Origin of the sequence: Haemophilus sp. CCUG 60358, from assembly GCF_001679485.1 — a bacterium.
Taxonomy (GTDB): Bacteria; Pseudomonadota; Gammaproteobacteria; order Enterobacterales; family Pasteurellaceae; genus Haemophilus_D.
The window spans coordinates 1-57671 of record NZ_LZOZ01000014.1 but is presented as its reverse complement, the minus strand read 5'-3'; the positions used below and the strand labels follow the sequence as shown (position 1 = coordinate 57671).

Below are 57671 nucleotides of genomic sequence, written 5' to 3'. Positions count from 1 at the left end.
TGCGGTAAAAGTGGAAAAAGCGTAGGATTTTCCTTTCGTTTCTAGTCACTCCTCTCTTTCAAGAGAAGGGAATTTAAAATAAGAGCGGTCAAATTTTGCAACATTTTCACAAAATCGGGCCGCTTATAAAAGGAAACGCAGATGAGACTTGATCCTAACCGTCGTCAGTTTTTAAAAAATGTGACAAGAACGGCTGCCGGAGTGTGTGGGGTTGGTATTATTCTTGGCTTACAGCAACAACAAGCTAAAGCTAAAGAAGGAATCGCCTTGCGTCCACCTGGTGCTTTACCGGAAAAGGATTTCTTGGCAGCTTGTACCCGTTGCGGACAATGCGTCCAAGCGTGTCCATATGATATGTTGCATTTAGCTTCGCTGATTTCACCAATGGAAGCGGGCACGCCTTATTTTATCGCTCGGGATAAACCTTGCGAAATGTGTCCGGATATTCCATGTATGAATGCTTGTCCAAGTGGTGCATTAAGTGAGGAACTTAAAGACATCAATGATGCGAGAATGGGGTTAGCCGTATTGCTAGACCATGAAACTTGTCTTAACTGGCAGGGGTTGCGTTGTGATGTGTGTTACCGCGTTTGTCCATTAGTGGATAAAGCGATTACACTTGAACGTATCCACAATGATCGTACAGGGATTCATGCAAAGCTTATTCCAACTGTTCACTCTGATGCTTGCACCGGATGTGGTAAATGCGAACAAGCTTGTGTATTAGAAGAGGCGGCAATTAAAGTCTTACCGATGGATATCGCCAAAGGACTACTCGGTCGCCACTATCGCTTAGGCTGGAAAGAAAAACAAAATGCCGGAAAGTCCTTAATTGAGGAGCAACATCCGGATGGCTTACGTCCAGCAATGGATGCTCGTATGCCGGAAGGCTCACATGAGCCGGTTTATCAGCCAATGCAAGTTCAACCGAACCAAAAAGTGGCAACACCAAACCGTGCAACAATGGATTATGTACCAAATCCAACAACAGTTCCGGAAGCAGAGCAATTCCCAAATCTGGACTTAAACATTAAGGGGGTTAAATAATGGCTGAAAAATATACCCCGAATAAGCCTAAAGATGCAGGCTTAGAAGCTCGCCAAAAACTCGGTTGGTGGCATGCTTATCGCTTTTTAATTCTACGTCGAATCAGTCAATTAAGTATTATTTTAATGTTCTTAAGCGGCCCGATTTGGCAAGTTTGGATTCTAAAAGGCAATTACAGCTCAAGCATGCTTTTGGATACTGTGCCATTGACAGATCCATTGATTACCGCTGAAAGTTTAGTGACAGGTTACCTACCAGAAATCACAACGATTATTGGTGCCTTAGTGATTGTCATATTCTACGCTATTGTTGCGAGTAAAGCCTTTTGTAGTTGGGTTTGCCCAATGAATATTGTGACTGATGCTGCAGCTTGGTTACGTAGAAAATTAGGTATTCGACAATCATTAAAAATTTCACGTCAACTTCGCTATGTGATTTTAGCCGTGATTTTAGTTGGTAGTGCAATAACGGGTACGCTCTTATGGGAGTGGATAAATCCTGTCGCAGCACTTGGACGTATCTTTGTCTTTGGAACAGGCGCAACCCTTTGGTTGGTTACAGTCATCTTTTTATTTGACTTACTTGTTGCTGAGCATGGCTGGTGTGGTCACCTTTGTCCAATTGGTGCGATATATGGTGTCATTGGTGCTAAAAGCCTGATAAAAATTAATGTAGTCGATCGCGATCGCTGTGACCGTTGTATGGACTGTTATAATGTTTGTCCAGAACCGCAAGTATTAAGACTTCCGTTGCACGGTGGACCAGAAGACAGCCAAATCATATTGGCAAAAGATTGTATTACTTGTGGACGTTGCATTGACGTTTGCGCAGAAAATGTATTTACATTTGGTTCTCGCTTTGAGAAACAAATAAAAATTAAAAATATTTAATTATTTAATGGAGTGGATTTCATGAAAAAATCATTTATTTTCATGCTGGCTTTATGTAGTGGATTGGCATTTGCCGATGCACCGCAAGTTGCAAACAGCATTGATAAAACAGCAGAAAGTATTGCACCAGCATTTACGAATCCTTATAAAGATGTTGGTAATATTCCTGTAACCTTCCCTCACCAACCACCACTTGTTCCACACAGCATTCGTGGTTTACAAGTGACTAAAAATGTGAACCAATGTTTAGGCTGTCACTCTCCGGATGTTGCTCCAACAACGGGTGCACCTCGCGTACCTGAAAGCCACTTTTTAACACGTGATGGACAAAAAACAGAAGGCACTTCGCCACGTCGTTATTTCTGTTTACAATGCCACGTTCAACAAACTGACGTGAACCCAATTATTCAAAATAAATTTGAAACTATTCGTCAAATGCAAGGTAAATAAGGAGCTAAACCATGATTAAATCAAGCATTCAAAAAGTTTGCCGTTGGTTACGCTCTCCGAGCAAAATGGCAATTGGTAGTGTTATTTTATTAACGTTCATTGGTACTATCATTGGAACTAACCTGTTTAACGCGGGAATGTCGGCAACCAATACAGAGCAATTCTGTTCAGATTGCCATACTAACGACGTTGTACCAGAGTACCAAGCTTCAATCCACTTTAATAACCGTTCAGGTGTGAAAGCGATTTGTTCAGACTGTCACGTTCCACATGAATTTATTCCAAAAATGGTTCGTAAAATGCAGGCATCGACTGAAGTTTATGCTCACTTTACAGGTAAAGTCGATACTAAAGAAAAATTCGAACAACACCGTTTAGAAATGGCTGAACGTGAATGGGCTCGTATGAAATCGAACAATTCACAAGAGTGCCGTAACTGCCATAACTTCAATGATATGGACTTTACTCAACAAAAAACTGTGGCACAACAAATGCATGCACTTGCACAGGAACAAAACAAAACCTGTATCGATTGTCACAAAGGTATTGCGCATAACCTTCCGCACATGGAAAAAGTACAACAAAGCTTTATTCCAGAGGATATGTTAAAAGCAAATGAAAAACCTGCTGATAACAAAGAAGCAAAATAATCTTATAGCTAAATAATAAATCGGCACTCATTGAGTGCCGATTTTGTTTTTATTTTTTAAGGAAATCTTTATCAGATAATACCCTTAATGGTTGCATATCGCTATTTCCCATAATGACCAAACTCGGGTCTGAGCGTAAACAGCTACCACCATAATGCCCACCTACAGTAAAAGTACAGACCTGAACATATTGGTCTTCCACTTTTGGTAAACACCAAAGTTGTTGGTAGATACTCTCCTGCTTACCAAAACGACCATCTTTACTATCAAGCACTGACTTACACTCACCAATCAATTTCACATTATCGCCTCGGCGACCTGCAATTGGTTTTTGTGCGTAACCATTTTTAATCAGTTCTGGCGTCAATTCAAATCCTGCTTCAAGTAGATAACGATGATTTGGGAATAATGACCACAACACTGGTAAAATCGCTTTATTACTTGGAATCGCTGTCCAAAGTGGTTCATAAACTAGAACTTCTGGACGAAGTAACACATCAATCAACCGCACTTTATCTTCCGGATAGCCTGTACGAATAGGCGGTGCCACTTCCATGCCTGTTGCATCTTCACGAAGTTGCTCCAACATAGTTTCCCAGGCCCATGTTTTCCATACCGTTTTTACTTGGTTATCTTCATCATCAATCAAACGACCTCGACTATCCCAATGTAATCCCTCAGTCCCATGAATAATTTTGGCTTTAAATCCAGCCTGAACCAGTGCATTGCGCATAAATAATGCGTGATAATCTTCCTCATCATCGTGATCTTGCATAATATGAACAAGCGGCGTAGCTTCACTGTGTTTCCAACAATCGGCTAACGCATTACGTAAGCCATCGGCAGGATTATCTCCTATATTCAATCCTCCCTGAATTGCCCATCGATTCATAAACTCACCAGCTTCAGCGTGACAAGAGGCTGAATCTGCATTGTATTCATACACTTTCAATCCACGGCTATCCATGCAGAAATCTAACCGTCCTGTAATGGTTTGGTAACGGCGATTTTGCCAAGACAATCGTAAACGAGGCCAAAGTAATTTAGGGATATTAAAATATTGTAATAGCTTATCGTCTTTTAAGACTTTATCTGTGGCATGCAAATACATTAAATGCAATTCATTGGTTGCACGAATCAATTCATGTTGTGCTGTTTCAGAAATCGTAAAATAACGATATTGATCCGAATGGCTGACTTTATGCCCTCCCATAGCTTTAACATAGGCAGCTTCAAATTCATTTTGCTCATTCAGCCATTTGTGCTCAAATTGACCTTTGTTTTCAATATGTTCAGCATGAATCTCAAGTTTCTCTTTTTCTGGAGTTGGCTGCGGCAGACTGTATTCGGTGTCTTCTGTTTGGATCATCCAACCTAAAATTTCTGTATCATCAAAGGTATCATGCAGAAAATAACCACTTTCGGAAACCGTCATCGGTAATTCACGAGTCCATTGCTGTCCACTTGGTAAGCGAGAGTGAATCACGTTTTGCTCGGCAATGCGAATTTTATCTTCTAATACCTCGGTAATGATCGCCACATGCCCCGTATGTTTAAATTCACCGCCCTCCTGCCAAATTAACAATGCACCTGCTTCAGGCTTACGTTTGCAACCATTTGCAAAGGCTTGTAAAGGTAATAAGGCATCATTCACCACTTGACGTAAAAATCGTAAAGAAAAGATCTCGTAAGCCATTCCTACATCAGTAAACACCATGCCATGGTTGAGATAGAGATAGCGACGTGCAAACTCCACACACTGCCATTTATATCCCATATACTCTCGCCCTAAATAACTGCGAAAGGCAGCATCATCGGGATACTCTTTCTCATCTGCTGTATGATAATCGGATGAATAAATCGCAATTCCCCCCGGGGCATAGCCTAATAAGCTCCCGAAAGGATCGTGTGTACTAATGTTTGCTGAACGTTCAGGCATAAAAACTCCCTGTTAAATAACAACTAGAAATAGTATAGATCTTTTGTCTGATTCCCCCCAAAGGCTTTTAAAAGAAATATCAAAATTTGAATCCCATACAATTTTGAAAAAGAAAAAGGGCTGACAGATATCAGCCCCCAAAACAAACCTAAAAATGACCGCACTTAAGGTTATTTCACATACCAATGTGCTAATAAAATCCCTATATTTACTGCAATATTTAATCCTGCTTTTAATGGGTTACTTAAAGAAAGACGCACATTTACATCTTGTTTCTCACGAATATCGTCCGTACTACCTTCACTCAATACCAACGCGACTTTCTCTGCAAATTTGAGTTGTTCCAACGCAACGCCTTGTTTATTGGTTGATACATGAATAATCTGATAGCCAGCCTTACGTAAAGCCTCTAAAGCGATTTCAGTACTTTCTGTTTCTAAAATACGAATATGCTCCATTCCGCCTTCAGCTACACGCATAGCAGCGGGCGCGTAAAGCTGTTCAACTTGATTTGTTATCACATTTTTAATGCCGTAGAAGGCACAAGTACGCACAACGCCACCTAAGTTTTGTGCATTATTGACTTGATCAAGCACGACTAAACAGTCTTCTTGATGCGGTACATCTAAATAACCTTGCAGAGAGAAAGTACGTTGTTTTTTCACTAACATACAAATGCCGCCATGATGCTCGGTACCACTCACTAAGCTCAGCTCATCGCTATCCACCACGTGATACACTTTTTTATTTGCGGCTAAATAACTGAAAATCTCGCCAATTCGATGCGCCATTTGCACCGTTGCCCATACGCGAACGATGCTCTCTGGGCGTTCTGCAAACAATTCTAAGCACGCATTTTCACCATACACTTTCATTTCTTCGGCGCGGTTCTTTTTAATTTTCTCTGGTGCTCGCGGCGATAATGCGCCTGTTTTCTTTTCTTTCGGTTTATAACTCACGCCTGTGCTTTTTACTGTTACTTTTACCGAGCCACTTTCACCATTGGCTTTATTTAATGAAAGTTCTGCAATTTTCGGTTCTCTCACTTCTTGCTGTTGGAAACCACGAGAAGGTTTACGATCATCCCGTTTTTTATCAAAGTGCGGTCGATTTCCCTCACGTTTTTCATTATTACGACGCTCATCAAAGCGACGTTCTTTGTCATTAAATGCACGTTTTGGGCTACGCTCTTGAAAAGATTTGGTGGAATTTGTTTGGAATGATGGTTTGCGTGAATTGCTCATAATTTGCTTCTCGAAGGAAAAATTGGATAATAATTCGCCAAAAAATGCGAAAATTTGTGAGCATTATAACGAAAAAAAACCTTTTTTCTATCAATCCTCAAAGGAAATATTGTAAACTAGATCATTAATTTTTAGTGTAGAGATAGATTATGTTAATCAATAAAGCTAAACGAGCAGAACAAAATTTAAAAAATTTACCTTTTCTTCCTTTACAGGCAGAGCAGGTTGAGTTTCTGTTTAGTCCGCTTGAATTCAAAGCACAAATTATAGAATTAATTCGCCAAGCTAAAAAACGCATTTACGTGACCGCACTTTACTGGCAAAAAGATGAAGCAGGACAAGAAATTCTCAATGAGATTTATCGCGTAAAACAAGAGCATCCTGAATTGGATGTGAAAATTTTAGTGGATTGGCATCGCGGACAACGCAATTTACTCGGTGCAGAAAAATCTGCTACTAATGCTGACTGGTATTGTGAACAACGCCAAACCTATCAACTTCCTGATGAACCGAATATGTTCTTCGGTGTGCCCATTAATACCCGCGAAGTCTTCGGTGTATTACATATTAAAGGCTTTGTGTTTGACGATACCGTACTTTATAGCGGCGCAAGTATCAATAACGTGTATTTACAACAACAAGATAAATACCGTTACGACCGCTATCAAAAAATTCACAATGCGGCACTTGCCGACTCTATGGTGAATTTTATCAATGATTATTTATTGGATTTCAGTGCCGTACATCCATTAGATGTGGCTAATCGCCCTCGCACCAAAGAAATTCGTAGTGCAATAAAAGCTTATCGTAAAAACTTATCTGCCCATGCTGAATATCAGTTGGAAAGTGCGGTTGGTTTTTCCGATGTTTTAACCATTTCACCACTTTTTGGTTTAGGTGCATCGGGCAATGAATTAAACCAAGTTATCGAAGATTTATTCTTACAAGTGCAGGAAAAATTGGTGATTTGCACGCCTTATTTCAACTTCCCTCGCACGCTAAGAAGTAAACTTGCCCGCTTATTAGAACAAGGAAAACGTGTCGAAATTATCGTGGGTGATAAAGTCGCGAACGATTTCTATATTCCACCAGAGCAGCCATTTAAAATGGCAGGTGCATTACCATATTTATATGAAAACAATCTTCGTCGTTTCTGCGAGAAATTTGATGCTTACATTAAAAACGGCCATTTAACGGTGCGTTTATGGAAAGATGGCGATAACACTTATCACCTCAAAGGTGTTTGGGTGGACAATCAGTATATTCTTTTAACAGGGAACAACCTGAATCCTCGTGCATGGCGTTTAGATGCGGAAAATGGATTATTAATCCACGATCCAAAACAAGAACTTCTGTCACAAGCGGAAAAAGAATTATCACATATCCGCCAACATACCAAAGTATTGCAAGATTATTCTGAATTAGAAGAATTGACGCAATATCCTGAACCGGTGCAAAAACTGTTGAAGAAATTTGCTCGGATTCAAGCAGACAAATTAGTCAAAATGATTTTATAAACATAAGCCGGCAAATGTCGGCTTATTGCTTTGATCTTACGCAAAAATATCAACTAACATTGCGCAAGTGAAATAAGTTGTTATAATCGCCCAACTTTTTAATCTTATCGGAGAAATCAATGGACCCAATTTCTTATTGGCAACGCCTAAAAGTTGCATTTCAATATGTGATGCCACAAATCTATATGACACAAGCAGCAGGTTGGTTAGCTAAACAAAAATGGGGCGCACTGACACATTTTGTGATTAAAGCGTTTGCAAAAAAATACAACATTGATATGAGCATTGCTGAAAAAGAAAAATTCAGTGATTACGCTAGTTTTAATGAATTCTTTATCCGTCCATTAAAAGAAAATGCACGACCAATTAACCAAAATCCAACCGCACTTTGTTGCCCTGCGGATGGTCGTGTAAGTGAATGTGGACACATTGAAGATGACCGCCTATTACAAGCAAAAGGTCACTTCTTCAGCTTAAATGATTTATTAGCGGAAAATAAAGATTTAACCGAGACCTTTAAAAATGGGGAATTCGTCACCACTTATTTATCACCACGTGATTATCACCGTGTGCATATGCCATGTGATGGTACTCTTCGCAAAATGATTTACGTACCGGGTGATTTATTCTCCGTCAATCCGTTTTTAGCGAAACATGTGCCGAACCTCTTTGCGCGTAATGAGCGTGTAATTTGTGTCTTTGATACTGAATTCGGTACCATGGTACAAATCTTAGTGGGCGCAACAATCACTGCGAGTATCGGTACTGTTTGGGCTGGCGTTATTAATCCGCCACGTCATAACGAAGTGAAAGTCTGGACTTATGAAGGTGAAAATGCGGTTAAATTAAGCAAGGGTCAAGAAATGGGTTGGTTCCAACTTGGTTCTACCGTGATTAACTTATTCCAAGCCGGCCAAGTGAAAATTGCCGATCATTTAAGTGTTGATGAACCTGTTCGCATAGGTGAAATCTTGGCATTGAAAAAATAGTTTTACAACAAAGGAAAAAACATGACAGCTCAAATTTTTGAACAAGTAAAATTAGAAAGTATTTCTGAAAAAGGCAGCTACGGTATCGGTTTACAAATCGGTCAACAATTAGCAGATAGCCAAATGGATATTTCTGTTGAAGCGGTAGCAAAAGGCATTTTCGATGCCTTAAACCGTAATCAACCAGCATTAGAAATTAATGATTTAATGCATTCCGTTCAAGCGCTTCAAGAACAAGCGGCTGAAGCACAACAAGCGCAATTTAAAGCGATTGAAGAAGAAGGTAAAAAATTCTTAGAAGAAAACGCGAAAAAAGCAGGCGTAAACGTCACTGACAGCGGTTTACAATACGAAATTTTAACCGAAGGTAACGGTAACAAACCATCTGCAACTGATAAAGTACGTGTTCACTACACAGGTACATTACCAGATGGTACCGTATTCGACAGTTCGGTTGCTCGTGGTGCACCAGCTGAATTCCCAGTAAATGGCGTAATTCGTGGTTGGGTTGAAGCATTACAAATGATGCCTGTTGGTTCTAAATGGAAACTCACTATTCCACACGAACTGGCTTACGGTGAACGTGGTGCGGGCGCATCTATCCCACCATTCTCAACCTTAGTGTTTGAAGTTGAATTACTCGATATCCTTTAAAAAGAAAAAGTGCGGTTAATTTTAACCGCACTTTTTTATTCTTCGTCGTCTTCGCTATAACGATCATCATCGTCATAATCATAGGTTAAGAGAGCATCCTCATCATAACCCTCTATATCAATCTGAACGCCATTTGAGCCTGCATCAAAACCATTAAACCATGCGGTTCTCAGCTCTTCAGGTACACGTCGGCCACAAAAGTTAATTCGTTTATTCAATTGAGATTGGCTTTGCGCTTGGAAATCTTTTCCTACACGATAACCATCTAAATACCAGTCATCTTTATCGTGACAAGCCGTCGTATTTAAACGCTTTACGTGTTTGGTCACTGAAATAGGGCTACGATGTTTTACATAATAGCCCTGCGTACAAGCACTTAATAGCCCAACAGCTAAAACGGTCGCTATTAATCTCATGTTGTCTCCTTTTACTACTTAATATCGGGCTATTGCCCTTTTATGGTTTTATAGACCGACAAAATAAAAGGAAGGTTCAGAAAATATAAGAGATCCGATTTCTATTTTAAGCTATAGCACAATCATGTCATCACGATGTAACGCAACTGCACCATATTCATAACCAAGAATTTGTTCAATTTCTTGGGATTTTTTTCCTTTGATTAATTCCAACGCATCGCTGTTATAACGCGGCATACCGAGTGCAATCACTTTACCAGAGATATTCTTAATTTTGACGACTTCACCACGTGAGAAACGCCCTTCCACAGCCGTAATCCCTGCAGGCAACAACGATTTATTCTGTACTAACATGGCATTTTCAGCACCCTCATCAATCGTCAGCATACCCGCTGATGGAGCTGCAAATAACCACTGTTTACGACTTTCGAGACGATCTGAATGATGTGCAATAAATTTAGTGCCAATTGGTTTATCGTAAGCCAAATCCACAATGACATCTGGTCGGCTGCCTGGCGCAATAATGGTCTCAATACCTGAACGCGTTGCCACATCTGCCGCAATAATTTTTGTACTCATCCCGCCAGTACCAAGATTTGTACCGCTACCGCCTGCAATTGAACGAATATGATCGGTAATTTGCTCAACCACTGGAATCAATTTCGCATCTGGATTTTTACGAGGATCACTTTCATATAGGCCTTGTTGATCTGTTAATAAGTAAAGTTGTTCCGCTTGCACTAAAATCGCGACTAGCGCCGATAAGTTATCGTTATCCCCTACTTTAATCTCAGCCGTTGCCACCGCATCATTCTCATTAATCACAGGAATAATATGATTGTCCAACAGCGCATGTAATGTATCCCGCGCATTTAAAAAACGTTCACGGTCTTCAATATCGGCACGAGTTAATAAAATTTGTCCAATGTGAATATCATAAATCGCAAATAATTTTTCCCAGGCTTGAATAAGCTGGCTCTGCCCTACTGCAGCTAAAAGCTGCTTTGACGCAATGGTTGGAGGAAGTTGAGGATGATTTAAATAATGTCGTCCAGCGGCAATCGCACCTGATGTCACAATCACTACACGAAAACCGGCTTGATGAAGTTGGGCGATCTGGCAAACAATATCGACCATATGAGGTGCATTCAATTTTGGGGAACCATGTGTTAATGTGCTAGTACCAAATTTTACGACGATTGTTTTGCGATTTGCCGACATAGTTTATCCTCAGTGAAAAAATAGAAAAGTGCGGTTAAATTAGCACTAAAATTAATAAAAATCACGAAAAATCCAACCTCATATACAGATTTTGTGAATAGCTATGATATAGTGCGAAAAAAGAAAAATAGGATAGAAAATATGATATTAAGTTTGATCGTTGCGACAACAAAAAATAACGTCATCGGAAAAGATAATCAAATGCCTTGGCACTTACCTGCTGATTTAGCCTGGTTTCGTAAAAATACCACAGGCAAACCGGTAATTATGGGTCGTAAAACCTTTGAAAGCATTGGTCGCCCACTACCCAAACGTACCAATATTGTCCTTTCACGCACGCCTTACGAACATGAAGGTGTCATCTGGAAAGAGAATTTTGAAAGTGCGGTCGATTTTGTCAAAGAATTTGATGAAATTATGTTGATTGGCGGCGGCGAGTTATTTAAACAATATTTACCTAAAGCAGATAAACTATATCTCACACAAATTCAAGCAGACATTGACGGCGATACTTTTTTCCCTGAAATTAATTGGGCTGAATGGCACATCGAGTTTGAAGAACATCGTCAAGCAGATGAAGACAATCCCTATGATTGTCGTTTTTTTATTTTGCAGCGTAAGAGAAATACACTAAAAGCTTAATCTAAACAGATAAAAATCGGGCTAAAACAATGATTGCTTTAGCCCGATTTATTTTGTTTTAAATAACCTTTAAAAGATTATTCTAAGCGTTTAGCCATTTCTAACCAATCTGCTTTAAATTCACGGCGCATATTGTTGATTGCATCAATAATATCATGGTGAACTAATTTTTCATTTTGAATACCCACACAGTAGCCACCTTTACCTTGTAGCAATATATCTACCGCATATACGCCCATACGTGAAGCTAAAATACGGTCGAAGGCACAAGGCGAACCACCACGTTGAATATGGCCTAATACAGTTGCACGGGTTTCATGGCCTACGCGAGCTTCAATTTCACGAGCAAGAGAATGCACGTCAGTGATTAACTCAGTAATCGCAATGATGGCGTGGCGTTTTCCACGAATAATACTGCGCTCAATTTGGCGAATTAATTCTTCGCGGTTAAATTCCATTTCAGATGCCACAATATATTCACAACCACCGGCAATACCTGCAGAAATAGTCAAGTCACTACAGTGACGACCCATGATTTCTACGATAGAAATACGTTGGTGAGAACTTGAGGTATCACGTAAACGGTCAATCGCATCAACGGCTGTTTGTAGCGCTGTTTCATAACCGATTGTGTAATCCGTACCCGCCACATCATTATCAATCGTGCCAGGAATACCCACACAAGGGAAACCATGTTCTTCCGTGAGCAATTTCGCCCCCATATAAGAACCGTCACCACCGATAACGACTAAGGCATCAATACCATGTGAACGTAAAATTTCCGCACATTTCTCACGTACGGCAGGATCCTTAAATTCAGGGAAACGAGCAGAACCTAAGAATGTACCACCACGGTTAATAATATCTGATACATTATAACGGTTTAACTGTTTGATTTTATTGTTGTATAAGCCTTGATAACCATCATAAATGCCGAATACATCAAGCCCTTCTGCAAGTGCTGCACGAACAACACCTCGAATAGCAGCATTCATACCAGGAGCATCACCACCACTGGTTAATACAGCAATTTTTTTAATCATATTTACCTACTTTGAATTCTTAAGAACAATTGGTGCTAAGATTACACCATCCATTATTTCTGCTCTAGCAAAATTTTGAAAATTTACTTGGGATTTGATCTAGTTATACATTTTAGTGATTGAAATAACTTTCACATTTCCAAGAAAGATCTGCTTTTTGTAATGTTTTACTTTCTTTTGCGACAAGATACTTTTGTAAATTTTTCACAATTTTTACTTTGCTTAAGCGCTGAAACTTTTTCATTTCCACTTTTTGGGAATATTGGTATTGCACAAACCCACAATGGGAAATATTTTTCCCTTTCGCAATATCCACCTGCCAAGACGGATTTTGTTCTGTCGGTGCATAAATGACATAGCCGTTTAATTCTGTTGCGGGCTTTTTTGGATTCGTTGAATTGGCACGAATTTTGAAATCTTGCACACCCAAATTACGATACACTTTTTCACGTAATGCTACACGTTGCTCAATCGAACGGGTTGCATCACGATCAAGCAATACTTCAATTTGAGACCGCCAATTTTCCAAGGTTTCCGGCTCAGCGATATAAACGTAACGCGCAATCGTATCTAAATCTTGGCTTGCGGTAAGCTTATAGGTTTTACCGTTATACTCAATTTTTTCAGGTGTTTGAAGCTGACTCACTTTTGTCGCACAACCTGAAAGTAAAAGTGCGGTCAATATAACCAGGAATTTATTCATTGATATCTCGCTTAAATACAAATTCTTTTTCAGTTGAGGATGCTGAATCAAACCAATAGCCACCAAGATCAAACTCTTTCAGTTGTTCAACACATTCCAAACGATTTTGAATGATAAAACGACACATTAAACCACGGGCTTTTTTCGCATAAAAGCTGACCACTTTGTATTTACCATTCTTATTATCTAAGAAAACTGGCTTAACAATTTGTGCCTCTAATTGGCTCTCTTTCACTGATTTATAATACTCGTCTGAAGCTAAATTGATCAACACACGATCGCCTTGCTCATCAAGTGCCTGTTGCACGGATTGAGTGATAATGTTACCCCAAAAAGCATAAAGATCTTTTCCTTTTGGATTCGCTAGCTTTGTGCCCATTTCCAAACGGTAAGGTTGCATTAAATCAAGGGGTTTAAGTAAGCCATATAAACCAGAAAGCATACGTAAATGGCGTTGCGCGAATTGCACATCTTCATCAGTTAAGCTATCCGCATCTAAACCGGTATAAACATCACCTTTGAATGCCCAAATGGCTGCGCGTGAATTTTTTTCGTTGTGAGATTTTGTCCATTCTGCAAAGCGAGCGGCATTTAAGCCCGCAAGTTTATCGCTAATAGACATTAAGGAAGAAAGATCTTGGGGAGATAATTGACGACAGATTTCAATCAGTTGCTCACTATAATCCGTCAAGTGCGGTTGAGAAACAGGAAGATTTCTGACCGCACTTTCAAAATCTAAGGTTTTTGCCGGGGAAATAATGGCTAACATAGGTTCTCCTTTCTAAAACTGAACCGTATCTTAGCACAGGATTGCCTCATCGCTCTACCCCGTTTATGCTATCCGCTTATAGAGTCCATTCTCATTGACGATTAAATCTTGTAACTCCAAATCTAATAACTGCACTAAAAGCAAATCCACCGGCAAATTCAATGCTGCAGATAAATCATCAAGACTTATCGGTGTATAAGTAATATATTGATAAAGTTCAGGATGACTCGGCTCCACTGTAGGCATTTTGGCAGTAAGTGGTTGAGCCACCGACTGATTGATTGGCGTATGTACTGGAGGCTGAAAAACAACGCTATGATTGAGGCTATCTAAAATATCTTTGACATTTTCCACCAACATCGCACCTTGCTTAATCAGTTTATGACAGCCCTGACTGTATTCACTTTGAATATTTCCTGGCAACGCAAAAATGTCGCGATTTTGTTCTAAGGCATAACGCGCCGTAATCAATGAACCGCTTTTCTCTGTCGCTTCAATGACCAAAGTCCCCAATGAAAGCCCGCTGATAATGCGATTACGACGAGGAAAGTTTTCAGCAATCGGTGCTTGCGTAGGGATAAATTCAGAAACTAATGCGCCGTTATTCTCGATAATTTGCTCGGCTAATCGGCGATGTTTAGCGGGGTAAATGTGCTCTAATCCGCTACCCAATACGGCAATGGTTTGCCCTTGAATATCCACCACCGCTTGATGACTAAATCCGTCGATACCCAATGCAAGCCCACTCGTGACCGTTAATCCCGCCAAAGAAAGCTCTGTCGCAAAATATTTTGCCCAATATTCCCCATAAGCCGAACAATAACGGCTCCCAACCATGGCAATTTGCTGCGCTGAAAGTGCGATCAAATTGCCTTTCACAAATAATAAAGGCGGAAAGCCACTACTTTGTTTAAGTAAAAAAGGATACTCATCTGAAAAACAATGTATTAAATGATGCCCTTCTTTTTCTGCCCAGCTCAAAGCGGGTTCAATAAATTTCATTTCAGGCTGAAACCAACGACCAATCTGCAAAGCATTCCAACCCATTTGTTGAAATGCCACTTCATCATAATTTAATAAGTCTTCTATACCTACGTGGGCCAGAATTTGTTGAATTCGCACACCGCCCAATTTGGGCACTTGCGACAACCGCAATAAAATCAACGCAAAATCGCTCATTTATTCTCTCCTTTAAAAAGAGAATTATGACGAGATTGGTGTCAAAAAATGAAAATTTTGTCTTAATTCTGCGATTCAGATCGCAAAAAGCGAAAAAATTTTAGAAAAAATCTGCATACCAGAAACAAGGAATAAAACAGAACAAAAATGGCTTCTTAAAAGCCATTTTTAGAGATTAATTTCGAACAATGGTTTATATTTAGAGAAATAAACTTTTAAGATTATGTTGAGATATTCATTTTAGATATAAATCACTGATAAATGATTTGACAGCAAAATTTTTATCCGTAATATGGACAGCGTTTTACAGAATTTTTTACAGGATTATCTTTTTATGTACCAAGCTGTGTCTTTATCTCTCAACCTCCTGCTCTCACATTCTTTGTGCGGCTAAGTTGTGGATAAAAAACACCTTTATGTAAAAAATCTATTATCAACCCGCACTTTTAAGATTGCGGGTTTTTTCGTTTTAAAATCACGGTAAAAATGACCGCACTTTGAGTGATAAAAGAAGGAAAATACTATGACAGATCGCGTTATTATTTTTGATACCACCTTGCGTGATGGCGAACAAGCGTTAAAAGCAAGCTTAACCGTTAAAGAGAAATTACAGATTGCTTTAGCCCTTGAACGTCTAGGCGTGGATGTGATGGAAGTCGGTTTCCCGGTTTCTTCTCAAGGTGATTTTGAATCCGTTCAAACCATTGCACGCCATATCAAAAATAGTCGTGTTGCGGCACTTTCCCGTGCGGTAATTAAAGATATTGATGCTGCAGCTGAAGCCTTAAAAGTGGCAGAAGCGTTTCGTATCCATACATTTATTGCAGTTTCAGCATTACACGTTGAAGCCAAATTAAAACGTACCTTTGACGATGTAGTTGAAATGGCTGTAGCAGCAGTAAAACATGCACGTAACTATACTGACGATGTAGAATTTTCTTGCGAAGATGCAGGCCGTACCGGTATCGACAATATTTGTCGTATTGTTGAAGCGGCAATTAATGCAGGTGCAACAACTGTAAATATTCCTGACACTGTTGGTTTCTGCTTACCTAATCAATTCGGCAATATTATTGCTGAAGTACGTAACCGCGTACCAAATATCGATAAAGCTGTGATTTCCGTACATTGCCACAATGACTTAGGTATGGCAACCGCTAACTCCTTAACTGCTGTACAAAATGGTGCACGCCAAATTGAATGTACCATTAATGGCATTGGCGAACGTGCGGGTAACACTTCACTTGAAGAAGTGGTGATGGCAATGAAAGTGCGTCAAGAATTCATGGGCGTGGATACACGTATCAACACACAAGAAATTCATCGTGTCAGCCAAATGGTGAGCCAACTTTGTAATATGCCAATCCAACCGAATAAAGCAATTGTAGGTTCGAATGCTTTCGCACATTCATCCGGTATTCACCAAGATGGTATGTTAAAAAACCAAAATACCTACGAAATCATGTCACCAGAAACTATTGGCTTGAAGAAAGAGAAATTGAACTTAACCGCACGTTCTGGTCGCGCCGCCGTGAAAGGCCACATGGCAGATATGGGCTACACCGAACAAGATTACGATTTGGATAAATTGTATGAAGCCTTCTTAAAATTAGCAGATAAAAAAGGCCAAGTGTTCGATTATGACTTGGAAGCGTTAGCATTTATCGACATGCAACAAGGTGATGAAGATCGTTTAGTATTAGATAAACTTTCGGCACACTCCACTAAAGAATATCCAGCAACCGCTTTTGTTCAAGTGGAATTGGATGGCAATAAATTAAGCACGTCGTCAATTGGTGGTAACGGCCCAGTCGATGCGGTTTACAATGCGATCTTGAACTTGACCGGCTTAGAGATCAAAATGTCTCACTATAATTTAACCGCGAAAGGCGAAGGTGCCGAAGCGTTAGGTCAGGTGGATATCGTGGTAGAACATGAAGGCCGTAAATTCCACGGTGTTGGTTTGGCTACTGACATTGTTGAATCATCAGCCCTTGCCTTAGTTCACGCGATCAACGCGATTTATCGTTCTCATAAAGTAGCTAATATCAAAGGCAACAAACATCATTAATCTATCGAGTTCCCCTCTTTAGCTAAGAGGGGTTAGGGGAGATTTGGCAGAAGTAACATCAACCTCTGCAGTAAATTTTATATCGTAAAAATCTCCCCCCAGCCCCTCTTTACAAAAGAGGGGAGAAAATTAACCGCACTTTGGTGTGAAAGAAATAGGAAAAATAATATGCAATCATACAACATCGCTGTTCTACCGGGAGACGGTATCGGTCCGGAAGTCATGGCTGAAGCCATTAAAGTATTAAACAAAGTCCAAGAAAAATTCGGTTTTAAACTTAACTTCAATGAATTTTATGTCGGTGGTGCCGCAATTGATAATTGTGCTTGCCCATTACCAGCAGAAACCTTAAAAGGTTGTGATGAGGCTGATGCGATTCTGTTTGGTTCTGTAGGTGGCCCGAAATGGACAAATTTACCACCAGATCAACAACCAGAACGCGGTGCATTATTACCATTGCGTAAACATTTCAAATTATTCTGCAATCTCCGCCCTGCTACCCTTTATAAAGGACTCGAAAAATTCTGTCCATTACGTGCAGATATTGCAGCGAAAGGATTTGATATGGTGGTAGTGCGTGAATTAACCGGCGGGATTTATTTCGGTCAGCCTAAAGGTCGTGAAGGTGAAGGCGCACAAACCAAAGCATTCGATACGGAAGTTTATTACAAATATGAAATCGAACGCATTGCACGTGCGGCTTTTGATGCGGCAATGAAACGTCGTAAACATGTGACTTCTGTGGATAAAGCGAACGTATTACAAGCTTCAATCTTATGGCGTGAAACTGTGACTGAAGTGGCGAAAGATTACCCTGAAGTCACCTTAGATCATATTTATATCGACAATGCGACCATGCAGTTAATCAAAGCGCCTGAATCTTTCGATGTACTCCTCTGCTCTAACATTTTCGGTGATATTATTTCTGATGAAGCGGCGATGATCACAGGCTCTATGGGAATGTTGCCATCTGCTAGCTTAAATGAAGAAGGTTTCGGCTTATATGAGCCTGCTGGCGGTTCTGCACCAGATATCGCAGGCAAAGGCATTGCCAACCCAATCGCACAAATTCTTTCTGCGGCGATGATGTTGCGTTATAGCTTCAATTTAAACGAAGCAGCGGATGCCATTGAAAATGCCGTACAAAAAGTCTTAGCAAGTGGTCACCGTACGGGAGATTTAGCCGATGATTCTGCACCTGTTTCAACTGCAGAAATGGGCACATTAATCGCTAACGCAATCTAATAAAAAACAATTAAAGTGCGGTTTAAAAACACCCTAAAATTTGACCGCACTTGCTACTCTAACGAATTGAGAAAAATTATGGCAAAAACTCTTTACGAAAAATTATTCGATGCCCACGTGGTATACGAAGCTGAAGGCGAAACGCCGATTTTATATATTAACCGTCATTTAATCCATGAAGTGACCAGTCCACAAGCCTTTGACGGTTTACGTGTTGCAGGCCGACAAGTGCGCCAAGTAAGCAAAACTTTCGGTACCATGGATCACAGTATTTCTACTCAAGTACGAGATGTGAACAAACTTGAAGGCCAAGCGAAAATTCAAGTATTGGAACTTGAAAAAAACACAAAAGCGACCGGTATTCAATTGTTCGATATGACCACAAAAGAACAAGGTATCGTGCATGTGATGGGGCCTGAACAAGGCTTAACCTTACCGGGCATGACTATTGTTTGTGGTGACTCCCATACCGCCACTCACGGTGCATTCGGCGCTTTGGCATTTGGTATTGGTACATCTGAAGTAGAACACGTATTAGCCACACAAACTTTAAAACAAGCTCGTGCAAAAAATATGAAAATTGAAGTGCGAGGCAAAGTAGCTCCGGGTATTACCGCAAAAGATATTATTCTTGCTATTATCGGTAAAACCACCATGGCAGGCGGTACTGGCCATGTGGTGGAGTTCTGTGGCGAAGCCATTCGTGATCTTTCTATGGAAGGCCGTATGACCGTTTGTAATATGGCAATTGAAATGGGTGCCAAAGCCGGCTTAATCGCACCGGATGAAACCACTTTCGAATACTTAAAAGGCCGTCCACATGCACCGAAAGGTAAAGATTGGGATGATGCAGTTGCTTATTGGAAAACCTTAAAATCCGATGATGATGCAAAATTTGACACGGTCATCACATTAGAAGCCAAAGACATTGCACCACAGGTGACTTGGGGAACAAACCCAGGCCAAGTAATCGGTATCGATCAGCCAGTGCCAAACCCAGCAGAAATGACCGATCCCGTGACTCGTGCTTCAGCAGAAAAAGCATTGAATTATATTGGCTTAGACGCTAACACTGATTTAAAAGATATCCCTGTAGATCAAGTATTTATCGGTTCTTGTACTAATGCTCGTATCGAAGATTTACGTGCGGCAGCGGCTGTCATGAAAGGTCGTAAAAAAGCCGATAACGTAAAACGTATTTTAGTCGTGCCAGGTTCCGGATTAGTGAAAGAACAAGCAGAAAAAGAAGGCTTGGATAAAATCTTTATCGAAGCGGGTGCTGAATGGCGTAATCCTGGCTGCTCAATGTGCTTAGGGATGAACGATGACCGTTTAGGTGAATGGGAACGCTGTGCTTCTACATCAAACCGTAACTTTGAAGGTCGCCAAGGCCGTAATGGTCGCACTCACTTGGTGAGCCCTGCCATGGCTGCCGCAGCGGGAATGTTCGGTAAATTCGTTGATATTCGTGACGTTACATTAAACTAAGGAGCAGAAAATGGCAGGATTTAAACAACTTTCAGGCTTAGTAGTGCCATTGGATGCGGCAAACGTGGACACGGATGCGATTATTCCAAAACAATTTTTACAAGCCATTACCCGCGTAGGTTTCGGCAAACACTTATTCCACGAATGGCGTTATTTGGATGTAGAAGGCACCAAGCCAAATCCAGATTTCGTATTGAATTATCCGCAATATCAAGGCGCGACCATTTTATTAGCACGTAAAAACCTTGGCTGTGGTTCATCTCGTGAACATGCGCCTTGGGCATTAGCCGATTACGGTTTCAAAGTGATGATCGCACCAAGTTTCGCGGATATTTTCTATAACAACAGCTTGAACAATCACATGTTACCGATTCGTTTAAGTGAAGAAGAAGTAGAAGAAATCTTCCAATGGGTGTGGGCAAATGAAGGCAAACAAATCCATGTAGATTTGGAAGCGATGACCGTCACTGTAGGTGACAAAGTCTATCACTTTGAACTGGATGAATTCCGCCGTCATTGTTTGTTAAACGGCTTGGATAACATCGGTTTGACGTTACAACACGAAGATGCCATCAGTGAATACGAAAAAAATATTCCGGCATTTTTACGTTAATCTGTTTTTTGACTCGGACAGCAAATATTGCTAACCATTCGGCGGACAATTTGTCCGCCTTTCTTTTCTTTAAATTAATTATCTCGTTAATATTTAACCTTTCCTAAAAATTCTTTTTTGACAGGTTTCAAATCTGGAAGGGTAAATATTTCACGATACTTAAGTGTTGGGAAAGTACGAGCATCATCATCAGCAAGTAACATATGCTCTATAATCATTTTATTTCCCTCTTGTTTATATCTATTTATATCCCCTACATGTTGATTGCTATCCTCTACTTTAGCTGGATATAAATCACTTCTATAAGTCAAAAGATGAACTAATTCAAATGCTGGCCCTGCATTCCCCGTGCCGCATGTAACATCCTTAACCATGAAAACAAAAGCATGATAACCGTTATTATCTATTTCAGGTACATACATTACTCGTTTGGCTTTTTCTTTATTAGATAATTTTTCATAATCAGTGTCCCAAAGACAATATTTTGCTTTCATATAACGAGCGGCAGTATTAAATGCTTGTATTTTTCTTTTTTCAATAATCTGTATTTCAGTATCATTATCCTTTATTTCAGGTTCAGCTTCTGAGCTAGGTAACATTTTTACATTTGTATCAGCATTTGATACATCTATAAAATCACTTGCTATAAAATCACTTGCCATAACATCACTTAAAGAAATAAAAATTAAAAAAAACGAAATTAAAAATTTTCTACACATAATGGACCTCAATAAATAAATGGTTATATTCTTTTTAAAAAAATCTGTTGTCAATACTGTAATAAAAATTTATTTATTTTCAAAGATAAAGCATTCGACGTATTGGATTTGACACTTATTCTTCTACCCCCTATCATCTCCCTACTATCTTTAGCTTTACGGAACTTTAATTATGCTGAATAAAAATGCTCAACTCAAACAAGCCCTTGACCAACGCATCCTCATTTTAGATGGTGCGATGGGAACCATGATCCAAAAATACAAACTCACCGAGGCTGATTTTAGAGGCGAGCGTTTTAAAGAAAGTGCGGTTGATTTACGTGGCAATAATGACTTGCTCACTTTAACCCAACCCCTGTTAATTTCTGCTATTCATGAGAAATATTTAGCCGCAGGCGCCGATATTATTGAAACCAATACTTTCAGTTCTACCACCATTGCGCAAGCGGATTATGATTTACAGTCTATTGCCTACGAACTGAATTTTGCAGGCGCAAAACTAGCGCGTTTGGCCGCTGATAAATACAGCACGCCAGAAAAACCTCGCTTTGTCGCCGGTGTATTAGGGCCAACTAACCGCACCGCCTCTATTTCTCCTGATGTAAACGACCCGGGTTTCCGTAATGTGACGTTTATGGAATTGGTCGATGCCTATGCTGAAGCGACCAAAGGCTTAATTGAAGGTGGTGCTGATTTAATCATGATCGAAACCATTTTCGACACGTTAAACGCAAAAGCTGCCATTTTCGCCATTGAAACCGTATTTGAAGAATTAGGTGTGGAATTGCCGATTATGATTTCCGGCACCATTACCGATGCTTCCGGCCGTACCCTTTCTGGGCAAACCACCGAAGCGTTCTACAACTCGCTTCGTCACGCTAAACCGCTCACTTTCGGTTTGAACTGTGCGCTAGGCCCGAAAGAACTTCGCCAGTATGTTGAACAACTATCTAAAATCAGCGAAACCTATGTTTCCGTCCACCCAAATGCAGGCTTACCAAATGCCTTTGGTGGCTATGATCTAGGTGTTGAAGAGATGGCGGCACACCTTAAAGAATGGGCTGAAAGTGGCTTTGTGAACATTGTCGGTGGTTGTTGTGGTACGACGCCAGAGCATATCAAAGCCTTTGCGGATGCTATGCAAGGTATTGCGCCACGTAAATTGCCGGAACTTAAAATTGCGATGCGTTTGTCCGGTTTAGAGCCGCTCAATATTGATGATGAAAGCCTATTCGTAAACGTGGGCGAACGTAATAACGTGACAGGTTCAGCAAAATTCAAACGCTTAATTAAAGAAGACAAATTTGCTGAAGCCATTGAAATTGCTATCGACCAAGTAGAAAACGGCGCGCAAGTCATTGATGTCAATATGGACGAAGCCTTATTAGACGGCAAAAAATGCATGACCCGCTTCCTCAATATTATGGCGACCGAGCCTGATGCCGCTAAAGTGCCAGTCATGATCGACTCATCTAAATGGGAAGTAATTGAGGTAGGTTTGCAGTCGGTACAAGGTAAACCGATTGTGAACTCTATTTCGTTGAAAGAAGGCGAAGAAATCTTTGTCGAACACGCTAAACTGGTGCGTAAATACGGCGCAGCCGTAGTGGTGATGGCATTCGATGAAGTGGGACAAGCCGATACAGAAGATCGCAAAGTAGAAATCTGTACCCGTGCCTATAACATTTTAGTCAATCAACTTGGCTTCCCACCAGAAGATATTATTTTCGACCCGAACATTTTCGCCATTGGTACGGGGATTGAAGAACACAACAACTACGGCGTGGATTTCATCAATGCCACAGGTCGCATTAAACGCGCCCTACCACACGCAAAAATCTCGGGCGGGGTGTCGAATGTCTCCTTCTCATTCCGGGGTAATAACGTGATGCGTGAAGCCATTCACGCCGTCTTCCTCTATCATGCCATCAAGCAAGGCATGGATATGGGGATTGTGAATGCGGGACAGCTCGCAATTTATGACGATCTCGATCCTGAATTGCGTGAAATCGTAGAAGATGCAGTATTAAACCGCAGCCCTGATGCCACCGAAAAACTACTCGATATTGCAGAAAAATATCGAAACCAAGGCAACGATGAAAGTGCGGCTGATTCTGTGGCTGAATGGCGCACTTGGCCGGTTGAAGAACGTTTAAAACACGCACTTGTGAAAGGGATTACGACTTACATTGTGGAAGATACGGAAGAAGCTCGCCAAACATTACCAAGCCCATTAGATGTGATTGAAGGCCCGTTAATGGCGGGTATGGACGTGGTGGGCGATTTGTTCGGTGACGGTAAAATGTTCCTGCCACAAGTGGTGAAATCTGCGCGCGTGATGAAACAATCTGTTGCGTATTTAGAGCCGTTTATTAACGCCACCAAACAAAAAGGTTCAAGCAACGGTAAAGTAGTGATTGCAACCGTAAAAGGCGACGTGCACGATATCGGTAAAAACATCGTAAGCGTAGTAATGCAATGTAATAACTTTGAAGTAATTGACTTAGGCGTCATGGTGCCGGCGGATAAAATCATTCAAACCGCCATTGATGAAAAAGCGGACATCATCGCATTAAGTGGTTTGATTACCCCTTCTTTAGATGAGATGGAATACTTCTTAGGTGAAATGACTCGCTTAGGCTTAAATCTGCCTGTGATGATTGGCGGGGCGACCACCTCTAAAGAACACACGGCAATTAAACTTTATCCAAAATATAAAGAACATGGCGTATTTTATACTTCTAACGCCTCCCGTGCGGTTACGGTGTGTGCGACCTTGATGAACCCTGAAAGCCGTGCGGCATTATGGGAACAGTTCAAGAAAGATTACGAGAAAATTCAGCAATCGTTCTCTAACCGTAAACCACTTCGTAAACAACTGAGCATTGAAGAAGCACGTGCAAACCGCTTTGATGGCTTTAATGGCGAATGGGCAGATTACGTGCCGCCAAAACCAAACCAAACCGGTATTGTGGAATTTAAAAACGTACCGATTGCCACATTACGTAAATTTATCGACTGGTCGCCATTCTTCCGCATTTGGGGCTTGATGGGCGGCTATCCTGATGCCTTTGATTATCCGGAAGGTGGCGAAGAAGCACGCAAAGTGTGGAATGATGCACAAGTGGTTTTAGATGAATTAGAGCAAAACCATAAACTCAACCCAAGCGGTATTTTAGGCATTTTCCCTGCAGAACGTGTGGGCGATGATGTAGTGCTTTTCGCTGATGAATACCGCTCTCAACCAATCGGCACTGCTTATGGCTTACGCCAACAAACGGAACGTGGTAAAAACAGCAAAAGCCCGTTTAACTTTGCCTTAAGCGACTTTATTGCCGATCGCGAAAGCGGCAAAAAAGACTGGTTCGGCATGTTCGCCGTCTGTGCGGGTATTGAAGAAATGGAGCTTGTAGAAGGCTATAAAGCGGCAGGCGACGACTACAACGCGATCTTGCTACAAGCGGTGGGCGACCGCTTAGCCGAAGCTATGGCGGAATACCTGCACTTTGAGCTACGCACCCGTATTTGGGGCTACACGCAAGAAGAATTCGATAATCAAGGTTTAATCAATGAAAACTATGTCGGTATCCGCCCTGCACCGGGTTATCCAAGCTGCCCAGAACACACGGAAAAAGCCTTGATTTGGGATTTATTAGAAGTGGAACAACGCATCGGCATGAAACTTACTGAAAGCTACGCCATGTGGCCGGCAGCTTCCGTCTGCGGCTGGTACTTCACCCACCCGGCAAGTAACTATTTCACACTTGGTCGTATTGATGAAGACCAAGCTCAAGATTATGCCAAACGTAAAGGTTGGGATGAGAGAGAGATGATGAAATGGTTGGGTGTGGCGATGAAGTAAATATTTAAGGAGGCATTTGATGACTAAACTAACTGAAGACTCACTAGAATTTGCAAGAAAACATATAGAGAAATTTTATGATTCAGATTTTTTCCCAAAAACATTTGAGTTTGAAGCCATTTGGCATTGTTGGGATGAAGTAAAGTCTGAGCTATCATCCAAAAATATTGATAAATTATCTATATCAAATCCAAGAACTTTAACCTCTAAAAAGCCTAAAGAAGGATTTAGGATAGTACACCAACTGGAACCAATAACTAGCATAATATACACTGCGCTAGTGTATTCTGTAGCAGAAAAAATTGAACAAGCTAGAGTAGATATTAATAAGAAAGTGGCATGTTCTTATAGAATAAAAATCAGTGATGGTAGTTTTTTTTCAAACAACAATGGATTTTTGAATTTCTCTACACAATCCAAAGAATTAGCAAATACCTATCAGTATGTTTTAGCAACAGATATTACTGACTTCTATAACCAAATTTATCTTCATAGATTAAATAATGCTATTCAATCAGCAAATCAAATACCTAACAACATTCCTGAGGAGATTGAACGTTTTTTATCTAAATTAAATAATAAAGCATCTAAGGGTATACCTGTAGGTCCTGCTGCAAGTATTGTTCTAGCTGAAGCTATAATGATAGATATAGATAATTTTTTAATTAACAAAGGAGTATTTCATACTAGATATGTTGATGATTTTAGAATTTTTTCTGATTCAAAGGAAAAGTTAACTTCCATATTAGAAGAATTAACCCTTTATTTATACCATAATCATAGATTAACCATATCTTCAGAAAAAACTAAAATCATTGAAACTGAGAAATATATAAATGAAATAATGAATAATCATTATGAACTTGAAAAAGTTCAATTATTTGAAAAACTAGAGATTTTTAATCCATATTCTGGGGAATTTGAAGAAATAGAAATACCAATTGAAGATGAGATTGCTTTAGCAAATGAACAATTTGAAACACTTGCAAAAAATGTTATTAATCGTCCTTTTTTAGACTTGGGTTTATCTAGAGCGTTAATAAGAAAAGCAAAAGCCTTCAAAATTAAAGAGTTATCTGAATTTATTTTTGAGAATTTTGAGTTTTTTAGCCCTATAATAAATGATGTTTGCTTATACTTATCAAGTATCACAGATACTGATTTCATAAATGCCAATAGAGAAAGATTAATAAATATATCAAAGTCAGAAATTATGAATAGAAGCCTTGTTAGATTATGGTTTGAATGGTACATAGCTAATAACTCAGAACTATTAAAAATACCTGAACTATCATCTTTTATTTTTGATAGTAAAAATCTTGTAAGTAAGGCTCAAGCAGCAATTATTTCTAAAAATCAAGCCTGGGTAAGAGAACATAGAAGCAGGTTGCAGGAGTTTGGTAATTGGGAAAGGAGAGCTATATTGTACTCTGCAAAAGTTTTGGCCAAAGATGAGAGAGACAATTGGCTAAAAATGGTAGAACAAGACCCTACTACTCTACTAGATAAATATATCGCCAAATGGGTTAGAGAATCATCATAACCAACACAGTTGATTCCTATTTGTATCTTTTATGGCATACGCTACTTATCGTATGCCTAATTACATAAATGCTCTTAAAATCAATTCTGTTTTATCTTAAAATACTGTCCATCTTGCACTATCCCAAATTTCCGCTATCATACTCCCTTTCTCATTCACTCTACTCTCGGAACTTTATCAATGAATAAATTTAAAATAGCATTACTCACGGCTGCATTCGTAGGGTTGTTTGCTTGTACCACAACACAACAACCAAAGAAAACCGTTAAAACACGATACCTTAAAAATAACATTAGCCAAGCGGAATTAAACAATCCGAAAGATTACAAGCGTTATTACTATTCTTGCCGTAATTCAGAAACGGGCTCGAATTCTTATTTAACCACTTACTTCCCGCTTTCAAGAGAAAGCCGCATGAAAGATAACTTTGGAATTTATTTCCAATTAGATGGTGGAAAAGCGGTGCCGTTTGATCATGTGGAAAATCGTACCTTAAATGCACGTGGAAATCGCTTTGAAGTAATTTATCGCTCTTATGAGCCGATTGATGGAAGCCATGTGGATCTGATTGCGCGCGAGCATAATTCGGTGTATTACAAAAACAATCAAGGCATGAGAACAGCTTGGTTAAATTGTCGAGAAGGCTAATTCTCACTGAAAGTGCGATCATTTTTAGACGCATTTTTCCAAACAAAAAAGCACGAGCTTAAACTCGTGCTTTTTCTTTTTTATTTCGATTATGCTTTTGCTTGTGCGCGTTTCACGAAAACGACTGAAAGGGTGAATGCCACCACAAATGAAATCAACATACCAATGCTGTACATCGCAAGGCTATCTGGTTTGATCGATGGAATACCTAAGAAACCTGCTGCACCTAATGCAATGGCTTTTACATTAAAGAATGCGATAAAGGCACTTGCAAGACCTGAACCAATCATCGCCGCAAAGAAAGCTTGACGATAGCGTAAGTTCACCCCGAACATCGCCGGTTCAGTAATCCCTAATAATGCAGAGATACCTGATGGTACCGCTAAACCGCGTACTTTTGGATCTTTTAATGCCACTGCCACACCTAAACAGGCCGCACCTTGTGCGATATTTGACATTGCCGCGATTGGAAAAATAAAGGTACCGCCTGTATTTGCCATTTCAGCCAATAATTGTGTTTCAACCGCAATGAAGGTTTGATGCATACCGGTGATAACGATAGGTGCATAGAATGCCCCGAAGATTGCGCCGCCCACGAAACCTAAGGTGTCATATAACCAAGTTAAACCTGATGCAATTAATGAACCCGCTTCACGACCGATTGGACCAATTACGGTAAACGCTAAGAAGCCTGCAATAAAGAGCGAGAATAATGGGGTAATCAGGTTATCTAAGTAAGATGGGACAAATTTACGGAAGGTTTTTTCTAAGGTTGCTAATACCCAAGCAGAAACTAATGTTGGGATAACCGTGCCTTGATAGCCGACTTTTTCAATTTCAAGACCGAATACATTCCAGTATTGGATTTTGCCTTGAGCAAGGGTTAATGCGTAGTTCCAACCGTCTGCTAATGCAGGGTGAACCAACAACATCCCAAGTGCTGCCCCTAAGAATGGGTTACCACCGAATTTACGGGTCGCAGAGAAACCAAGTAATACTGGTAAGAACACAAACGGTGCGTTCGCGATGGTATTAATGAAGTCCACCAAATCCGCAAGACCTGGGTGCATATCAATCACGCTTAATTCATCAACGAAGAAACCTTTCGCTGTAAGCATTGAGTGAATACCCATTAACAAACCGCCTGCTACGATTGCCGGAATGATTGGCACGAAAATATCCGCTAAGCCTTTCACCAAACGTTGCAATAAGTTTTGATTGCCTGACGCCGCTTCTGCCACTTCGGCTTTGCTCACATCGCCGATACCAAGTAATTTAGTAAGTTCAGCATGGACTTTATTCACCGTACCTGAACCGAAGATAATTTGATATTGACCCGCGACAGCAAACTGCCCTTTCACGCCTTCAATGTTATCAATACCTTCTTTGTCCACTTTGCTTTCATCGTTTAACACAATACGTAAACGCGTTGCGCAATGTGCTGCGGTGGCGATGTTGTCTTTGCCGCCAAGTTTATCAATCACTTGTTGGGCGATTTGAGGGAAGTTCATAGTGCTCTCCTAATGGGATTCTAGAAAAAGAAAATCGAGAGATTGTAACCAAAACAGGGGATAATAACTAGCGGTCTAAACAAATTTTAGGCGAAAAAAAACCGACTTGATTAAGTCGGTTTATAGTTGGTGCTCTGAGCGAGACTTGAACTCGCACGGCCTGCGGCCACTACCCCCTCAAGATAGCGTGTCTACCAATTCCACCACCAGAGCGTTTATTCTGTTTTTATTCCTTATTGCGGAATGTCATTATTTTTGTTTTCAACTGCTGGAGCAACTTGTTGTTGCTGTTGTTGAACTTGTTCAGCAGTTTGAGATAAATCGTCAAACGAACCTTTTTGTAAGTTGCCACGGTGAGAGTTAATGTTACCTAACACTAAAGCAATCACAAAAAAGCCTGTTGCTAAGATTGCACTGGTACGAGTTAAAAAGTTACCTGCACCTGCAGAACCAAACATGGTACCTGATGCACCACCGCCAAATGACGCACCTGCGTTCGCGCCTTTACCTTGTTGAATAAGGATAAAGCCGATTAAGGCGATACAAATTAATACATAAACAAATAATAAAATATTGTACATTATTCTTTCTTCTCTAAATTGCGATTTCGCAAGAAAACTGGGAGCAAATGTTATATAAAATTCACGCTTTTCGCAAGCGCTTTCCCATTTTTTTTACTTAATTGTATTAAGTTTAATCAATTTTCAGCGTTTAAATCTTCCGATTTTTTGACCGCTCTTTTTCGTTTTGTTGCTGGTGAGCTTAAACCTTTTGAAATCTGACTTAAACGACGTAATGCAGTGAAATCAACAAAACGCACTAAATCCGGCAACATTTGATTGAGTGTAAACATAAATTGCTGATAACTCGCCTGTTTTTGACTGATATCCGTTAATTGTGCTTCCCAATGTGCCGTCATATCAGGTTGTGTAGCAATATCAGGTAAAGCAGAAATCAGGATCCGCCCCGTTTCTGTGCTGTGAATATTGCGTCCTTTTTTCGTCAAAAAACCGCGTTTAAACAGTAATTCAATAATGCCTGCACGGGTGGCTTCTGTACCAAGTCCATCGGTTTCACGCAGAATTTTTTTCAATTCTTTATCTTGTACAAAACGCGCAATCCCTGTCATCGCTGAAAGCAACGTCGCATCGGTAAATGGTTTCGGCGGTTGCGTTTTTTTGCTCACCACTTCACCTCGTTCGCAATACAGGATCTGCCCTTTTTTCACCATCGGCAATAGCGGCTCTTGATTTTCATCTTCGTCTTCTTTGCCAAGCAACTCTTTCCACCCTGCTGTTTGCAAGTTACGTGCTTGTGCCACAAAAGTACCGCCTGCAATACTTAAGGTAATTTTGCTTTTACGATATTCCGCATCGGGGCAAAATTGCAATAAATACTGGCGAGCAATCAGTTCATAAATACGCTGTTCATCAATGCTTAGATTTATCGAGCGTGTGTTAGCCGTTGGAATAATGGCATGGTGAGCCTCCACCTTTTTATCATTCCAGCAACGATTACGCTGCTCACTATCCACCACCGAAGGCAAGGTTTGATAAGTCTGACAATGCTGTGAAATCGCATTCATCACTTTATGTCGTTCAGCAAAATGCTCTTTCGGCAAATAGCGACAATCAGAACGCGGATAGGTAATCAATCGATGGGTTTCATATAACCGCTGACAAGTATCCAACACGCTCTGTGCCGACATCCCAAAACGTTTTGCTGCATCAATCTGCAATGCTGACAACGAATAAGGCAAAGGTGCCGTTTCTTTCTCGCGCTTGTCTACGTATTCAGTGACTTCGGCAGGTTGATCGGTAATGCGTTTCACCACATTTTCGGCTAAGCCTAAAGACAGTACGCGACCATCTTCATCTTGGTAGTCTTCGCAAGCTTTACTTGGTTGCCAAAGTGCAGAAAAAAGTGCGGTCGGATTTTCAGACGTTTTTTCTTCTTTTACCCATGCCAACACTTCATAGAAATCTTTTGGTTGGAAATGTTCAATTTCCAAATCGCGTCGAACAATCAAACCTAATACGGGGGTCTGCACTCGCCCAACAGAAAGCACACCATCATAACCGGCTTGGCGACCGCGAATGGTATAGGCGCGGGTCATATTAATGCCATAAAGCCAATCGGCACGAGCGCGAGCCAGTGCAGAGGTGGCTAATGGGATAAAATGACGGTTAGGTTGGAGTTTTTGTATGGCTTTTTCGACCGCACTTGGGTTAAGATCGCTAATCAAACAACGCAAAATCCCATCACGTTTTTCGGCGGATAAATTGGCATAACTAAACACTTCATCCACCAGCAACTGCCCTTCTCTATCCGGGTCGCCTGCATTAACTAAAACATCGGCTTGATGAATGAGTTTTTCCACCACAGAAAGTTGTTTTTTCACTTCTTTTCGCGGTAAAAGAATCCACTTTTCAGGAATGATGGGTAAATGTTCTAAACGCCATTGTTTGAATTTCGGATCGTAGGCATCCGGCTCTGCCTGTTCGAGCAAATGCCCCACGCACCAAGTCACAACATCATCATTGCCGCATTTAATAAAACCATCACCCCGTTGATGAGGTTTTGGCAATACATCGGCAATGGCTCGCCCAAGACTGGGTTTCTCGGCAATAAACAGGCGCATAAGATTAGTCGATCTGACGACGACCTAAGAAAGAGTGGGTTAAAGTAGTGCCGTCCACGGTTTCTAATTCCCCACCGACAGGGATCCCGTGAGCAATACGGCTTACTTTAATATTATGTTGATGGCAAATTTCAGCAATATAATTGGCTGTGGCATCACCTTCCACCGTTGGGTTCGTGGCTAAAATCACTTCGTGGAAAGATTCTTCTACCAGACGTTTTTGTAATAAATCTAAACCAATTTCTTTCGGACCAATACCATCTAAAGGCGATAAGTGCCCCATTAAGACAAAATAACGTCCAGAAAATTGGCCTGTTTGCTCAATAGCCTGAATATCCGCCGGCATTTCCACCACGCAAAGCAAACCTGAATTTTGACGGCGAGGATTGTTACAAATATTGCACGTTTCCTCTTCGGTAAAATCACGACACTGCGAACAATGCCCAATTTTAGACATCGCTTCCGTTAATGCTCGTGCTAAGTTCATCCCACCGCTACGATTGCGCTGTAAAAGATGATAAGCCATGCGCTGCGCTGATTTCGGGCCAACACCCGGCAAGCAACGAAGGTTTTCAATAAGATGTTCTAAAAGTGGACTGCTTTGCATAATATTTATGATGGGAGAAAATGAATGGTGTGTGAACGTGTAAATTCACACACCTGATGAATTAAAATGGAAGTTTCATTCCTGGAGGTAATGGCATGCCTGCGGTCACAGAAGCCATTTTTTCTTTTTGCAATTCTTCTGCACGACGGACTGCATCGTTGAATGCTGCAGCAATTAAATCTTCCAACATTTCTTTATCATCTTCCATTAAAGAAGGATCGATCTCAATACGACGACAGTTGTGCGCACCATTAATCGTGATTTTTACTAAACCTGCACCGCTTTCGCCTGTTACTTCTAATTGGGCAATTTCTTCCTGCATTTTTTGCATTTTTTCTTGCATTTGTTGGGCTTGTTTCATCAAGCCGCCTAAACCGCCTTTTCCAAACATTGGATTTTCCTTCTTAAATTAACTAAAACGAGCCGCATTTTAGCGAAAAAATTTGCCTTTGGGAACTGAGAAATTTATTATTCCATACTTCAAAACTTGGTTAAAAATGACCGCACTTTTATTTAGGAATCGCTAATGGAAACTCGTTATTACTTTATATTTACGGCAGCTATTATTTTGTTACAACTGCTGATTTATATTTTTAATAAAACACTGATTTGGTGGCTGAACAAACCACTCTCCCAAAAGGCAAGACGAACTATCACTTTTACCAGTTTTTTGCTTCCTAATGCCTTAGTTATTTGTCATTTTTTAAAGCTTTTTACGGTATTTCGACTTATTGCTTTAGTGCTCGCACTATTGCTTTTTTCAGCCTTTGCGAGTATTGCCGTGGGATGTATTCATTTTCTTTTCCGAAAATCTAAATCTATCACAAAAATCAACCGCACTTTGCGTATTGCTTACCCCGTTTTATTCCTGGGTATCATTACTTTAAGTGTATATAACGCCTATGTCACACGTGTTATTCATTATGAAATCACGCTAGATAAGCCCATTAAACCGCTGCGAATTGGCATGGCAAGCGATCTCCATTTAGGCAAATTATTTGGTGGGAAAGAATTGGATAAACTGGCTGATATTATGCAGCAAGAAAAGGTGGATATCATTTTACTGCCTGGCGATATTATGGACGATAACGTTAATGCCTATTTAGCCGAAAAAATGCAACCTCATCTGGCTAAACTCAAGGCTCCAATGGGCGTTTATGCCACACTTGGCAATCACGATTTATTTGGAGACCAAGAGCGAATTGATCAAGAAATTCGCAAAGCAGGTATCACCGTGTTAAGAGATGAAACATTAACGTTAAATAATGAATTGGTACTGATTGGACGAAACGATAATCTTGCTCACGATAGACCGAGTACCGAAACATTATTAAAACAAGTGAACACTGACTTACCGACTATTCTCTTGGATCACCGCCCAACAGATATCGAAAAACATGCTTCACTTCCGCTTGATATTCAAGTTTCAGGACATGCACATAAAGGGCAAATATTCCCCGCCAGTATAATCACAAAAATGATGTATCGTTTGGATTATGGCCATGAAAAGATTGGCAATCCACATGTTTTTGTCACTTCTGGTTATGGCTTTTGGGGCATTCCTATGCGCTTAGGATCTCAATCAGAAGTAGTGATTATTGATGTGAAAGGAAAATAAAAAAGAGCGGTCAAAAATGACCGCTCTTTTATTATCAATGAAATCTTAAGAGCACACCACTTTCACCGCTAAGCCACCTTTCGATGTTTCACGGTATTTAGCATTCATGTCTTTACCTGTTTCATACATGGTTTCGATCACCTTATCTAAGGTTACGCGAGGATTCGTGGTTCGGCGTAATGCCATACGGCTAGCGTTAATCGCTTTCACTGAAGCAATGGCATTACGTTCGATACAAGGTACTTGCACTTGACCACCAACAGGGTCGCAAGTTAAGCCCAGATTATGTTCCATCGCAATTTCAGCTGCAATGCACACTTGTACCGGCGTACCACCTAAGATTTCGGTTAAACCCGCTGCAGCCATTGAGCATGCTACACCCACTTCACCTTGGCAACCAACTTCAGCACCAGAAATAGAGGCGTTCATCTTATAAAGTGAACCAATCATACTCGCTGTTAATAAATAACGCTCAATCACATCTTGTGTTAAAGGACCTACGAATTTTTCGTAATAAGAAAGCACAGCCGGCACAATACCACAAGCACCATTTGTTGGTGCAGTCACAACTCGTCCACCTGCCGCATTTTCTTCGTTTACGGCAAGGGCAAACATATTCACCCAGTCGATTACATGCATTGGATCATTTGCAAGACGATTACTATTGGCTTGCAAGAGACGATAAAGTGACGGTGCACGACGTACCACTTTTAATGGGCCAGGTAACACGCCTTCTGTATTGACACCATGCTCAATACAATCCTTCATAGTTTTCCAAACATTATGTAAATGCGCTTCAACCTCTTTTTTATCGCGTAATGCTAACTCATTTCTCATCATCACCGTAGAAAGCATTAAGCCATTTTCCTGACAATTTTTCAAAATATCTTCAGCATATTGATAAGGATACGGCACGGTCACAGGATTCTCTTCCTCTTGACCAAAATGCGCTTCATCCACAATAAAACCACCACCAATAGAATAATAAGTTTGGCGGTAAAGCACGTTACGATCAGCATCTAATGCAGTAATGGTCATACCGTTTTCATGCAATGATAAAAAGGAATTATGGAATACCATATTGGCATCCCAATCGAAATTAACCGTTTTTTTGCCTTGTGCAATCGACAGTTTTTTGGTTTGTTTAACCTGTTCGATAAAGGTTGGGATTAGATCAATATCCACATCATGCGGTAAATAACCGGCTAATCCCATAATGATCGCAATATCGGTATTATGGCCATGTCCTGTCATAGAAAGGGAGCCATATACATCCACATGCAAGGTCGCGACCGAATCAAATTTACCTTGTTCGATTAAATCGTCAATAAACTGCTTGCCTGCTTTCATGGGGCCGACAGTGTGGGAGCTGGATGGCCCAACTCCCACTTTAAACATATCAAATACACTAATCATATTATTTCAATCCTAAGCTAAACTAAAAAGTCGCTTATAATAATCCATATACGACCGCGGAGATAGCAATTAATCCCATAACTGTAACAAATACATTGCTAAAACGACCTTGATAGCGTCTCATTGCTGGAACATTGTGAATCGCATACATAGGCATAATGAAAAGGATCATCGCAATGATTGGGCCGCCAAGGGATTCGATCAAACCTAAAATACTTGGATTAATGATCGCCACACCCCATAAAGTCAATAAGAAGAAAACTGCAGTACCGTAATTTAATTTTTTACGATTCACGCTTTCACCTTTTATTTTGAGGTATAAACCTTCTAAACCTTCACGTGCTCCTAAATAATGGCCAAAGAATGAGCTTGTAATCGCGAAGAAAGCCACTAATGGTGCAAAATAAGAAATGTATGGGTTATCAAATTTGTTCGCAAGATAAGACAAGATACTAATATTTTGTGCTTTTGCTTCTAATAACTCTGCTGGTGTTAAGGTTAATACACAGCTAAACACAAAGAACATCACGAAGAAAAGTAATACCGTTGAAGTCCCTTTTTCTGTACGACCGATATGATATTCCGTTGTATTAAAATCTTTATATTCACGTTGTTGAGAAAGCGTGAAAGAAGAAATTGCCGGAGAATGGTTAAAAGAAAAAACCAAGACTGGGATAGTTAACCACAATGTCGTGATAAAGCCACCAGCCGTCGGAAGTTCATAAAGCATTGAAGCATTCCATTGCGGAATAAGATAAATCGATAGCGCAAAGAGAATCAACACCAATGGATAAACCAGTAATTCGGTGATTTTTAACATTACTTTTTCACTGAATAACATTACCGAAATCAAGATCGCAATCAATACAAAAGAAAGAATAACACGGTTTGGTGAAGCCATGCCTAATTGGTTGACGATAAAAGAATCAACCGTATTGGTGATCCCGTTTCCATAAATCAATAAAATTGGGAAGATCGCAAAGAAATATAATAAGGTAATTAATTTCCCTGCTGTCGGACCGAAATGCTCTTCTACTACTTCGGTAATATCACTGCCGGGTTTAGAAGAAGATAAAACGAAATAAGCCAAACCACGATGCGCAAAATATGTCATTGGTCCGACTAAAATCGCCATCACAACCAAAGGCCAAAAACCGCCCATCCCTGCATTGATTGGTAAAAATAATACCCCTGCGCCCACCGCAGTACCAAATAAATTTAATACCCAAGCCGTGTCAAATTTATTCCATTTTTTATTAGTTGTAGTGCTCATACATCACCCTCTAAAGTTAAAATTATAAAATCGTTTATTTAATGACTATTCATTCATTAAATTAGTGGCTGCATTATGATGAGATTAGGGATTGATTGCAAAGTGCAAAATAATAAAGTGTGATCTTGCTAACAATTTTATGCAACTTTTTTACATAAACATTTATCTAGATCAAAAAAGTGCGGTGAGAAATTTGAGCCAATTTTAGAGAGAGGAAAAATAACAAAATAGTAATTGAATTCTGAAAAGTAAAAAGCCGCTAAATTTATTTAGCGGCTTCTTAGAATTTGGCTCCTCCTGCGGGACTCGAACCTGCGACATATGGATTAACAGTCCACCGTTCTACCGACTGAACTAAGGAGGAAATGGTGCCTCGAGGCGGAATCGAACCACCGACACGGGGATTTTCAATCCCCTGCTCTACCGACTGAGCTATCGAGGCGTTATCGTTATTGGCTACTGCCTGACAACGGAGCGTATTAAACTATTTTTTCGGGTATCGGTCAACAACTAAATTCAAAAAAAGTGAAAAATTTAGTGTGTTTGAATGGTTAATAACCAAAACGTCTATAAAAAGAACGTATTTTGAAAAAAACAATTAAAAATAACCGCTCTTTATAGAAAAAATAATGCCCGAGAGAAAATTCTTTCGGGCATGGTATTTAATCACTGAAATTATCGTCTTACACGGAATTTCTTCTGAGCAGCATCCACTTTCAATAAGTAGTTTCTTGCTTGTGACGATGGATGTGCTGTAGTTAAGATGCGATATACCTGTTCAGGATACATCTGGTTGATCTTATAGATCGCCTCATCTTTATCCTCATCGAATACACGTAATACTGCACCTGCACCACTGTTGTAAGCAGAAATCATTGCAAAACGTTTAGAGGTAGGGTTTGTAATACCATCTAAATATTGATTTTGCAGAATCCATAAGTAAGAAACCCCTGCATCAATGTTATTTGCAGGATCATAAAGGTAACGCGCAGATGGTTGTCCACCTTTACCTTTCATCGCAAACACATCTCGACCAGCTGTGCTTGGTACCACTTGCATTAAGCCGATTGCATTCGCATAACTGATCGCATACGGGTTGAAGCTAGATTCTGTTTGCATAATACCTAAAATCAAGCTTTCATCAATGCCATAGCGTTCTGCGGCTTTACGGACTAATGGAATATATTTTTGTGCACGTACTTCAACGTGGTTTGCAATCATTGAGATCACCACAAATTGCACGGTGTTACCATTTTGTAAACGGCGAGTTTGTAATTTATTTTGGATTAAATAAGTCGCAAAGTTACTTGCAATCACTTGGTTAGCAATTTGCTGACCATTATTATCCACGACCTGACCTAATAAGAAAGGACGCGTACTAATCGGTACATCACCAGAAGCGAATAAGTCGATACCTTTCGCATCTGAGCCCATCAATAAAGTATGGACAATCGCGTTGTGTAAGCGATTAAGATCTTGTTGAGTTTCAACAATAATCGTACCTTCATCAAAGCTTACGTGGCTACGTGTATAGAACGAGTCCGTATATTTCACATAGTCTTTACGGCTCGCGACTAAGAGCTCATTCACCCCCCAAATACGATCGATATTGTGAGAGAATTGACCTGTTAAAATATCTAAACCTTGCGTGTCTTTTGCAAACACTTCGTCATAATTAACACCACGTCGATGGGTTGGCGAATCGCTACATGCATACAAAAGCGGAAGTAGCGCCAATAATAAATACTTTTTCATAATCTTTTGTTATTTAGATGGGGGAACGTAACCTTCAATATGCACTTCTTTGCCTTCAAATAAGAAATTCACCATTTCTTCTTCTAATAATTTTCGATGTTCGGCATTCATCATATTGAGTTTTTTCTCGTTCACTAACATGGTTTGTTTTTTGATCCATTCGCCCCATGCTTGTTTACTAATTGAATTAAAAATACGTTTACCTAATTCACCGGGATACAGTTGAAAATCCAATCCTTCCGCATCTTGTTTCAAATATTCGCAAAAAACGGTTCTAGCCATAATAATTCCTTACAAATTGCGTTAATAAATTTTTCACAGGCTGAGCTAACCCGATCTGTTCAGGTGACGTTGGATCATACCAATATTTGACCGCACTTAATAGACCAGATTGAGATTCTTTTCCTTTTTCTGACAATTTTTTCCAATCTGAACGATCGCTCTTTTCAGATTTTCGATCAACTTCAACATAAATAGGATGAATGTCTAAGTGAAAATGGCTAAATGTATGACGGAAAGTTACCCACTCTCGATACTCGGCAATCCCTAGTTCTTTCAGATAACTCAGCAATGTTTGTTTATCATCAAACTGAGGAAAACAATACAACCCGCCCCATAAGCCTTTGCTTTCACGCTGTTCCAACCAGACTTTTCCTTGATAAGATAAAATCAAAAAATAACTCTGCTTTTCTGGCAACGATTTTTTGGGTTTCTTTCCAGGAAATTCTGTCCACTTTTCGAGTTTATTGGCTAAACAATCGTTACTTAGAGGACAAAGATCACATTTAGGTTTTGTTCGGGTACAAATCGCCGAACCGATATCCATCATCGCTTGATTAAATTCTGCGGCTCTCGTTGTTGGTGTAACCTGTTCACTCAACTGCCATAATTGATTTTCAACTTTCTTCTCGCCAGGCCAACCTTCTACAGCAAAATAACGAGAAAGGACGCGTTTCACATTACCGTCTAAAATCGGATAAGGTTGATTTTGCACTGAAGATAAGATTGCTCCTGCCGTAGAACGCCCCACGCCCGTTAATGCCCAAACTTGCTCAAATTGCGTAGGAAATTCACCTTGATATTCATCTCTAATGGTTTGAGCGGCTTTATGTAAATTTCTTGCACGTGCGTAATAACCTAGTCCCGTCCACAGATGTAACACTTCATCTTGTGATGCATTAGCAAGTGCGGTCACATTGGGAAAGGTTTTAATAAAACGTTCAAAATAAGGAATGACCGTGGAAACTTGAGTCTGTTGTAACATCACTTCAGAAAGCCAAACACCATAAAGGGTTTTATTTTGCTGCCAAGGCAAATTTTTACGCCCAAACTTCTCATACCATTGTAGAACTGAATGGGCAAAAGGGGCATCAACAGAGGATTGAGCTAACATAACTTTCCTAAAGTGCGGTCAAAAATAAGCAAAAATTTTGCGATGATTCTATCACTAAAGCACACCACTTGATCAATTTGATTTTTTCAGTATAATTCGCAGTCTATTTGGTGCCGGATTGTCGGCGATTATTAACTCACGCGGTGTAAGTGGAAAGCATTTATAGCGGCGTGGCTTCAATTTGAGGTTTTCTATGAAACAAGGTATTCATCCAGAATATAAAGAGATTACTGCAACTTGTTCTTGCGGTAACGTGATCAAAACGCGTTCAACTTTAGGCAAAGACATCAACCTTGATGTGTGCGGTAGCTGCCACCCATTCTACACTGGTAAACAACGTGTTGTTGATACTGGTGGTCGTGTTGAACGCTTTAACAGCCGTTTCAAAATCCCAGGTACAAAATAATTTGAATCTGTGTGAAGAACCCTGCCTATGCAGGGTTTTTTATTATCTGAAATTCACCATATCCTAAATTCAAACAATAAAAAAGTGCGGTCAAAATCGACCGCACTTTTAATTCCCTGTTAAGCAATTGGAAATTTATTTAAAAGGTATAATTGATATTTAAACGAATGTCTCGACCTGGTTCAGGTAATGTTGATACGCCTGCACGTTGGCTATGGCTTCGATAATATTTGTTAAACGCATTATCTAAAGCAAGATTCACATTAATACTTTCAGTCGGTTTCCATGTAATATAGAAATCACTTACTCCATATCCTGGACGTTTAGTGGTTGTTGCTCCGCCGCCACGATTATTCGTTGTAGCGTCATAACTGGTATGTTGCACAAAGCGACCTTTCCAGCCAATTTCAATATCAGGTTGAGTGAAGCGATAAGACACACCTGTAGTCCAAGTACGTCCAATCGGAATAGCTGTCACGGTACTATCTACTGTTCTGCCATCTAATTCAGGCTTACTATAAGCTACACCTGCACGTAATGTTAAACCTTCATATTTATAAGCAGCACCGACTTCATACCCACGATTTCTTAGCTTACCTGCATTTTGGATTTCATAAAAACCAGGGCTTACTTGCGTAAATGCATGTGTATCTTTTACAGTTTGCCAGAAATAACTACCGTTTAAAGAGAAATTATCAGCAAGTTTGTAATTGAAACCCACTTCTGCGTTGCGTGATTTCTCCGGTTTGATATTCGATGCAATTGAGTAAACAGCTGTTCTACCTAGAGTTGAACCTGAAGATAGCATCACTTCATGGAAGCGAGGACTACGTGTTGCATAGTTTAAGCTCGCATTAAAGCTTAGATCATTATTCACTTCATAAATTAAACCGACGCTCGGATTTACGCTTCCCTTATGCGATTTTTTGCCATTCATTGCTCGGAAATCAAAGTGATCATAACGTAATCCGGTTGTTAAGGTAAAAGCACCTAAGCCCCAAATACCTTCTGCATAAACACCGACATCACGTTTCTTTTGGGTTTTCATTTGAACACCGTTTTGTACGGTTAGCGAATTAGGTTTACCCTCTTGATCACGATAATTAACACCGTATTTAATAAGATGAGACTGTCCCACTGCGCTTTCTAAATTTAAATTTGCCCCATTAGCAATTAAACGTGTTTTTGAATTCTCACTTGGCTCTTTACGATTAATCACAGAATGATACACATTGGCTTTAGCATTCGTCACAAAGCCCATATTCTTACCATTCCATTCTAAGTTTGTCGTATCATTTTGTGTAATACGATAACGAGGGGCGTTATTACTACTATTTATAATTTTGTTACCATTACGATCTAAAACATACCAAGTATTCCCTTCTTGGCTTAAAGTATAGCCATTTGCTCGCTGTTCCTTTGTAAGGGTTGGTGGATTACCATTTCTGGCGCTAGCGGTTAACCAATCTTGCGAAAAGTCAAATTCTTCTCGAAGTGCGCGAACACCATAATGGCGCTCTTGACGATGACTTAATTCAAGACGCTGTTCTTCTGTAATATCAACACCAACTTTGGCGAGTAAACCACGTTGATGCAATGCACTGTTCTGAACTTTTTTACTACCCTCTAAATTGCTAAAATTATGACCACCCTTGTAGTCATTTTCGTTAACCCAATTTCCAGAAATTAACGCATCTAGCGGACCAGCCTTAGAATAAACAGTCGCACCTTTAGACCAACCACTATTTGAACTTACACCTGCATTAACTTTGAAACCGATATCTTGTCCTTCTTTGAGCAAATCTTTTGCGCTAACTGTTTCTGCAACAATTGCACCGCTTGTAGCTCCAATTCCAGCACTTGCTGAACCTGTCCCTTTTTGCACGTCAACACGTTTTAATAAGGACGGATCAAACATAAAACGACCTTGGTGATGGAATAATTGTGCATCGGTATAAGCACCATCAATTTTCACATCAACTTGATCTTGTCCCATACCACGAATTGTAAACCATTGTGATGTACCACGACCGCCACCAAAATTAATTGCTGGTTCATCTTTTAATAAACCTTTTAATTCAGTCTCAGTGCTACGCTCCATTGTTTTTGTTGTAATCACATTAGTCTTACTTTTTGCCCCGCTGTTCTCGGAAACAACATTAATCACATCTAATTTTTCTTCAGCCTGGACATGACCTGCAACAAATACGGCAAGTGGCAATAAGGCAAAATTTGCTCTCTTCATTATGTATACCTTTCATAGATTTAAAACGATAATAATTATTATTTATTTTTGAGTATTAAGTCAAGATTTCTTTGCGTTTCTGTTGTCTAAATTAGTTACTCATAAAAAAGCCCTGTATAAACAGGGCTTGAATCATCTATATCTTACTTAGAAAGTATATTTTACTGTTGCGTAATAAGCACGACCAGGTTCGTTATAAGTATGAGCATTGTAATTTGTACTGCTTGATGAACGATAAATGCGTTTATCAAATAAGTTACTTACACCGACACGAATACTGATTGTGTCTTTCCAATTGTAACCTGCGCTTAATCCCCAAACTGCATAGCTACCAATATCTTCTGAGCCAGCAAGCTGATTAACGTATTTATTGTTACCATTTTCCATACGATTTTCCGGATTTTTACGGGATTTTTGTTTACCGTATTGCGTATAAGTTAACATTGCATCCAAGCTATCTGTAATTTGATAACTTAAGCTTGAATTCAAGGTATATTTTGGCACGATAGAAAGCGGGTTACCTGTATCTTTATTTTTGGTTTTATGCATATAAGTGAAGTTATTCACCCAGTTTAATTTATCTTGGATTAATGGTAATGTCAGATTACCTTCAAAACCTTCAATCACTGCGCGGTTTGCATTACCCCATTTATACAAATAGTTACCTAGGTTAGTTAAACCAATAAATTCACCATCAGACACGATTTTGTTACGATAGTCATTACGGAAGTAAGCTACAGAAGCTAGAAGTCCGTCTTTATCATATTCAATTCCGATTTCTTTATTCCAGCTGGTTTCTGGTTTAATGTCGCTATTACCTTGGAAATAACAGGTTTTATTATTCGGTACATTCGTTGGACAGCCTTGACCTAAAGTAAACAACAAGTAATTCGGGTTAGTTTGATAAAGATTCGGTGCTTTATAAGCTCTTGCAATCCCACCTTTAATTTTCCAATCATCGTTGAGACTTTGTAAGAAGTTTAATCCACCACTTACATTAGAACCTGAATAGGTGTTGTAATCATAACGTAAAGATGGCGTTAGGATGGTAGATTGGGTTGCTGAAATATTATCTTCAACAAATACTGCCCATTCAGTTTGACTGCTATGACCACCTCGTACATTTGAAATACCACTTGGTAAACGTTCTTTCAAATCATAAACTACTTTATTGCCAACACGTCTTCCGCCGAGTAACTGCGTCATAGAAGCGTCATCGTCTAAACTGCTGTGTGCACCTTCAAAACCAACTGTCAACATATGATCTACACCAAAAGTAAATGGAATATAGAATTCTGAACTAAAGCGTGTATTTTTAAGAATAGAATCTCTAAAGGCTGATGTACTCGAATAACTGCCTTCTGGGCCACCTGCTAAATATTCTGGTAAACGGCTGTTTTTAGTTTTATCAAAAGTAATATAGGTTTTATTGTCGAAATGATCGAATTTACCTTCATAGGTTAAAGCATAGTTCTGACGATATAAACGAGCAGTTTCAGCTTTATTTCCTGCCAACGTTTTGGTTTCAGGATAGTTTTTATTATTGTAAAGCCCTGCTGAGCTATTTTGTGTATCACCGTTATAAATATTGCCTTGACGACTGAAACCAGAATCCAAGGTTAATTTATTTTTCTCATTGATATTCCACACTAAACGGCCATTAATATCTTTATTACGTACGCCTTCACGACCGGCAATCGCCGGATCGCCATTAATACCAACTTCATCCGCTTGCGTTTTGTTCCAGTTACCATATAAACGGAATTGCAATACATCTTTAATTAACGCACCGCTTAGATTAAAACCGACACGGTTCGTTGCACCTTCATCGCTGTCTTCTGGTTGATTGGTGTAATAGCTTAAGCTACCGTGCAAATCATTGGTAACAGGTTTAGTGATGATATTCACCACCCCACCCATTGCACCTGAACCATAACGTGCAGCTGAAGGGCCACGTAATACTTCAATTTTTTCAATGGCTTCAACCGGCACCCAGTTGCTGTCGCCACGGGAATTACGTTCACCACGCACCCCATAACGTTCTGCATTACGAGAGGTGACAGGTTTACCATCCACTAAAATCAATGTATTTTCTGGTCCCATACCACGAATATCAATTTGACGTTTATTTCCGCGTTGTCCTGTAGATGAGTTACCCGTCAAATTCACACCTGGCATGGTACGTAATACTTCAGAAATATCATTTGTCGCTGGGCGTTTTTCTAAATCTTTTGCTGTCACAAGAGAAGAGCCAAGTGATTGTTTTACCTGATCTTCCGCAGTAACTTTAATTTCCTCAAGTTTCTCTTCTGCATAAGAATAGTTTGAAAAAAGCGCGATTGTTAACGCACTTAATGCGAAGAATGATGTTGTTTTTAAATGATTAGATTTATACATTGAAATGCTCTCCTGGCATATGTGGAATAAATAATGTCCGAGAATTCTAGTACAATATAATTTGAGTGTAAATAACAATTCTTATCATTTTTATTGAATTTAAATAAAATACCTAATTTTTTAACCGCACTTTCTTGCAATCCCAATAAATTCTAGTATTATTCACAGCTCGCCAATTTGGCGGATTTATTTCTCATGTCGGGTTCCCTACCCCCGATTAACCAACTAAAAAGGTCTTAAAATGAAAATTAATACTCCGATCTTCAATGATCAACAAAAACGTTTTGCTTTAATTTTATTAAGCTTATTTCATATCTTCATCATCACAGCCAGTAATTATTTCGTTCAAATTCCCTTTGAAATCAATTTAAAATTGACCGCACTTGGTTTTGCTGATGATTTTTCCTTCCACAGTACATGGGGCACACTCACTTTCCCATTCATTTTCTTAGCCACTGATTTAACGGTACGTGTATTTGGGGCGAAAGAAGCTCGTTGGATCATCTTTATTGTGATGCTCCCCGCACTTATCGTGAGTTACATTGTTTCTGTTGTTTTTTCTAATGGACAATATCAAGGCTTAGGTGCATTAAGTGAATTCAATATGTTTGTTTTCCGTATTGCGTTCGCCAGCTTCTGTGCTTATGTTTTCGGTCAATTATTAGATGTGTTAGTATTCAACCGATTACGCCAATTAAAAACGTGGTGGATTGCTCCGAGCAGCTCAATGACATTTGGTTCCCTTGCAGATACCTTTATGTTCTTTTGTGTCGCGTTTTATAAAAGTAGTGATCCATTTATGGCAGAACATTGGTTTAGCCTTGGATTCGTCGATTACTTATTCAAATTATTTGTCGGTATTGTCTTGTTTGTTCCCGCTTATGGTGTGGTACTCAGCATGATTTTACGTAAACTTCAATCTCTCGCAAGCTCTCGCCAGTTTGCTTAACTTAAGGAAATAAAATGACCGAAACACTTTCTCTTAGAGCCAAAATAGAACAAAGCCCAATGGGGGCTTATCAATGGATGATTGTGGTCATGGCTGCCATCATGAATTTACTTGACGGCTTCGATGTATTAGCCCTCGCCTTCACCGCAACAGCCATTCGTGGCGAATTTGGCCTCACGGGAATTGAGTTAGGTTATTTATTAAGTGCCGGCTTGTTTGGTATGACTGCCGGATCACTTTTTCTTGCACCACTTGCGGATAAAATTGGTCGCCGTCCATTGTTATTAATGGCAGTATCACTTTCTGCTATCGGGATGTTAGGTTCGGCGTTTATCTCACAATATCAATGGCTCGGTTTCTGGCGCGTTATCACCGGTCTTGGTGTCGGCGGTATTTTAGTGGGAACAAACGTGATCACCAGTGAATATTCCTCTCGTAAATGGCGTAGCTTTGCGATCAGTGTCTATGCTGCTGGTTTTGGTATCGGGGCGGTATTAGGCGGTATGTTCGCGGTAATGTTGCAAGGTGAATATGGCTGGCGTTCCGTGTTTTTAGCGGGCGCGATCTTAACCAGTTTACTTTTAGTCGTTTTATTTATTTGGTTACCGGAATCCATTGATTTCCTCACCTCCAAACAACCTAAAAATGCAGAGGTGCGGTTAAATTTAATCGCAAAAAAAATTGGTTTAGCCGGTGATTGGAAACTTCCAGAAAAAATGGAAAAAGTTAAGACTAAATTACCTATTAGCCAATTATTCAGCGAAAAATACTTACACTCCACTCTGTTAATTTGGACGGCTTTCTTTGCAATCATGTTCAGCTTCTATTTTATCAGCTCATGGACGCCAGCCTTATTAAAAGAAGCGGGCATGACGACAGAGCAAAGTGTGAGCGTCGGAATGATGATCTCATTAGGGGGCACTTGTGGCGCCTTAATCTATGGCTTACTGGCTAGCCGTTGGACAGCACGAGGCGTGTTAATTTTATTCACCGTATTATCTTCCACTGCAATCATTACCTTTATCCTATCTTCATCCGTTTTATGGATTGCGATGGTATTCGGTATTTTAGTTGGTGCGCTCATGAATGGCTGTATCAGCGGGCTTTACACCTTAAATCCACTTACTTATGATGCCGATATTCGTAGCACCGGTGTAGGTTGGTCAATTGGTATTGGTCGTATTGGTGCAATTCTTGCCCCAACGATTGCCGGTCAATTATTAGATATGGGGTGGGATAAACAGAGTTTATATGTTGGCGTTGGCTTCGTTATGCTGATCTCAACAGTCGCACTCTTTTTCTTAAAAAGCCGCTCAGAAATTAAAGCATAATCTTAAAAAAATATAGCAAAAGGCGTGATAAACACGCTTTTTTACTGACTTAATAAAGTGCTCATCTCTAGCCTTCAGATCAGAAAGATTCTCAGGTTATTTTATGTAACATTTTCTTCTAAAAATCCTTTGTGATCCATCTTGAATTTCAACGCATTATGGTGTTAAATCAGCACACATTATAAGGTTATAAAAATATAAAAATAAGTTGTAGGAATTTATGTGCCAATTACTCGGAATGAACTGCAATACGCCGACGGATATTGTCTTTTCTTTTGAAGGTTTCCGTCGTCGTGCTGGTCTTACTGATTGCCATTCAGATGGCTTCGGTATCGCTTTTTTTGAAGGTCGTGGTGTGCGTATTTTTCGCGATAACCACGCAGCATCTCAATCCCCGATTGCGGATTGTGTAAAACAATACAACATTAAATCGCTCAATGTAATTGCCCACATTCGTAAGGCAACACAAGGCGGTGTCACCATTGAAAACACCCATCCCTTTATTCGTGAAATTTGGGGAGAGAACTGGGTGTTTGCTCACAACGGTAATTTAAAAGAATTACCGGATATGTCTGAAAGTTTCTGCCTGCCTATTGGTTCAACTGATTCAGAAGCCGCATTTTGTTATATGGCGGAATACTTAAAAAATCGTTTCCGTCGTAAACCGTCTGAAATGGAAATTTTTGAAGCCATTCAAGATATTACTAAAGAGCTCTCACAAAAAGGCACCTTTAATTTCATTCTTTCAAATGGAGAATGGATGATCGCCCACTGCTCAACTAATTTGCATTATTTAACGCGTAAAGCCCCTTTTGGTAAAGCACATCGCATTGATGATGATGGCGTCATCGATTTTAATGATTACGCAAAAGATGGCGACAAAGTCACGATCATTACGACTTTCCCTCTCACCAAGGATGAGCCGTGGGTCAAAATGGAACATGGTGGTTTCGTTTTCTTCAAAGAAGGAGACAAAATTGCTGAGATCGTCGGTGTGGCTAAAGAAATGGAAGATGATGGTACATTAGGCAATCGCGCTGCAGCCTAATAACAAATCACAATAAAAAGTGCGGTCAAAAACATCAGAGATTTTGACCGCACTTTTTTATCTGCAATTAACGCATTGTCACAAATTCTTCAGAACCTGTTGGGTGAATTGCCACCGTATTATCAAAGTCTGCTTTAGTTGCACCCATTTTGATTGCCACAGCAAAACCTTGAATCATTTCATCTACACCGAAACCAATGCCGTGTAAGCCCACGATTTTCTCTTCTTTGCCGACACATACTAATTTCATTCGGCAAGGTTGACGATGTTCAGTGACAGCGGTGTACATTGCCGTGAAAGAGGATTTATACACTTTCACATTTTCTTCGCCATATTGCTCAATGGCTTGCGGTTCAGTTAAACCCACTGTACCAATTGGCGGATGGCTGAACACGACGGTTGGCACAAGATTGTAATCTAAATGCTCATTTGGTTTGTTATTGAATAAACGCTCAGACAAACGACGACCTGCCGCCACGGCAACTGGCGTTAATTCAATACCACCTTCGATAATATCACCCACTGCATAAATGCCAGGTACGTTTGTATTTTGGTATTTATCAACAATAATTTGTCCACGTGAATTGGTTTTCACACCGGTTACTTCAAGATTAATCACATCCGTTGCCGGTTCACGACCAATCGCCCAAATTAACGTATCCACTGTGGTTTCACGACCATCTTGTAATTTCAAGGTAAGCGAACCATCGGCATTTTTCACGACTTCTTCAGGCAACGCTTTAGTATGTAATTGGATACCATCTTGTGCTAACACTTCAACTAAGGTTTCCACAATCAATGGATCTTGATTACGCAATGGGGCATGTTGGCGCACAAATAAATGGGTTTCGCTGCCTAAGCTATTTAAAACACCCGCTAATTCAACTGCAATATAACCTGCGCCTACTACTGCGACACGTTTTGGTAACTCATTTAAAGCAAATACACCATTTGAATCAATCCCGTATTCTGCGCCTTTTACTGCAGGAATACTCGGACGGCCACCCGTTGCAATTAAGATATGATCTGCAGTCACTAATTCTGTTGAACCATCTGCATAGCTCACTTCAATCGTTTTTGCATCTTTAAAACGCGCAAAACCATTTAGAACGTCCACATTATTTTTCGCTAACACATTATTGTAAGAGGTATGAATACGACCGATGTAAGCTTGACGACTTTCGACTAATTTCGCGTAATCAAACTTTTTCACTTCCACATCAAAACCATAAGCGGGTGCATAGCTATTAATGGCCTCTGCAATTTGTGCGCCATAGAACATCACTTTTTTCGGTACACAACCTACGTTCACACAAGTACCACCGAGATGTTTTGCTTCGATAATCGCACATTTTTTGCCATAACTTGCCGCACGGTTAATTGAAGCAATCCCGCCTGAACCGCCACCGATAGCAATATAATCATAATGTTTAGTCATTTTCATTATCCTTTTTTACTCATTGGAATTTTGTTCTATTGTGCCTAAAACTGAACGAGAAAGCTATAAATTGATGTAATTGGAATTGTCTATATGAAAAGAAAGATCGCTCATTTTCAGCATAAATATCAACATAAAAAGTAGATTTTCGTTATAATGCCAGCTTGCCTCCAGCAAAAAAACAAGCATAAATTATCTTAAAAACTAATCAGTTTACCAAAGGAAAAACCGACATGATAATTTGGAAAAAACACTTCACCCTTGATCAACTTAATGAAATGGGGAAACATTGTGCTGTTGGGCATTTAGGCATTGAGATTTCGGCTTATGGTGAAAACTGGATTGAGGCAAAAATGCCGGTTGATCATCGCACCACTCAGCCTTTCGGCTTATTACATGGTGGCGTCTCTGTTGCTTTGGCAGAAACCATTGGTTCATTGGCGGGATTTCTCAGTATAGAAGAAGGTCAAATTGCCTTGGGATTAGATATCAACGCCAATCATCTTCGCCCAGTCAAACAAGGTTTTGTTACCGCAAAGGCAACACCAATTGCTTTAAGTCAAAATACCCATGTTTGGCAAATTGACATTCGCGATGAACAAGATAAACTTTGCTGCGTTTCTCGATTAACGCTTTCTATCAAACATTTATGACTACAACTCAAAAAATTGGCATCATTTTAGCGAACCTTGGTACGCCAGATGCCCCTCAACCCGCGGCGATCTCTCGTTATTTATGGGAATTTTTAATGGATCCTCGCGTGGTCGATTTGCCGCGTTGGAAATGGTATCCCCTTTTAAAAGCCATTATTTTACCGATGCGTTCTAAACGCATTGCACGAAATTATCAATCTATTTGGACAGAACAAGGCTCTCCCTTACTTGCTATTACAAAGCAACAACAAATGGGTTTACAAGCTTATTTGACTGAACAAGGCATCAATGCACAAGTCGAAATTGCCATGACTTACGGCAATCCTTCGATGCAAAGTGCGGTCAAAAATTTACTCAAAAATGAGGTGGAACGCATGATTGTGTTGCCGCTTTATCCACAATATTCGAGCACCACAACAGGTGCATTAATCGATACATTCAATCGAGTCATTGCACAAGAGCGCAATATTGTGCCTTTTGAGTTTATTCATTCTTATCATCTTGATGAAAACTACATTAATGCGTTGGTGGACTCCATCAAAGTGCGGTTAAAACCCGATGAGTTTTTGCTCTTTTCTTATCATGGCATTCCATTACGTTATGAGAATATGGGCGATTATTATCGTCAGCATTGTAAACAAACCACGATTGCCATTGTGGATAAATTAGGTTTAAAGGAAAACCAATGGAATATGACCTTCCAATCTCGCTTTGGCCGAGAAGAATGGTTACAGCCTTATACCGATCACTTTTTAGAAGAAGCGGCTTCTCAAGGGATTCAAAAAATAGCGGTAATTTGCCCTGGTTTTTCGGTGGATTGCTTAGAAACCTTAGAAGAAATTGAGGTTGAAAATAAAGAAACATTCTTAAATCACGGCGGTGTGTCTTATCACTATATCGCTGCATTAAATGCAGAAAAAGCCCATATTGAAATGATGGGGAAATTGATTTCGGATAGATTGAAATAATTAAATCTCCCCCCTGCCCCCTCTTTACGAAAGAGGGGGAGCTTAATAGCCCATAAACGTTCTCCGTTCTTAACTCTCTCAAATATATTTCCAATAAAACCATTCTTTTGTAAAGAGGGGTTGGGGAGATTTAAAAATAAACAAAAAGGCGAACCTTTCGATTCGCCTTCTAAGATTCTTATCTAATCAAAGATTAGAAGAATACACGCATACCTACACCGATAGCTCTGTCTTTAACTTTACCATCGTAAGAATCGTTAACGTACTCTTTAGTAGTCACATATTTGCCTTCTACAAATAATACAACTTGTTTATGAAGTTTGTAGTCTGCACCAAGTAAGAAACCGTGAGTTTTCTCTTTATCAGATTCACCTTTCACGCGTTCATATAGGTAGTTACCATACACTTGAGACATAGGGGTAGCTTGATATGCAAAACCTGGAGATACATAGAATTTGTTTGTTTTGTCATCATTTTCCTTAACATGTGCATAACCAAAATCACCTGTTAATTTGAAATCACCAAATTTATAGCCTAATGATGCTAAGAAACCATCTACACGGTGTTTATATGTTGCATTAGTTTCAAGGTTAGTGTGACCATAAGCGAAACGAGCATCTAAATCACCCGCTGTGTATAATGCACCTAAACCATATGCATTTTTAAGACCTGTTTTAAGCGGTTCACCTTTGTCATTATGACGTTGACCGAAGTTGTAGTTTGCACTTAATTGTAAACCTTCGATACCTTTATAGTCGTAACGTACTACACCAGTGCCTGAAGTTGGAATATATTTACCTTTTGGAATGAAACCATATTCATAGTCATTAGCTTGGCTTAAATCATCTGCAATAGTTAATTGACGACCGAATGTGATATCACCAGTTGCTTTGCTACCTAAACCTACATAAGCACGTTTAGCATAAAGGCTACCGAATTGATCACGAGATTCTGTATCATCAAAACGGAATTCTAAACGACCTAGCGCATAGAAATCGTTATCTAAGTTGTGTTTTACTGTGATACCGAAACGTGAACCTGCGTTACGTAAAGCAGAGTTAGCTTTTTTGGTTGAGTGGTTAGCGGCGTCGTACTCTTTTTTATCCGCTTTTTCTAAGATTAAACGAAGAGAACCGTTTAATTGAACGTTAGTACCTTCGTTATCATAAACTACTGCTGCGTTTGCTGCTGAAGCGGCAACTGCAGAAACGATTAATGCTGCTAGTGTCTTTTTCATAATTGTTATTCCTTTTGGTTGTTACCTACGATTTTTGATTGAAGCAATTTTTCATAAAAAAGTTCAATCTCCGAAATAGACGCCGCAAATATTACAAAATAAAGTTATAGTGTCAATGGGAAGATCTCTTCCAATTTTCTAAAATCGGATCAAGATCACATTTTTTACACAAAAAAGGACATTTTTTAATCAAAAACATCCTTTCACATCTAACTTTTCAGAATTTTGTCTATACAACTCTCTCTCTATTTTGAGCAATTTGTTCTTCTTTTTTATTCATTTTCGAAGAAATAATGAATATTTTTTGAGCAGATTAAGCACATTCCACCGAAAATGAAATCACTTCTTTAATACTTTCTGCGCCTAATGCAATCATAATTAAACGATCGACACCTAAAGCCACACCAGAAGTATTTGGAATGCCTGCTTGTAAAGCCCCTAGAAAACGATAGTCAATTTCACGCTGTGGCAAACCTGCTTTTTCGCGCAGGCGATTGTCTTTTTCAAAGCGGTATTGTTGTTCGCGTGCATCCGTGAGCTCATGGAAACCGTTGGCTAACTCTAATCCTTTATAATAGAACTCAAAACGCTCTGCCACACGGCTATCTTCTGGGCTTAGTTGAGCGAGCGCAGCTTGGGAAGAAGGGAAATGATAAACCGCAGCAGGGGCCTCTTGTCCGATTTTAGGTTCTACTACTTCACTGAATAAAAATTGTAGTAAAGTGTCACGATCTTCATCTTCATCTGCCATAAAGTTGTGTTTACGTGCTGCTTCCACCAATTCTTGACGAGTCGCAGACAATGGATCTAATCCTACATATTCTTGGAAGACAAACTGATAACTTAAGGTTTCTGCCGGTTTACAATCGAGGATCTGTTGTAACAAATCATCCACTTCATTCATCAGACGATACATGTCAAAGTGCGGTCGATACCATTCAAGCATGGTGAATTCCGGATTATGGCGATTGCCCGCTTCTTCATTACGAAACACTTTGCCAATTTGAAAGATCGGTCCACTGCCTGCCGCCAATAAACGTTTCATGTGATATTCCGGGCTGGTAGAAAGCCACAGCGTTTTTGACAACTCATCAAAAGGCGCGATAAATTCTGTACTAAAAGTTGAAAGGTGAAGATCCGTCACGCCAAATTCACTTAAAACTGGGGTTTCTACTTCTAATAATCCACGTTCAGTAAAAAACTGGCGGATATCCGCAATGATTTTGGCACGCGCCAATAAGTTTTTAATTGAGGCGGAAGGTTGCCATTCTGTTTTTTCATCGCTAAGTGCGGTCATTTTTTTCTCCGTTTTTCACGTTTAAAATGAATTAGGCTATTGTAAACAAGACTGATTTTTAACTCAATAATCCGACTAAATCATTCTTAAACGCAAACGGTTATCATCTATAAATATATAAAAAATTAACTTTTTTGAGTTAGATCACACTTTTGATATTTTATCCCTTTATTCGGGAAAAAAAGTTACTAATTTGTAAACAAAAGTGGCAGAATTACCACAAGCCCCTATTAATTTAGGGCATTTTATTTTTTTACTTTCTATATGATTGGAGGATATCGTGCAAACGGTTAATGTCGATATTGCTATTGTTGGTGCCGGTGGCGGCGGTTTACGTGCAGCAATTGCAGCAGCAGAAGCAAACCCTAACTTAAAGATCGCATTAGTTTCTAAGGTTTATCCTATGCGTAGCCATACGGTTGCAGCAGAAGGTGGTGCGGCCGCAGTAATTAAAGAGGAAGATTCCTACGATAAACACTTCCACGATACCGTTGCCGGTGGTGACTGGTTATGTGAACAAGATGTGGTGGAATACTTCGTTGAACATTCTCCAGTGGAAATGACTCAGCTTGAACGTTGGGGCTGCCCTTGGAGCCGTAAAGCAGATGGCGATGTGAACGTGCGTCGTTTCGGTGGAATGAAAATCGAACGTACTTGGTTCGCAGCAGACAAAACCGGTTTCCACTTATTACATACTCTTTTCCAAACATCCATTCAATATCCTCAAATTCAACGTTTTGATGAGCACTTCGTTTTAGACATCTTAGTTGATGATGGCCATGCTCGCGGTATGGTGGCGATGAATATGATGGAAGGTTCACTTGTTCAAATCAACGCAAATGCGGTTGTAATTGCAACTGGTGGTGGTTGTCGTGCATTCAAATTCAATACCAACGGCGGTATCGTAACTGGTGATGGTTTATCAATGGCATATCGTCACGGTGTTCCTCTTCGTGATATGGAATTCGTCCAATATCACCCAACTGGCTTACCAAACACCGGTATCTTAATGACTGAAGGTTGTCGTGGTGAAGGCGGTATCTTAGTGAACAAAAACGGCTACCGTTATTTACAAGATTATGGTCTAGGTCCTGAAACGCCAATCGGTAAACCTGAAAACAAATATATGGAACTGGGTCCACGTGATAAAGTTTCACAAGCGTTCTGGCAAGAATGGAGAAAAGGCAACACCTTAAAAACTGCAAAAGGTGTCGATGTGGTTCACCTTGACTTACGTCACTTAGGTGAAAAATATTTACATGAACGTCTTCCATTCATTTGTGAATTAGCAAGTGCTTATGAAGGTGTAAACCCAGTTAATGAACCAATCCCAGTTCGCCCGGTTGTTCACTACACCATGGGTGGTATCGAAGTTGATTACAACAGCGAAACTCGCATTAAAGGTTTATTTGCTGTGGGTGAATGTGCGTCTTCTGGCTTACATGGTGCAAACCGTTTAGGATCTAACTCGCTTGCAGAATTAGTGGTTTTAGGCCGTGTTGCAGGTGAATATGCTGCACAACGTGCAGCAGAAGCACAACCTGCAAACCGTGCAGCAGTTGATGCACAAGCTCAAGATGTTGTGGCTCGCCTTGAAGCACTTTATAACCAAGAAGGTAATGAATCTTGGTCTGAAATCCGTGATGAAATGGGTACTGTAATGGAAGAAGGTTGTGGTATCTACCGTGACCAAGAAAGCATGCAAAAAGCAGTAGATAAAATTGCTGAGCTTAAAGAACGTTATAAACGTATTCGTGTTGCAGACCGTTCAAGCGTATTCAATACCGATGTACTTTATACGGTAGAATTAGGTTACATCCTTGATGTGGCACAATCAATTGCCAACTCTGCAATTGAACGTAAAGAGTCTCGTGGTGCACACCAACGCTTAGACTACACTGAACGTGATGATGTGAATTATTTAAAACACACCCTTGCTTACTACAATGGCGATGATGCACCGCGTATTGAATACAGCCCGGTGAAAATCACTAAATCTCAACCAGCAAAACGTGTTTATGGTGCTGAAGCAGAAGCGGCAGAAGCGGCTGCGAAAGCTAAGGAGCAAGCAAATGGCTAATTCACCGGTAATGACTGTAGAAGTACTACGCTACAACCCAGAAAACGATCAAGAGCCACATTTAAGCTCTTATCAAGTACCTTATGATAACCAAACCTCTCTTTTAGATGCGTTAGGTTACATTAAAGATAAACTTGAACCGTCTCTTTCTTATCGTTGGTCTTGCCGTATGGCGATCTGCGGTTCTTGTGGGATGATGGTCAATAACAAACCAAAATTGGCTTGTAAAACGTTCTTACGTGATTACAGTGGCCATATGCGTATTGAACCATTAGCAAACTTCCCAATTGAACGCGACTTAGTGGTTGATTTAAGCCACTTTATCGAAAGTTTAGAGGCTATTAAACCTTATATTATTGGTAACGAAGCACCAGCATTAGATGGTAAACCACACCCATCAAAAGAATTGCAAGTAAGCCGTACTAAACAAACCCCGGCACAGCTTGAAAAATATCGTCAATTCTCAATGTGTATTAACTGTGGTTTATGTTATGCGGCTTGTCCACAATTCGGTTTGAACCCTGAATTCATTGGCCCTGCAGCGATTACGATGGCACATCGTTACAATCTTGATAACCGTGACCATGGTAAAGCACAACGTATGCCATTATTAAATGGTAAAAACGGTGTTTGGAGCTGTACTTTCGTCGGTTATTGTTCTGAAGTGTGTCCAAAACACGTGGATCCGGCTTCTGCAATCAACCAAGGCAAAATTGAAAGCGCCAAAGATTATGTTATCTCAATGCTAAAACCAAAAAGCTAAGGGGAAGAATATGTCAGTAACATTAAGTAAACGTAAAAAATATGTTCGCCCAATGACGGCTACTTGGTGGCAAAAATTGGATTTCTACAAAGCTTATATGGTGCGTGAAGCAACCTCTATCTTTGCTGTATGGTTCTGTATCGTATTGCTTTATGGCGTACTTTGCCTTGCAAGCAATCCTGTTCCAGGTCTAGGCATTATTGATTTCATTGGCTTCTTAAGAAATCCAATTGTGGTGTTATTAAATATCATCACATTAATTGCAACTTTATATCACACTGCAACTTATTTCGTGATGACACCAAAAGTGATGAACATCATTGTTAAAAATGAACGTTTGCCACATCACGTGTTAAGAAATGCACTTTGGACAGTTACAGCTGTGATTAGTGTTATCGCATTAATTTTAGTTTATATGTAGGGAGAGAAAAAATGGTCGATCAAAATCCAAAACGCTCTGGTGAACCACCAGTATGGTTGATGTTTGGTGCTGGCGGGACTGTCAGTGCGATTTTCTTCCCTGTGGTAATCTTAATCCTTGGTTTATTGTTACCATTTGGATTAATTGATCCACATAACTTAATTACATTCGCTTATTCTTGGATCGGAAAATTAGTTATCTTAGTTTTAACAATTTTCCCAATGTGGTGTGGTTTACACCGTATCCATCACGCGATGCACGATCTTAAAATTCACGTGCCAGCAGGCGGATTTATCTTCTACGGTCTAGCAACCATTTACACTGTTTGGGTGTTATTTGCCGTATTAGGTTTGTAATTTAAAAGTACTAAAGTGAAGAAATAAAAGTGCGGTCATTTTGATCTGCACCCCAAAAGTTGGACTAAACAACCAACAATTGAGGTGCAGATTTTTTTATGGGTAAACACTACACAACAGAATTTAAATTACAGGTTCTTCAACCTATCCTAAAAGGGAAAATGAGCATTCGAGAGGCCGCTCGTTTTTACAATATCCCCTCTGACACATTAGTTGGAACCTGGTTGAAACGCTTTGAAAAAAGTGGCATAAAAGGACTTATTCCTTATAAACCATCAGGACGACCGCCAATGAAACCTAAATATACCAGAATGCCTCCTCCACCT

52 protein-coding genes and 3 tRNA genes (1 of these 55 running past the window's edge) are annotated in these 57671 nt (G+C 39.9%); 28 read left to right on the top strand and 27 right to left on the bottom strand.

The annotated features are described in order from the left end of the window. The 5 genes from napA to A9500_RS05180 form a co-directional block, all read left to right on the top strand. A protein-coding gene (napA, locus tag A9500_RS05200; protein WP_065244147.1) for a nitrate reductase catalytic subunit NapA crosses the window boundary here: on the top strand, window positions 1-25 show its final stretch. It extends 2462 nt beyond the left edge of the window; the window shows 25 of its 2487 coding nt (coding positions 2463-2487); its start codon lies beyond the left edge, outside the window; it ends in the stop codon at window positions 23-25. A 116-nt stretch (window positions 26-141) separates the two neighbouring features. After that, on the top strand, window positions 142-1047 hold the full coding sequence (gene napG / locus A9500_RS05195; RefSeq protein ID WP_049365641.1) for a ferredoxin-type protein NapG: 906 nt from the start codon (window positions 142-144) through the stop codon (window positions 1045-1047). Next, window positions 1047-1937 (top strand): quinol dehydrogenase ferredoxin subunit NapH, encoded by an 891-nt coding sequence (gene napH / locus A9500_RS05190; RefSeq protein ID WP_065242846.1) that lies wholly within the window; start codon window positions 1047-1049, stop codon window positions 1935-1937. Before napG ends, napH begins: the two co-directional genes overlap by 1 nt. Before the next feature lie 21 nt (window positions 1938-1958). Beyond that, a complete protein-coding gene (locus A9500_RS05185; protein ID WP_065244146.1) occupies window positions 1959-2387 on the top strand; it encodes a nitrate reductase cytochrome c-type subunit in 429 nt (142 codons plus the stop codon). Between the two features lie 11 nt (window positions 2388-2398). Continuing rightward, window positions 2399-3037: a NapC/NirT family cytochrome c gene (locus A9500_RS05180; protein ID WP_065244145.1), complete on the top strand. Its 639-nt coding sequence runs from the start codon at window positions 2399-2401 to the stop codon at window positions 3035-3037. Window positions 3038-3086: 49 nt separating this feature from the next. Here the strand turns inward: A9500_RS05180 and gss are convergent, their stop codons facing one another. After that, window positions 3087-4976, bottom strand: coding sequence for a bifunctional glutathionylspermidine amidase/synthase (gene gss, locus A9500_RS05175; RefSeq protein WP_065244144.1), 1890 nt, complete (start codon window positions 4974-4976; stop codon window positions 3087-3089). A 170-nt stretch (window positions 4977-5146) separates the two neighbouring features. After that, window positions 5147-6220, bottom strand: a complete 1074-nt coding sequence (locus A9500_RS05170; RefSeq protein ID WP_065244143.1) for a tRNA/rRNA methyltransferase — start codon at window positions 6218-6220, stop codon at window positions 5147-5149. 149 nt (window positions 6221-6369) lie between these two features. Between A9500_RS05170 and pssA the strand changes: the two genes are divergently transcribed. The 3 genes from pssA to A9500_RS05155 all read left to right on the top strand — a co-directional run bounded on the left by pssA (window position 6370) and on the right by A9500_RS05155 (window position 9380). Beyond that, window positions 6370-7737 (top strand): CDP-diacylglycerol--serine O-phosphatidyltransferase, encoded by a 1368-nt coding sequence (gene pssA / locus A9500_RS05165; protein WP_065244142.1) that lies wholly within the window; start codon window positions 6370-6372, stop codon window positions 7735-7737. Window positions 7738-7856: 119 nt separating this feature from the next. After that, window positions 7857-8726, top strand: a complete 870-nt coding sequence (gene asd, locus A9500_RS05160) for an archaetidylserine decarboxylase (RefSeq protein WP_065244141.1) — start codon at window positions 7857-7859, stop codon at window positions 8724-8726. 21 nt (window positions 8727-8747) lie between these two features. Beyond that, window positions 8748-9380, top strand: a complete 633-nt coding sequence (locus A9500_RS05155) for an FKBP-type peptidyl-prolyl cis-trans isomerase (RefSeq protein ID WP_049363266.1) — start codon at window positions 8748-8750, stop codon at window positions 9378-9380. 35 nt (window positions 9381-9415) lie between these two features. Here A9500_RS05155 and A9500_RS05150 read toward each other — a convergent pair whose 3' ends face one another. Together A9500_RS05150 and proB are read right to left on the bottom strand one after the other, a co-directional pair. Next, window positions 9416-9796, bottom strand: a complete 381-nt coding sequence (locus A9500_RS05150) for a hypothetical protein (protein WP_065244140.1) — start codon at window positions 9794-9796, stop codon at window positions 9416-9418. Between the two features lie 111 nt (window positions 9797-9907). Then, window positions 9908-11017 carry a glutamate 5-kinase gene (gene proB / locus A9500_RS05145; RefSeq protein WP_065244139.1) on the bottom strand — a complete coding sequence of 370 codons (1110 nt, stop codon included), beginning with the start codon at window positions 11015-11017 and terminating at the stop codon, window positions 9908-9910. 141 nt (window positions 11018-11158) lie between these two features. Here proB and folA point away from each other — a divergent pair, with 141 nt between their 5' ends. Next, the gene (gene folA, locus A9500_RS05140; protein WP_083180330.1) at window positions 11159-11659 is read left to right on the top strand and encodes a type 3 dihydrofolate reductase; all 501 of its coding nucleotides are present in this window, start codon (window positions 11159-11161) and stop codon (window positions 11657-11659) included. Between the two features lie 77 nt (window positions 11660-11736). Here the strand turns inward: folA and pfkA are convergent, their stop codons facing one another. From pfkA to dprA, 4 genes are all read right to left on the bottom strand, one after another. Then, window positions 11737-12702, bottom strand: coding sequence for a 6-phosphofructokinase (pfkA, locus tag A9500_RS05135; RefSeq protein ID WP_049363272.1), 966 nt, complete (start codon window positions 12700-12702; stop codon window positions 11737-11739). Window positions 12703-12814: 112 nt separating this feature from the next. Further along, the gene (locus A9500_RS05130; protein WP_065244137.1) at window positions 12815-13405 is read right to left on the bottom strand and encodes a hypothetical protein; all 591 of its coding nucleotides are present in this window, start codon (window positions 13403-13405) and stop codon (window positions 12815-12817) included. Then, window positions 13398-14174, bottom strand: a complete 777-nt coding sequence (yaaA, locus tag A9500_RS05125) for a peroxide stress protein YaaA (RefSeq protein ID WP_065244136.1) — start codon at window positions 14172-14174, stop codon at window positions 13398-13400. The genes A9500_RS05130 and yaaA overlap by 8 nt, the downstream gene beginning before the upstream one ends. 63 nt (window positions 14175-14237) lie before the next feature. Further along, window positions 14238-15353, bottom strand: coding sequence for a DNA-processing protein DprA (gene dprA / locus A9500_RS05120; RefSeq protein ID WP_065244135.1), 1116 nt, complete (start codon window positions 15351-15353; stop codon window positions 14238-14240). Between the two features lie 523 nt (window positions 15354-15876). On the opposite strand from dprA, the gene leuA reads away from it, so the two are divergent. The 4 genes from leuA (at window position 15877) to leuD (ending at window position 20770) form a co-directional block, all read left to right on the top strand. Then, the gene (leuA, locus tag A9500_RS05115; RefSeq protein WP_065244134.1) at window positions 15877-17424 is read left to right on the top strand and encodes a 2-isopropylmalate synthase; all 1548 of its coding nucleotides are present in this window, start codon (window positions 15877-15879) and stop codon (window positions 17422-17424) included. A 168-nt stretch (window positions 17425-17592) separates the two neighbouring features. Further along, window positions 17593-18669: a 3-isopropylmalate dehydrogenase gene (gene leuB / locus A9500_RS05110; RefSeq protein ID WP_065244133.1), complete on the top strand. Its 1077-nt coding sequence runs from the start codon at window positions 17593-17595 to the stop codon at window positions 18667-18669. 78 nt (window positions 18670-18747) lie between these two features. Beyond that, window positions 18748-20157: a 3-isopropylmalate dehydratase large subunit gene (gene leuC / locus A9500_RS05105; RefSeq protein WP_049373131.1), complete on the top strand. Its 1410-nt coding sequence runs from the start codon at window positions 18748-18750 to the stop codon at window positions 20155-20157. A gap of 10 nt (window positions 20158-20167) precedes the next feature. Then, entirely contained in the window at window positions 20168-20770 is a 603-nt protein-coding gene (gene leuD, locus A9500_RS05100; RefSeq protein ID WP_005696826.1) for a 3-isopropylmalate dehydratase small subunit, read from the top strand. An 86-nt stretch (window positions 20771-20856) separates the two neighbouring features. Here the strand turns inward: leuD and A9500_RS05095 are convergent, their stop codons facing one another. Beyond that, window positions 20857-21489 carry a hypothetical protein gene (locus tag A9500_RS05095; protein ID WP_065244132.1) on the bottom strand — a complete coding sequence of 211 codons (633 nt, stop codon included), beginning with the start codon at window positions 21487-21489 and terminating at the stop codon, window positions 20857-20859. Between the two features lie 172 nt (window positions 21490-21661). Between A9500_RS05095 and metH the strand changes: the two genes are divergently transcribed. From metH to A9500_RS05080, 3 genes are all read left to right on the top strand, one after another. Continuing rightward, the gene (gene metH / locus A9500_RS05090) at window positions 21662-25351 is read left to right on the top strand and encodes a methionine synthase (RefSeq protein ID WP_065244131.1); all 3690 of its coding nucleotides are present in this window, start codon (window positions 21662-21664) and stop codon (window positions 25349-25351) included. 19 nt (window positions 25352-25370) lie between these two features. Continuing rightward, complete coding sequence (locus tag A9500_RS05085) at window positions 25371-26894, top strand: RNA-directed DNA polymerase (protein ID WP_065244130.1); 1524 nt, start codon at window positions 25371-25373, stop codon at window positions 26892-26894. A 180-nt stretch (window positions 26895-27074) separates the two neighbouring features. Then, entirely contained in the window at window positions 27075-27542 is a 468-nt protein-coding gene (locus A9500_RS05080) for a hypothetical protein (RefSeq protein ID WP_049356256.1), read from the top strand. Between the two features lie 89 nt (window positions 27543-27631). Here A9500_RS05080 and A9500_RS05075 read toward each other — a convergent pair whose 3' ends face one another. The 6 genes from A9500_RS05075 to A9500_RS05050 all read right to left on the bottom strand — a co-directional run bounded on the left by A9500_RS05075 (window position 27632) and on the right by A9500_RS05050 (window position 32692). Further along, complete coding sequence (locus A9500_RS05075; RefSeq protein ID WP_065244129.1) at window positions 27632-29053, bottom strand: sucrose-specific PTS transporter subunit IIBC; 1422 nt, start codon at window positions 29051-29053, stop codon at window positions 27632-27634. A gap of 127 nt (window positions 29054-29180) precedes the next feature. Beyond that, window positions 29181-29266 (bottom strand) — tRNA-Leu (locus tag A9500_RS05070). A gap of 20 nt (window positions 29267-29286) precedes the next feature. Beyond that, the gene (gene secG / locus A9500_RS05065) at window positions 29287-29634 is read right to left on the bottom strand and encodes a preprotein translocase subunit SecG (RefSeq protein WP_065244128.1); all 348 of its coding nucleotides are present in this window, start codon (window positions 29632-29634) and stop codon (window positions 29287-29289) included. Between the two features lie 116 nt (window positions 29635-29750). Then, window positions 29751-31694 (bottom strand): DNA topoisomerase III, encoded by a 1944-nt coding sequence (locus A9500_RS05060; RefSeq protein WP_065244127.1) that lies wholly within the window; start codon window positions 31692-31694, stop codon window positions 29751-29753. A gap of 4 nt (window positions 31695-31698) precedes the next feature. Continuing rightward, complete coding sequence (gene recR, locus A9500_RS05055; protein ID WP_005696838.1) at window positions 31699-32301, bottom strand: recombination mediator RecR; 603 nt, start codon at window positions 32299-32301, stop codon at window positions 31699-31701. 61 nt (window positions 32302-32362) lie between these two features. Continuing rightward, window positions 32363-32692, bottom strand: a complete 330-nt coding sequence (locus tag A9500_RS05050; RefSeq protein WP_005696839.1) for a YbaB/EbfC family nucleoid-associated protein — start codon at window positions 32690-32692, stop codon at window positions 32363-32365. Window positions 32693-32827: 135 nt separating this feature from the next. Here A9500_RS05050 and A9500_RS05045 point away from each other — a divergent pair, with 135 nt between their 5' ends. Beyond that, window positions 32828-33919, top strand: coding sequence for a metallophosphoesterase (locus tag A9500_RS05045; RefSeq protein ID WP_065244126.1), 1092 nt, complete (start codon window positions 32828-32830; stop codon window positions 33917-33919). Window positions 33920-33964: 45 nt separating this feature from the next. On the opposite strand, the gene A9500_RS05040 is transcribed toward A9500_RS05045, so the two are convergent. The 7 genes from A9500_RS05040 to mutY all read right to left on the bottom strand — a co-directional run bounded on the left by A9500_RS05040 (window position 33965) and on the right by mutY (window position 39756). Then, the gene (locus tag A9500_RS05040; protein ID WP_065244125.1) at window positions 33965-35335 is read right to left on the bottom strand and encodes an L-serine ammonia-lyase; all 1371 of its coding nucleotides are present in this window, start codon (window positions 35333-35335) and stop codon (window positions 33965-33967) included. Window positions 35336-35369: 34 nt separating this feature from the next. Further along, window positions 35370-36608: an HAAAP family serine/threonine permease gene (locus tag A9500_RS05035; protein WP_065244124.1), complete on the bottom strand. Its 1239-nt coding sequence runs from the start codon at window positions 36606-36608 to the stop codon at window positions 35370-35372. 288 nt (window positions 36609-36896) lie between these two features. Beyond that, window positions 36897-36972, bottom strand: a tRNA-Asn gene (locus A9500_RS05030). Between the two features lie 2 nt (window positions 36973-36974). Further along, window positions 36975-37050, bottom strand: a tRNA-Phe gene (locus A9500_RS05025). A gap of 233 nt (window positions 37051-37283) precedes the next feature. Next, on the bottom strand, window positions 37284-38363 hold the full coding sequence (gene mltC / locus A9500_RS05020) for a membrane-bound lytic murein transglycosylase MltC (protein ID WP_065244123.1): 1080 nt from the start codon (window positions 38361-38363) through the stop codon (window positions 37284-37286). Window positions 38364-38372: 9 nt separating this feature from the next. After that, window positions 38373-38645 (bottom strand): oxidative damage protection protein, encoded by a 273-nt coding sequence (locus A9500_RS05015; protein ID WP_014064755.1) that lies wholly within the window; start codon window positions 38643-38645, stop codon window positions 38373-38375. After that, window positions 38638-39756, bottom strand: a complete 1119-nt coding sequence (gene mutY / locus A9500_RS05010) for an A/G-specific adenine glycosylase (RefSeq protein ID WP_065244122.1) — start codon at window positions 39754-39756, stop codon at window positions 38638-38640. Before mutY ends, A9500_RS05015 begins: the two co-directional genes overlap by 8 nt. A 193-nt stretch (window positions 39757-39949) precedes the next feature. Between mutY and rpmE the strand changes: the two genes are divergently transcribed. Further along, a complete protein-coding gene (rpmE, locus tag A9500_RS05005; RefSeq protein ID WP_005696847.1) occupies window positions 39950-40162 on the top strand; it encodes a 50S ribosomal protein L31 in 213 nt (70 codons plus the stop codon). A 139-nt stretch (window positions 40163-40301) separates the two neighbouring features. Here the strand turns inward: rpmE and A9500_RS05000 are convergent, their stop codons facing one another. Both A9500_RS05000 and A9500_RS04995 read right to left on the bottom strand, forming a co-directional pair. Further along, entirely contained in the window at window positions 40302-42407 is a 2106-nt protein-coding gene (locus A9500_RS05000; protein ID WP_065244121.1) for a TonB-dependent receptor domain-containing protein, read from the bottom strand. A gap of 147 nt (window positions 42408-42554) precedes the next feature. Then, window positions 42555-44804, bottom strand: a complete 2250-nt coding sequence (locus A9500_RS04995; protein ID WP_065244120.1) for a FepA family TonB-dependent siderophore receptor — start codon at window positions 44802-44804, stop codon at window positions 42555-42557. A 241-nt stretch (window positions 44805-45045) separates the two neighbouring features. On the opposite strand from A9500_RS04995, the gene A9500_RS04990 reads away from it, so the two are divergent. The 3 genes from A9500_RS04990 (at window position 45046) to A9500_RS04980 (ending at window position 48132) form a co-directional block, all read left to right on the top strand. Beyond that, entirely contained in the window at window positions 45046-45753 is a 708-nt protein-coding gene (locus A9500_RS04990) for a 7-cyano-7-deazaguanine/7-aminomethyl-7-deazaguanine transporter (protein ID WP_065244119.1), read from the top strand. Between the two features lie 14 nt (window positions 45754-45767). Beyond that, complete coding sequence (locus A9500_RS04985; protein ID WP_065244118.1) at window positions 45768-47084, top strand: MFS transporter; 1317 nt, start codon at window positions 45768-45770, stop codon at window positions 47082-47084. A 220-nt stretch (window positions 47085-47304) separates the two neighbouring features. Continuing rightward, on the top strand, window positions 47305-48132 hold the full coding sequence (locus A9500_RS04980; protein ID WP_065244117.1) for a class II glutamine amidotransferase: 828 nt from the start codon (window positions 47305-47307) through the stop codon (window positions 48130-48132). A gap of 67 nt (window positions 48133-48199) precedes the next feature. Here the strand turns inward: A9500_RS04980 and gorA are convergent, their stop codons facing one another. Next, the gene (gorA, locus tag A9500_RS04975; RefSeq protein WP_014064758.1) at window positions 48200-49570 is read right to left on the bottom strand and encodes a glutathione-disulfide reductase; all 1371 of its coding nucleotides are present in this window, start codon (window positions 49568-49570) and stop codon (window positions 48200-48202) included. Between the two features lie 236 nt (window positions 49571-49806). Here gorA and A9500_RS04970 point away from each other — a divergent pair, with 236 nt between their 5' ends. Further along, window positions 49807-50223, top strand: coding sequence for a hotdog fold thioesterase (locus A9500_RS04970; RefSeq protein ID WP_065244396.1), 417 nt, complete (start codon window positions 49807-49809; stop codon window positions 50221-50223). Continuing rightward, window positions 50220-51191 (top strand): ferrochelatase, encoded by a 972-nt coding sequence (gene hemH, locus A9500_RS04965; RefSeq protein ID WP_065244116.1) that lies wholly within the window; start codon window positions 50220-50222, stop codon window positions 51189-51191. The genes A9500_RS04970 and hemH overlap by 4 nt, the downstream gene beginning before the upstream one ends. A gap of 193 nt (window positions 51192-51384) precedes the next feature. Here the strand turns inward: hemH and A9500_RS04960 are convergent, their stop codons facing one another. Together A9500_RS04960 and epmA are read right to left on the bottom strand one after the other, a co-directional pair. Further along, window positions 51385-52428 (bottom strand): porin, encoded by a 1044-nt coding sequence (locus A9500_RS04960; protein ID WP_065244115.1) that lies wholly within the window; start codon window positions 52426-52428, stop codon window positions 51385-51387. Between the two features lie 313 nt (window positions 52429-52741). Further along, entirely contained in the window at window positions 52742-53725 is a 984-nt protein-coding gene (epmA, locus tag A9500_RS04955; protein WP_065244114.1) for an elongation factor P--(R)-beta-lysine ligase, read from the bottom strand. A 280-nt stretch (window positions 53726-54005) separates the two neighbouring features. Between epmA and frdA the strand changes: the two genes are divergently transcribed. The 5 genes from frdA to A9500_RS04930 all read left to right on the top strand — a co-directional run. Next, window positions 54006-55805, top strand: coding sequence for a fumarate reductase (quinol) flavoprotein subunit (gene frdA / locus A9500_RS04950; RefSeq protein WP_065244113.1), 1800 nt, complete (start codon window positions 54006-54008; stop codon window positions 55803-55805). Next, window positions 55798-56568: a succinate dehydrogenase/fumarate reductase iron-sulfur subunit gene (locus A9500_RS04945; RefSeq protein ID WP_065244112.1), complete on the top strand. Its 771-nt coding sequence runs from the start codon at window positions 55798-55800 to the stop codon at window positions 56566-56568. The genes frdA and A9500_RS04945 overlap by 8 nt, the downstream gene beginning before the upstream one ends. A gap of 10 nt (window positions 56569-56578) precedes the next feature. Next, on the top strand, window positions 56579-56989 hold the full coding sequence (gene frdC / locus A9500_RS04940) for a fumarate reductase subunit FrdC (protein WP_065244111.1): 411 nt from the start codon (window positions 56579-56581) through the stop codon (window positions 56987-56989). Between the two features lie 11 nt (window positions 56990-57000). After that, the gene (gene frdD / locus A9500_RS04935; RefSeq protein ID WP_049363327.1) at window positions 57001-57345 is read left to right on the top strand and encodes a fumarate reductase subunit FrdD; all 345 of its coding nucleotides are present in this window, start codon (window positions 57001-57003) and stop codon (window positions 57343-57345) included. 98 nt (window positions 57346-57443) lie between these two features. After that, window positions 57444-57671: helix-turn-helix domain-containing protein (locus A9500_RS04930; RefSeq protein WP_143421582.1), on the top strand; the 228-nt coding region annotated here is incomplete at its 3' end.

Bases quoted from the DNA above. Each gene is read 5' to 3' on its own strand.
- A9500_RS05040 (WP_065244125.1), bottom strand. From the start codon at position 35,335: ATGATTAGTGTATTTGATATGTTTAAAGTGGGAGTTGGGCCATCCAGC.
- A9500_RS05130 (WP_065244137.1), bottom strand. From the start codon at position 13,405: ATGAATAAATTCCTGGTTATATTGACCGCACTTTTACTTTCAGGTTGT.
- A9500_RS05050 (WP_005696839.1), bottom strand. From the start codon at position 32,692: ATGTTTGGAAAAGGCGGTTTAGGCGGCTTGATGAAACAAGCCCAACAA.
- A9500_RS05180 (WP_065244145.1), top strand. From the start codon at position 2,399: ATGATTAAATCAAGCATTCAAAAAGTTTGCCGTTGGTTACGCTCTCCG.
- yaaA (WP_065244136.1), bottom strand. From the start codon at position 14,174: ATGTTAGCCATTATTTCCCCGGCAAAAACCTTAGATTTTGAAAGTGCG.
- A9500_RS04990 (WP_065244119.1), top strand. From the start codon at position 45,046: ATGAAAATTAATACTCCGATCTTCAATGATCAACAAAAACGTTTTGCT.
- mutY (WP_065244122.1), bottom strand. From the start codon at position 39,756: ATGTTAGCTCAATCCTCTGTTGATGCCCCTTTTGCCCATTCAGTTCTA.
- A9500_RS05150 (WP_065244140.1), bottom strand. From the start codon at position 9,796: ATGAGATTAATAGCGACCGTTTTAGCTGTTGGGCTATTAAGTGCTTGT.
- leuC (WP_049373131.1), top strand. From the start codon at position 18,748: ATGGCAAAAACTCTTTACGAAAAATTATTCGATGCCCACGTGGTATAC.
- A9500_RS05155 (WP_049363266.1), top strand. From the start codon at position 8,748: ATGACAGCTCAAATTTTTGAACAAGTAAAATTAGAAAGTATTTCTGAA.
- frdC (WP_065244111.1), top strand. From the start codon at position 56,579: ATGTCAGTAACATTAAGTAAACGTAAAAAATATGTTCGCCCAATGACG.
- leuD (WP_005696826.1), top strand. From the start codon at position 20,168: ATGGCAGGATTTAAACAACTTTCAGGCTTAGTAGTGCCATTGGATGCG.
- folA (WP_083180330.1), top strand. From the start codon at position 11,159: ATGATATTAAGTTTGATCGTTGCGACAACAAAAAATAACGTCATCGGA.
- A9500_RS04985 (WP_065244118.1), top strand. From the start codon at position 45,768: ATGACCGAAACACTTTCTCTTAGAGCCAAAATAGAACAAAGCCCAATG.
- A9500_RS05080 (WP_049356256.1), top strand. From the start codon at position 27,075: ATGAATAAATTTAAAATAGCATTACTCACGGCTGCATTCGTAGGGTTG.
- mltC (WP_065244123.1), bottom strand. From the start codon at position 38,363: ATGAAAAAGTATTTATTATTGGCGCTACTTCCGCTTTTGTATGCATGT.
- napH (WP_065242846.1), top strand. From the start codon at position 1,047: ATGGCTGAAAAATATACCCCGAATAAGCCTAAAGATGCAGGCTTAGAA.
- A9500_RS05075 (WP_065244129.1), bottom strand. From the start codon at position 29,053: ATGAACTTCCCTCAAATCGCCCAACAAGTGATTGATAAACTTGGCGGC.
- pfkA (WP_049363272.1), bottom strand. From the start codon at position 12,702: ATGATTAAAAAAATTGCTGTATTAACCAGTGGTGGTGATGCTCCTGGT.
- proB (WP_065244139.1), bottom strand. From the start codon at position 11,017: ATGTCGGCAAATCGCAAAACAATCGTCGTAAAATTTGGTACTAGCACA.
- epmA (WP_065244114.1), bottom strand. From the start codon at position 53,725: ATGACCGCACTTAGCGATGAAAAAACAGAATGGCAACCTTCCGCCTCA.
- A9500_RS05035 (WP_065244124.1), bottom strand. From the start codon at position 36,608: ATGAGCACTACAACTAATAAAAAATGGAATAAATTTGACACGGCTTGG.
- rpmE (WP_005696847.1), top strand. From the start codon at position 39,950: ATGAAACAAGGTATTCATCCAGAATATAAAGAGATTACTGCAACTTGT.
- A9500_RS04945 (WP_065244112.1), top strand. From the start codon at position 55,798: ATGGCTAATTCACCGGTAATGACTGTAGAAGTACTACGCTACAACCCA.
- pssA (WP_065244142.1), top strand. From the start codon at position 6,370: ATGTTAATCAATAAAGCTAAACGAGCAGAACAAAATTTAAAAAATTTA.
- A9500_RS05000 (WP_065244121.1), bottom strand. From the start codon at position 42,407: ATGAAGAGAGCAAATTTTGCCTTATTGCCACTTGCCGTATTTGTTGCA.
- dprA (WP_065244135.1), bottom strand. From the start codon at position 15,353: ATGAGCGATTTTGCGTTGATTTTATTGCGGTTGTCGCAAGTGCCCAAA.
- leuA (WP_065244134.1), top strand. From the start codon at position 15,877: ATGACAGATCGCGTTATTATTTTTGATACCACCTTGCGTGATGGCGAA.
- A9500_RS04960 (WP_065244115.1), bottom strand. From the start codon at position 52,428: ATGAAAAAGACACTAGCAGCATTAATCGTTTCTGCAGTTGCCGCTTCA.
- A9500_RS05085 (WP_065244130.1), top strand. From the start codon at position 25,371: ATGACTAAACTAACTGAAGACTCACTAGAATTTGCAAGAAAACATATA.
- asd (WP_065244141.1), top strand. From the start codon at position 7,857: ATGGACCCAATTTCTTATTGGCAACGCCTAAAAGTTGCATTTCAATAT.
- frdD (WP_049363327.1), top strand. From the start codon at position 57,001: ATGGTCGATCAAAATCCAAAACGCTCTGGTGAACCACCAGTATGGTTG.
- A9500_RS04980 (WP_065244117.1), top strand. From the start codon at position 47,305: ATGTGCCAATTACTCGGAATGAACTGCAATACGCCGACGGATATTGTC.
- A9500_RS05060 (WP_065244127.1), bottom strand. From the start codon at position 31,694: ATGCGCCTGTTTATTGCCGAGAAACCCAGTCTTGGGCGAGCCATTGCC.
- hemH (WP_065244116.1), top strand. From the start codon at position 50,220: ATGACTACAACTCAAAAAATTGGCATCATTTTAGCGAACCTTGGTACG.
- secG (WP_065244128.1), bottom strand. From the start codon at position 29,634: ATGTACAATATTTTATTATTTGTTTATGTATTAATTTGTATCGCCTTA.
- recR (WP_005696838.1), bottom strand. From the start codon at position 32,301: ATGCAAAGCAGTCCACTTTTAGAACATCTTATTGAAAACCTTCGTTGC.
- gss (WP_065244144.1), bottom strand. From the start codon at position 4,976: ATGCCTGAACGTTCAGCAAACATTAGTACACACGATCCTTTCGGGAGC.
- A9500_RS05045 (WP_065244126.1), top strand. From the start codon at position 32,828: ATGGAAACTCGTTATTACTTTATATTTACGGCAGCTATTATTTTGTTA.
- A9500_RS04995 (WP_065244120.1), bottom strand. From the start codon at position 44,804: ATGTATAAATCTAATCATTTAAAAACAACATCATTCTTCGCATTAAGT.
- metH (WP_065244131.1), top strand. From the start codon at position 21,662: ATGCTGAATAAAAATGCTCAACTCAAACAAGCCCTTGACCAACGCATC.
- A9500_RS05185 (WP_065244146.1), top strand. From the start codon at position 1,959: ATGAAAAAATCATTTATTTTCATGCTGGCTTTATGTAGTGGATTGGCA.
- A9500_RS05170 (WP_065244143.1), bottom strand. From the start codon at position 6,220: ATGAGCAATTCACGCAAACCATCATTCCAAACAAATTCCACCAAATCT.
- napG (WP_049365641.1), top strand. From the start codon at position 142: ATGAGACTTGATCCTAACCGTCGTCAGTTTTTAAAAAATGTGACAAGA.
- A9500_RS05015 (WP_014064755.1), bottom strand. From the start codon at position 38,645: ATGGCTAGAACCGTTTTTTGCGAATATTTGAAACAAGATGCGGAAGGA.
- leuB (WP_065244133.1), top strand. From the start codon at position 17,593: ATGCAATCATACAACATCGCTGTTCTACCGGGAGACGGTATCGGTCCG.
- gorA (WP_014064758.1), bottom strand. From the start codon at position 49,570: ATGACTAAACATTATGATTATATTGCTATCGGTGGCGGTTCAGGCGGG.
- A9500_RS05095 (WP_065244132.1), bottom strand. From the start codon at position 21,489: ATGTGTAGAAAATTTTTAATTTCGTTTTTTTTAATTTTTATTTCTTTA.